This is a genomic window from Plantactinospora sp. A48 (assembly GCF_055793945.1).
In genome coordinates, this window is sequence record NZ_JBTIXF010000050.1 from 1 (window position 1) to 49,492 (window position 49,492).

General features: G+C 67.3%; 47 protein-coding genes and 2 pseudogenes. 20 read left to right on the plus strand and 29 right to left on the minus strand.

Annotated features, from left to right (window positions below; genetic code table 11):
- Positions 1-251: 251 nt before the first annotated feature.
- The 13 genes and pseudogenes from ACXN5W_RS22385 to ACXN5W_RS22445 form a co-directional block, all read right to left on the minus strand.
- Positions 252-380: pseudogene (locus ACXN5W_RS22385) on the minus strand (DUF2637 domain-containing protein); the annotation flags it as partial.
- Positions 377-3,217, minus strand: coding sequence for a BTAD domain-containing putative transcriptional regulator (locus ACXN5W_RS22390; RefSeq protein WP_473160311.1), 2,841 nt, complete (start codon positions 3,215-3,217; stop codon positions 377-379). The pseudogene ACXN5W_RS22385 and the gene ACXN5W_RS22390, both read right to left, overlap by 4 nt.
- Before the next feature lie 30 nt (positions 3,218-3,247).
- Positions 3,248-3,703 (minus strand): pilus assembly protein TadG-related protein, encoded by a 456-nt coding sequence (locus tag ACXN5W_RS22395; RefSeq protein WP_473160312.1) that lies wholly within the window; start codon positions 3,701-3,703, stop codon positions 3,248-3,250.
- Complete coding sequence (locus ACXN5W_RS22400; protein ID WP_473160313.1) at positions 3,700-4,161, minus strand: TadE/TadG family type IV pilus assembly protein; 462 nt, start codon at positions 4,159-4,161, stop codon at positions 3,700-3,702. The genes ACXN5W_RS22395 and ACXN5W_RS22400 overlap by 4 nt, the downstream gene beginning before the upstream one ends.
- Entirely contained in the window at positions 4,158-4,640 is a 483-nt protein-coding gene (locus ACXN5W_RS22405) for a TadE/TadG family type IV pilus assembly protein (protein WP_473160314.1), read from the minus strand. The genes ACXN5W_RS22400 and ACXN5W_RS22405 overlap by 4 nt, the downstream gene beginning before the upstream one ends.
- A 5-nt stretch (positions 4,641-4,645) precedes the next feature.
- Entirely contained in the window at positions 4,646-4,837 is a 192-nt protein-coding gene (locus ACXN5W_RS22410; protein WP_473160315.1) for a hypothetical protein, read from the minus strand.
- A gap of 67 nt (positions 4,838-4,904) precedes the next feature.
- Complete coding sequence (locus ACXN5W_RS22415) at positions 4,905-5,804, minus strand: type II secretion system F family protein (protein ID WP_473160316.1); 900 nt, start codon at positions 5,802-5,804, stop codon at positions 4,905-4,907.
- Positions 5,801-6,715, minus strand: a complete 915-nt coding sequence (locus ACXN5W_RS22420; protein WP_473160317.1) for a type II secretion system F family protein — start codon at positions 6,713-6,715, stop codon at positions 5,801-5,803. The genes ACXN5W_RS22415 and ACXN5W_RS22420 overlap by 4 nt, the downstream gene beginning before the upstream one ends.
- On the minus strand, positions 6,706-8,094 hold the full coding sequence (locus ACXN5W_RS22425; RefSeq protein ID WP_473160318.1) for a CpaF family protein: 1,389 nt from the start codon (positions 8,092-8,094) through the stop codon (positions 6,706-6,708). Before ACXN5W_RS22425 ends, ACXN5W_RS22420 begins: the two co-directional genes overlap by 10 nt.
- Positions 8,091-8,900: a hypothetical protein gene (locus tag ACXN5W_RS22430; protein WP_473160319.1), complete on the minus strand. Its 810-nt coding sequence runs from the start codon at positions 8,898-8,900 to the stop codon at positions 8,091-8,093. The genes ACXN5W_RS22425 and ACXN5W_RS22430 overlap by 4 nt, the downstream gene beginning before the upstream one ends.
- 1 nt (position 8,901) lies before the next feature.
- The gene (locus ACXN5W_RS22435; protein ID WP_473160320.1) at positions 8,902-9,507 is read right to left on the minus strand and encodes an SAF domain-containing protein; all 606 of its coding nucleotides are present in this window, start codon (positions 9,505-9,507) and stop codon (positions 8,902-8,904) included.
- Positions 9,508-9,660: 153 nt separating this feature from the next.
- Positions 9,661-10,578, minus strand: coding sequence for a hypothetical protein (locus ACXN5W_RS22440; protein WP_473160321.1), 918 nt, complete (start codon positions 10,576-10,578; stop codon positions 9,661-9,663).
- Entirely contained in the window at positions 10,572-10,925 is a 354-nt protein-coding gene (locus tag ACXN5W_RS22445) for a hypothetical protein (RefSeq protein WP_473160322.1), read from the minus strand. Before ACXN5W_RS22445 ends, ACXN5W_RS22440 begins: the two co-directional genes overlap by 7 nt.
- A gap of 518 nt (positions 10,926-11,443) precedes the next feature.
- Between ACXN5W_RS22445 and ACXN5W_RS22450 the strand changes: the two genes are divergently transcribed.
- The 3 genes from ACXN5W_RS22450 (at position 11,444) to ACXN5W_RS22460 (ending at position 12,942) form a co-directional block, all read left to right on the plus strand.
- Positions 11,444-11,815 carry a hypothetical protein gene (locus ACXN5W_RS22450; RefSeq protein WP_473160323.1) on the plus strand — a complete coding sequence of 124 codons (372 nt, stop codon included), beginning with the start codon at positions 11,444-11,446 and terminating at the stop codon, positions 11,813-11,815.
- A 72-nt stretch (positions 11,816-11,887) separates the two neighbouring features.
- Positions 11,888-12,268, plus strand: a complete 381-nt coding sequence (locus ACXN5W_RS22455) for a winged helix-turn-helix transcriptional regulator (RefSeq protein WP_473160324.1) — start codon at positions 11,888-11,890, stop codon at positions 12,266-12,268.
- Positions 12,269-12,273: 5 nt separating this feature from the next.
- Positions 12,274-12,942 (plus strand): prepilin peptidase, encoded by a 669-nt coding sequence (locus tag ACXN5W_RS22460; RefSeq protein WP_473160325.1) that lies wholly within the window; start codon positions 12,274-12,276, stop codon positions 12,940-12,942.
- Positions 12,943-13,196: 254 nt separating this feature from the next.
- Here the strand turns inward: ACXN5W_RS22460 and ACXN5W_RS22465 are convergent, their stop codons facing one another.
- A complete protein-coding gene (locus ACXN5W_RS22465; RefSeq protein ID WP_425759475.1) occupies positions 13,197-13,799 on the minus strand; it encodes a TetR/AcrR family transcriptional regulator in 603 nt (200 codons plus the stop codon).
- A gap of 23 nt (positions 13,800-13,822) precedes the next feature.
- Between ACXN5W_RS22465 and ACXN5W_RS22470 the strand changes: the two genes are divergently transcribed.
- Positions 13,823-14,563 (plus strand): SDR family oxidoreductase, encoded by a 741-nt coding sequence (locus ACXN5W_RS22470; protein ID WP_425759474.1) that lies wholly within the window; start codon positions 13,823-13,825, stop codon positions 14,561-14,563.
- Between the two features lie 170 nt (positions 14,564-14,733).
- Here ACXN5W_RS22470 and ACXN5W_RS22475 read toward each other — a convergent pair whose 3' ends face one another.
- Positions 14,734-15,756, minus strand: a complete 1,023-nt coding sequence (locus tag ACXN5W_RS22475; RefSeq protein ID WP_425689807.1) for an aldo/keto reductase — start codon at positions 15,754-15,756, stop codon at positions 14,734-14,736.
- Between the two features lie 88 nt (positions 15,757-15,844).
- Between ACXN5W_RS22475 and ACXN5W_RS22480 the strand changes: the two genes are divergently transcribed.
- Complete coding sequence (locus tag ACXN5W_RS22480) at positions 15,845-16,450, plus strand: TetR/AcrR family transcriptional regulator (protein ID WP_110567364.1); 606 nt, start codon at positions 15,845-15,847, stop codon at positions 16,448-16,450.
- 559 nt (positions 16,451-17,009) lie between these two features.
- On the opposite strand, the pseudogene ACXN5W_RS22485 reads toward ACXN5W_RS22480, so the two are convergent.
- The 7 genes and pseudogenes from ACXN5W_RS22485 to ACXN5W_RS22515 form a co-directional block, all read right to left on the minus strand.
- Positions 17,010-17,126 (minus strand): annotated as a pseudogene (locus ACXN5W_RS22485) (hypothetical protein); the annotation flags it as partial.
- Between the two features lie 100 nt (positions 17,127-17,226).
- Positions 17,227-17,364 (minus strand): hypothetical protein, encoded by a 138-nt coding sequence (locus ACXN5W_RS22490; protein ID WP_473160326.1) that lies wholly within the window; start codon positions 17,362-17,364, stop codon positions 17,227-17,229.
- Positions 17,361-18,305, minus strand: a complete 945-nt coding sequence (locus tag ACXN5W_RS22495) for a S66 peptidase family protein (RefSeq protein ID WP_473160327.1) — start codon at positions 18,303-18,305, stop codon at positions 17,361-17,363. The genes ACXN5W_RS22490 and ACXN5W_RS22495 overlap by 4 nt, the downstream gene beginning before the upstream one ends.
- A 130-nt stretch (positions 18,306-18,435) precedes the next feature.
- Positions 18,436-18,855, minus strand: a complete 420-nt coding sequence (locus ACXN5W_RS22500) for an NUDIX domain-containing protein (protein WP_473160328.1) — start codon at positions 18,853-18,855, stop codon at positions 18,436-18,438.
- 228 nt (positions 18,856-19,083) lie between these two features.
- Positions 19,084-19,839, minus strand: coding sequence for a hypothetical protein (locus ACXN5W_RS22505; RefSeq protein WP_473160329.1), 756 nt, complete (start codon positions 19,837-19,839; stop codon positions 19,084-19,086).
- A gap of 110 nt (positions 19,840-19,949) precedes the next feature.
- The gene (locus ACXN5W_RS22510) at positions 19,950-20,684 is read right to left on the minus strand and encodes a 5-formyltetrahydrofolate cyclo-ligase (RefSeq protein WP_473160330.1); all 735 of its coding nucleotides are present in this window, start codon (positions 20,682-20,684) and stop codon (positions 19,950-19,952) included.
- A gap of 10 nt (positions 20,685-20,694) precedes the next feature.
- Positions 20,695-21,969, minus strand: a complete 1,275-nt coding sequence (locus tag ACXN5W_RS22515; RefSeq protein WP_473160331.1) for a helix-turn-helix transcriptional regulator — start codon at positions 21,967-21,969, stop codon at positions 20,695-20,697.
- A gap of 535 nt (positions 21,970-22,504) precedes the next feature.
- On the opposite strand from ACXN5W_RS22515, the gene ACXN5W_RS22520 reads away from it, so the two are divergent.
- Positions 22,505-24,643: a B12-binding domain-containing radical SAM protein gene (locus tag ACXN5W_RS22520; protein ID WP_473160332.1), complete on the plus strand. Its 2,139-nt coding sequence runs from the start codon at positions 22,505-22,507 to the stop codon at positions 24,641-24,643.
- A 204-nt stretch (positions 24,644-24,847) separates the two neighbouring features.
- Here ACXN5W_RS22520 and ACXN5W_RS22525 read toward each other — a convergent pair whose 3' ends face one another.
- A complete protein-coding gene (locus tag ACXN5W_RS22525; RefSeq protein ID WP_473160333.1) occupies positions 24,848-25,630 on the minus strand; it encodes a transposase family protein in 783 nt (260 codons plus the stop codon).
- Between the two features lie 125 nt (positions 25,631-25,755).
- Between ACXN5W_RS22525 and ACXN5W_RS22530 the strand changes: the two genes are divergently transcribed.
- Positions 25,756-26,622, plus strand: coding sequence for an aldo/keto reductase (locus ACXN5W_RS22530; RefSeq protein ID WP_473160334.1), 867 nt, complete (start codon positions 25,756-25,758; stop codon positions 26,620-26,622).
- Positions 26,623-26,635: 13 nt separating this feature from the next.
- Positions 26,636-27,190, plus strand: a complete 555-nt coding sequence (gene cyaB, locus ACXN5W_RS22535; RefSeq protein WP_473160335.1) for a class IV adenylate cyclase — start codon at positions 26,636-26,638, stop codon at positions 27,188-27,190.
- 215 nt (positions 27,191-27,405) lie between these two features.
- On the opposite strand, the gene ACXN5W_RS22540 is transcribed toward cyaB, so the two are convergent.
- Positions 27,406-28,347, minus strand: coding sequence for an aminoglycoside phosphotransferase family protein (locus ACXN5W_RS22540; protein ID WP_473160336.1), 942 nt, complete (start codon positions 28,345-28,347; stop codon positions 27,406-27,408).
- Positions 28,344-29,630, minus strand: a complete 1,287-nt coding sequence (locus ACXN5W_RS22545) for a helix-turn-helix transcriptional regulator (protein WP_473160337.1) — start codon at positions 29,628-29,630, stop codon at positions 28,344-28,346. Before ACXN5W_RS22545 ends, ACXN5W_RS22540 begins: the two co-directional genes overlap by 4 nt.
- 245 nt (positions 29,631-29,875) lie before the next feature.
- Here ACXN5W_RS22545 and ACXN5W_RS22550 point away from each other — a divergent pair, with 245 nt between their 5' ends.
- From ACXN5W_RS22550 to ACXN5W_RS22590, 9 genes are all read left to right on the plus strand, one after another.
- The gene (locus tag ACXN5W_RS22550; protein ID WP_473160338.1) at positions 29,876-30,502 is read left to right on the plus strand and encodes a GOLPH3/VPS74 family protein; all 627 of its coding nucleotides are present in this window, start codon (positions 29,876-29,878) and stop codon (positions 30,500-30,502) included.
- A gap of 49 nt (positions 30,503-30,551) precedes the next feature.
- Positions 30,552-32,090: an APC family permease gene (locus tag ACXN5W_RS22555; protein WP_473160339.1), complete on the plus strand. Its 1,539-nt coding sequence runs from the start codon at positions 30,552-30,554 to the stop codon at positions 32,088-32,090.
- Positions 32,087-32,761 carry a GNAT family N-acetyltransferase gene (locus ACXN5W_RS22560; RefSeq protein WP_473160340.1) on the plus strand — a complete coding sequence of 225 codons (675 nt, stop codon included), beginning with the start codon at positions 32,087-32,089 and terminating at the stop codon, positions 32,759-32,761. Before ACXN5W_RS22555 ends, ACXN5W_RS22560 begins: the two co-directional genes overlap by 4 nt.
- Before the next feature lie 5 nt (positions 32,762-32,766).
- The gene (locus tag ACXN5W_RS22565) at positions 32,767-33,627 is read left to right on the plus strand and encodes an SAM-dependent methyltransferase (protein ID WP_473160341.1); all 861 of its coding nucleotides are present in this window, start codon (positions 32,767-32,769) and stop codon (positions 33,625-33,627) included.
- A 39-nt stretch (positions 33,628-33,666) separates the two neighbouring features.
- Positions 33,667-33,981, plus strand: a complete 315-nt coding sequence (locus tag ACXN5W_RS22570; RefSeq protein WP_473160342.1) for a hypothetical protein — start codon at positions 33,667-33,669, stop codon at positions 33,979-33,981.
- 59 nt (positions 33,982-34,040) lie between these two features.
- The gene (locus tag ACXN5W_RS22575) at positions 34,041-34,163 is read left to right on the plus strand and encodes a hypothetical protein (RefSeq protein WP_473160343.1); all 123 of its coding nucleotides are present in this window, start codon (positions 34,041-34,043) and stop codon (positions 34,161-34,163) included.
- Between the two features lie 119 nt (positions 34,164-34,282).
- Positions 34,283-35,173, plus strand: coding sequence for a S1 family peptidase (locus tag ACXN5W_RS22580; protein ID WP_473160344.1), 891 nt, complete (start codon positions 34,283-34,285; stop codon positions 35,171-35,173).
- 120 nt (positions 35,174-35,293) lie between these two features.
- Entirely contained in the window at positions 35,294-35,644 is a 351-nt protein-coding gene (locus ACXN5W_RS22585; protein ID WP_473160345.1) for a hypothetical protein, read from the plus strand.
- A gap of 28 nt (positions 35,645-35,672) precedes the next feature.
- Complete coding sequence (locus ACXN5W_RS22590) at positions 35,673-36,632, plus strand: hypothetical protein (RefSeq protein ID WP_473160346.1); 960 nt, start codon at positions 35,673-35,675, stop codon at positions 36,630-36,632.
- A gap of 224 nt (positions 36,633-36,856) precedes the next feature.
- On the opposite strand, the gene ACXN5W_RS22595 is transcribed toward ACXN5W_RS22590, so the two are convergent.
- Entirely contained in the window at positions 36,857-37,186 is a 330-nt protein-coding gene (locus tag ACXN5W_RS22595; RefSeq protein ID WP_473160347.1) for a hypothetical protein, read from the minus strand.
- A 1,252-nt stretch (positions 37,187-38,438) separates the two neighbouring features.
- Between ACXN5W_RS22595 and ACXN5W_RS22600 the strand changes: the two genes are divergently transcribed.
- Genes ACXN5W_RS22600 through ACXN5W_RS22610 form a run of 3 tightly spaced genes read left to right on the plus strand, consistent with a single transcriptional unit; the run spans position 38,439 to position 44,559 of the window.
- Positions 38,439-40,184 (plus strand): N-6 DNA methylase, encoded by a 1,746-nt coding sequence (locus ACXN5W_RS22600; protein WP_473160348.1) that lies wholly within the window; start codon positions 38,439-38,441, stop codon positions 40,182-40,184.
- Positions 40,181-41,422, plus strand: a complete 1,242-nt coding sequence (locus ACXN5W_RS22605; RefSeq protein WP_473160349.1) for a restriction endonuclease subunit S — start codon at positions 40,181-40,183, stop codon at positions 41,420-41,422. The genes ACXN5W_RS22600 and ACXN5W_RS22605 overlap by 4 nt, the downstream gene beginning before the upstream one ends.
- Positions 41,422-44,559: a type I restriction endonuclease subunit R gene (locus tag ACXN5W_RS22610; protein ID WP_473160350.1), complete on the plus strand. Its 3,138-nt coding sequence runs from the start codon at positions 41,422-41,424 to the stop codon at positions 44,557-44,559. The genes ACXN5W_RS22605 and ACXN5W_RS22610 overlap by 1 nt, the downstream gene beginning before the upstream one ends.
- A gap of 1,123 nt (positions 44,560-45,682) precedes the next feature.
- Here the strand turns inward: ACXN5W_RS22610 and ACXN5W_RS22615 are convergent.
- From ACXN5W_RS22615 to ACXN5W_RS22625, 3 genes are all read right to left on the minus strand, one after another.
- On the minus strand, positions 45,683-46,759 hold the full coding sequence (locus ACXN5W_RS22615; protein WP_473160351.1) for a hypothetical protein: 1,077 nt from the start codon (positions 46,757-46,759) through the stop codon (positions 45,683-45,685).
- Positions 46,760-46,863: 104 nt separating this feature from the next.
- The gene (locus ACXN5W_RS22620; RefSeq protein WP_473160352.1) at positions 46,864-47,250 is read right to left on the minus strand and encodes a hypothetical protein; all 387 of its coding nucleotides are present in this window, start codon (positions 47,248-47,250) and stop codon (positions 46,864-46,866) included.
- Between the two features lie 912 nt (positions 47,251-48,162).
- Positions 48,163-49,242, minus strand: coding sequence for an SAVED domain-containing protein (locus ACXN5W_RS22625; RefSeq protein ID WP_473160353.1), 1,080 nt, complete (start codon positions 49,240-49,242; stop codon positions 48,163-48,165).
- Positions 49,243-49,492 lie beyond the last annotated feature (250 nt).

The following is a 49,492-nucleotide window of genomic DNA, read 5'->3' on the forward strand; positions in this document are numbered from 1 at the left end:
CGCGCGTGTCAGCAACAGACCGATCTCCTCGCCGGCTTCTTCGCCAGCACCGGCATGACCCTCGAACCCGAGCCACCGAGATAGCTCGAACCTTGGCCTTTCAATCTCTGTAGCAGCGCAGACAGGCCAAGTGACGTTGGACAATGAGCACTCCAGCCGCACCTGGTGAAGCCGAAGTCTTCGCTAGGGGAGCGTGAATATCTAACTCGCGTAACCAGTTCGACGGTGATCAGCAGGGCCAGGGGTGGTCATGCCGCGATGGCTTGGGAGATCGGGTTGGCTTGTGCGTGCAGGATGTTCGCGGTGACCGAGGCGGCTACGCCGAGGGCCAGTGTCGTCCGCACGGCCCATTGCATCCGCTGGAGCCGGCTGGCGTTCATGGTCGTCCTCGGCCGGCGGGGGCGGCGGGTCGGAGTTGGCGTTCGGCGACGCGGCGGGTGGCCTGGGACGGTTCGGCGTCGCCGAGGTCCGCGAGGCGTTCCTCCAATCGGCGCAAGGTGCGCCGGACGGCGTCGGGCCGGTGCTGGCGGCCGTGGATGCGCATGATCCGCTGGTACAGCTCCTCGTTAACGGGGTCGAGGTCGGCAGCGCGTTCGAGGGCGGCGATGGCCTGGTCGGGGTGGTCGGGTTCGAGGATTTCGGCGATGCGGGCATAGGCGGTGAGGATTTGGTGGCGGTAGCTGGTGGCGTAGTCGGTGGCCCAGGTGTGGTCGTGGCCTTCGGCGAAGTCACCTGCGTACAGCTCGGCCGCCCTGCGTAGCGCAACGAGCGTGATTGCCTCATCCTCGCTGCTGGTGGCATGGCCGATGGCGGTGAGCATCTGCCAGAGGTCCACGGCGATGGTCTCGGGGTCGAGTTGGTATCGGCCGGTGGCGGGGTCGTAGACGATGAACATGGGCTCTTCGCGGCCGGTGGCGGCGCGCAGTACCCGCCGGGCGGAGGTGATGTCGGTGCGTACCCGTTTGACGGCGGCGCTCGGGTCGATGTGGGGGTGCAGGTCGGTAGCGAGTTGGTCGAGGGTGCGGCCGGCGGGGTGGGCGGCGAGGACAGCGAGTGTGGTGTAGGAGCCGCTGCGCATGCCGGTGGCGATGGGTCCGGCGTCGGTGGCGACGGTGACCGGGCCGAGCACCCGGAGGCGGACCAAGGCCGCCGCATCATCGGGCTGGGCCGGCGCCGCCTCGTTCGTCTCGACGGTCACCGCGGCCGGCGAGATCTCGGCGGGCGGATCGTCGACGTCAGCGCCGGCCTCGGGACGGGCTATCGCGTCGGTGAGCATGGAGAGGATGGCGGCGAGGTCATCCGCGCCGAGGACGGACAGCCGGGTCACCGGGTGCGGTTCATCGCCGGTGACGGTGCCCTCGGCGCTGATCTCGACAGTGGGGATGCCGTCATGCTGGCCGAGAATGACGGGATGCAGGTCCAGGGCGGCGCGGTGGGTGGCGACGGCCTGAAGGCGGGCGGCGTGCCGGGGGTTGGCGTCGATGAGCAGCACGTACGGCGGTTGTGTCTCGGCGTGGTCGGGGCGGGTGTTGAGGTCGGTGATCGTCTCGGCGTCGAAGGTGTCCAGTAGCCGGCGTCGGCCGATCATCTCTTCTTCGGCGTGGGTGATCGCGGCGGCGGTGTCGGCGAGCACGATGAGGCGTTCTCCGTCGTAGGCGGTGCCGTCGGGGTCGAGGCCGACCGCCGGGGCGGTCTCGGGTAGGAGTCGGGCGAGTAAGTCGGCGGTGGTGACCACCACCGGCTGTCGGACGGCGGTCTCGGCCACGTTGGTGCTCAGGACGGAGGCGAGGACTGCGCAGGCCGCTGGTACGGCTCCGTCGCCGTGTAGGGCGACGCCGGGACCGGGCAGGTGGAACAGGCTTACCTCGGTGCCGTCCGAGTCGACGCCGATCGGTGCCGCCACGGCAGGGCTGGCGGGGCGGTGGTCGCTGCTGGGACCGAGGTGGCGGCTGCCGATGATGTCGACGGGGGCCAGAGACGGCGGCATCGGGGACCGTGGCGGCGCGATATTGACCGGGGCGGGGAAGGTGAGCCGGGCGCGGCGGCGTCGTTGCAGGCGTAGCAGAGCGGCCACGGCGGCGATGGCGGCAGCCAGGCCGAGACTGATCCAGCCCTGCGCCGGCAGCGTAATCCCGGCCTCGTCGGTCGGCTGGTCATCGGAGAGCTCGCTGTCCCGCGCGGGGGTGGCGCCATCGGCCGAGTCGGCGGGGGTGCTCGGTTCGGCGGTAGGCGGTGAAGGGGTGATCGGCTCCGATGCGCTCGCGGCTGGGGTGACGGTGGCCGGCGGCGCGGTCAGTGGGACGGCCGGAGCGGTCTGGTTGGCCTCGGGCGCGGGGGCGTCGGGGCTGCCGGTCTTGGGGTCCTCGATGTGGTGTGGGGTGGCCGCTGGTGTGGCCTCGCGGGCGGGGAGGGCGAGGACCCAGCCGACGTGGATTTCGTCGGGGTCGGTGAGGGCGTAGCCGTTGGCCTGCTTGTGTCCCCGGTTGAGTCGGTAGATCTCCCGCCAGCGGTGCGGGTTGCCGAGGTGCTTGGCGGCGAGATCCCACAGGTTGTCTCCGGCGACGACGCGGTGCGTGCCGCCCGGGGCGTTGCGTGCCCAGGACGGGACGGCGGGGCCGTCTCGGTGGGTGGCGAGCGGGCGGGCGGTACTGGTGGCGGACACGCCGATGGTGACCGCCGGGCGTGGGCCGTGCCGCACGGTTGACAGCGCGGTGGGGTGCGCTGGGGCGACGGCAACGGCGGGGCGGCGGGCGGCGGCGTCGGCGGTAGCCGCACCAGCGGTGGGGGTGCTGGTGACGGCGCGGGCGGCGTCGAACAGGACGGCTCCGACGATCGCGCCGACGAGGGCGGCGGCGATCCAGCGGATCGGGCCGCGTCGACCCGTCGGGGTGCGGGGCTGGCCTCGTCGGCTGACTCTCGCGGCGGCGGACGCCTCGATGATCTCGACGGTGGTGTCGCGCAGGAACTGCGCCCACAGCAGCCAGCCGATCGTGGCCAGCAGGGCGAAGACCATGTTGTCCGACCATGGGCTCGTGATCGCGGCGTGCAGGTCGGTCAGCGTGGGCACCGCATCTGGCTGTGGCCAGCCGATCCAGTCCAGGGGCCAGCCGGCCGCGACGGTCAGCAGCCACGGCACTCCGGCGGTGAAGCCGGCCAGCACGGCGAGGGCGAGCAGGGCGCGCACGGTCCGGGCGATGGCGGCGAAGGTGCGGAACATGCGCGGTCGTCCTCTCTCAGCGTGGCGGGGTCAGGTGGTGGGGCCGGTGACGCCTTGCACGGCGGTGGCGCTCGCGGAGGCGGATACGTCGAGTTGCCGCACGCCGACGATCTGCAGGAGCTGGGTGCGGCTGGCGTGCCGGACGGTCACGGTGACTGTGGTCGTGGTCGCGGTGGCCTCGCCCGTGGCGCCCGCCGAGGCCAGCCACGCCCGTGCGGTCGACGCGGCTCGGGCCGGGTCGAGTACGGCGACGTTGCGGGTGCGGTACTGGTACAGGTCGAGTTCCTGCGCGCCGGCTCTGGCCGCTGCCTGGGCGATGTCGAGGGCGCGGACCTTCTGCGTGAGGGCGAGGCCGGCGTCGAGGACCAGGCCGGCCACGGCGAGCAGGGCGACCATCATCAGGACCGCGAACGCGGTCACCTGGCCGGAGTCGTCTGCGGTGCGTTCGCGGAGCCGCCGCCAGCGGCCGGCATCGGGTTGCCTCACGAGGGGCCTCCTTTCCACACGTCGATGGGGGAGGTCGCGGTGGCCCGCGTGGTGCGGGTGCCGGGCACGGACAGTAGGGCGAGGTCGGACAGGGGAACGGTGCAGGCCACGGTCACGGTGACCGCACCGCCTGGGTGGAGACCGCCGGTGGCCACGGTGACGCTGACCTGCTGGCAGGTGACCGCGCGGGCGGCGAGGGTCTCCCGCGCGGTGCGATCGGCCTCGGCGTGGGCGGCGGCGTCGGTGCGGGCGAGGGAGGCGGACCGGGCCGCGGCGCTGGCGGCGGCGTCGAGGTCCATCTGTGCGGTGACCAGCCTCCCGCACAGCACCACGAACACCATGACGGCCACCAGCAACGGGGTAAGAAGGGCCGCCTCGGTGGTGCTCGCTCCCCGGTCGCCCAGGGCGATGACCTGCCGCAGCCGGAACCGTCCGGCTCGCGCACCGGCCCGGGTCATGGCGCGGCTCCGTCGTCGGGCACGAAGCGCTCGACGGGTCGTACGACGGTGGCGCGGACGGTCCACCGCACACCAGGGACCACGGTCGCGGCGGTACCGGTGATCTCGGTGCGGACCTCGGTGGCGGTGCGGGTCACCGACACCGACGGGTCCTTGAGAACGCCGCTACCGATGGCGGCGAGGGTTTGCTCGCCCGCGTCGCGGCCGGCGCCGGCACTCGATTGGTAGCCGGCGGCGGCGTTGCCCGTCCGGGTCGCGGCGCTCTGCGCAACGTGGGTGGCGTGCATCCACACTCCGGCCTGGATGATGAACATGACGATGAGCAGCAGCAGGGGCATGGCGATGGCCAGCTCAGCGGTCGCGCTGCCCGCCTCGGAGCGGGTGGCCACGCGCCGCCAGCGGGCGTGTAGCCACCGGGCCGTTCCGAGCGCCGGGGAGTGTGCGTGTTCGGCGTGGCGTCTCCGGATGGTTGGCGGCATCGGTGTCAGCCGAGGTTGATGCTGTTGGCCTTGGCGGTGACCTTGACCGCGATGATGCCGAGGACCACGAGCGCCAGGGTCACCAGCACGGCGGTGACGAGGACGGCTTCGGTGGAGTAGCCGCCGTCTTTGGTGTCGCGCACCGCCTGCCAGCGGTGCCGCAGCTCGGCGGCGAGGTAGGTGACGAGAGCGGACATTGCGGGTTCCTCCAATGCGGCAAGGGACCTGGTGGCTGTTCGGGATTGGTGAACTGGCACGCGTCTCCTACAGCCCGCCGAGTACGGCGGCGATGGCGGGGTATCCGAGGAAGATCAGGAAGCCGGCGAACAGGGCGACGATGGGCAGGGCCATGCGTTCGGTGGCGGCGTTGGCCTCGCCTTCGGCGTCGGTGAGTTGCCGGGCGCGTAGAGCGATGGCCCGGGAGCGCAGTGACGCGCGGACCTTCGCTCCCTCGGTCCCGGCCAGCCCGACCGTGGCGGCGAGCTGCTGCAACTCGGCCACCGCGACCCGGCGGCCGAGGGCGGCGAGGATGTCCCACGGCGGTACCCGGGCCAACCGCGCCTCGGTCAGCGCGTACCGCAGTTCGGTGTAGGCAGGGCCGGAGCCAACCTGCGCCGCGTCGTCGAGTGCCTGGTCCACACCCGACCCGGAGGCGAGGCTGATGACGACCAAGTCCAGAAACGAGGACAAGGCGTCGCGGAACGCGGCCCGGTGCCTGGCTGCCTCCGATCGCACCGACAGTTCCGGGGCGAGGAAACCGGCCGCGCCGAGCAGCAGCGACGCGGCGGCGGGCGCGGCCGGGCCGGAGCCGACACCGCCGAGCGCGAGCAGTCCGGCCGCTACCGGAGGCAGCAGGAGCCCGAATACCGTCGCGGTCGCCTGTTCGGCGAGATGCACGTCGACCGGCTTATCAAGGGTGGCGAGGTCACGGCGGGTGCTGGCCAGGGGAAGACCGGCCCGGCGTAGCCACCGCACGGCCGGGCGGCCCCATCGTCCGGTCCACCCCGGTGTGCGGGTCTCGGTGGTGGCGTCGGCGGCGCGGTCGAGCCCGTACGGGGCGTCGAGGGCCTTGTCCAGCCGGGGTGGGCGGGGAAACCAGCCCACCACCAGCAGCCACAGGCCCACTCCGGTGCCGAGCCCGGCCAGCAGTATCAGTCCGGTCATGGCGACACCGCCTCGGTCTCGGCCGGCGCGGCGATCCCCGCCAAGATCCGCGCGGTGTCGCGGTCGCGCATGAGCCGGCCGAGCCAGGTGAACGCGGCGGCGAAGCAGCCACCGGCGGCCAGGAGGACGAGTTGACCGGTCGCCGTGTCGAACGGGGCCAGGTAGCCCCGGTTGAGCAGTGCCAGCAGTCCGGCCATGGTCAGGGTGGCGCCGACGATGACCCGCGCGGAGGTGCGGTTGCGTTTGCGGGCGGCGGCGATGCGCTGCCGGGAGGCGACCTTCGCCCGCGCGGACGCGGCCAGCTCGCCCAGCACGTCGCCGAGCTGTCCGGCGCTGCCCCGTGCCGCCATCACCAGTCCGGCGACCACGAGATCGGCGGTCGGGTCGGCCAGCTCGGCGGCGAACGCGCGCAGCGCGTCAGGCAGCCGCCAACTGCGCTGTAGGCGCACCGCGAGCCGGGTCACCTCCTCGCGGATCGGCTCCGGGGACTCGATCGCGCTGGCCGTGATCGCTTGTTCCAGCCCGGCCGCGCCGGACAGGTTGTCCCGCAACGCCTCGGTCCAGGTGGCGATGGCCTCGATCCGGGCCACCCGGCGGGCGTGGTCGCGGTCGGGGCCGATGACGGCCGGTAGCATCCACGCCCCGACTGTGGACAGGGCCGCCGCGACTGGCCAGCGGGTCACCACACCGACGACCACACCGACGGCCAGGCACAGCGCCACCCTGCGCCGGTCCACCGGCCCACGGGCCAGAGCCAGCCTCGACAGTCGCGACAGTCGCGACTCTATGTTGGAGTCGCCGGGCCCGTCGTTGTCCCGGGGCGACAGGCCCAACGCCAGCAGGACCAACCCGAACGCGGTTCCGGCCCCCAGCAGGGCAGCGAGGGGCACCGTCAACACCATCACGCCCACCCCCCACCCGGTGCGGTGCGGGCCTCGTCGAGCAACCCGGGGTCGAAGCCGCACCCGGCCAGCGCCGACAGCAACCCGGTCGACGGTGGCGCACCCAGGACGGCCCGCCCATCCCGGTCGGGCCGGAAGATCTCGTTGCTGGACACGGCCAGCCCGTCCGCGCCGGCCACCTCCCGCACCGACGTCACCGCCCGCGCTCCGCCCCGCCCGACGAACCCCAGGTGTACGACCAGGTGAACCGCCTCGGCGACCAGGAGGTTGGTGGTGGCCGGGTCGAGGCGTTCCGGCGCCTGCGCGGCGTAGAGCATGAGCTTGTGGAACGCCCCGGCCGACGACGAGGCATGGATGGTGCCCAGCGAACCGTCGTTGCCCTGCGACATGGCGTTGAGCATGGGGATGACCTCGTGCCCGCGGATCTCCCCCACGATGACCCGGTCCGGTGACATCCGAAGCCCCGAGCGGAACAACATGCTCATATCGATCGCACCTTCGCCCTCGACGTTGGCCTCCCGCGACTGCAACGCCACCACGTCCGGATGCACGGCCCTGTCCGCGTCGAGCGCCAGCTCGTAGGTGTCCTCGATCGTGACGATCCGCTCGCCCGGTGGGATCGCCGAGGCGAGGGCACGCAGCAGAGTGGTCTTGCCCGCGCCGGTGCGCCCGGCGATCAGCACGTTCAGCCTCGCCCGTACCGCGGCGGCCAGCAGCTCCCGCAGCACCGGGTTGACGGTGCCGAGCTGCTCCAGATCGGCCAGGGTGACCTTCACGTAGCCGTGCCGGCGGATCGACAGCACCGGACGCCGGGCCACCGACATGATCGCGTGCAGACGGGAACCATCCGCGAGCTGCAAGTTGAGGATCGGCGCGGCCCGGTCCCAATGACGTTCCTCCCCGCCCTCACCGCCGATCTCCGCGCGCCCGGCGTCAGCCGCCAAGCGGCGGATCAACTCCACCATCTCCGCATCCGAGTCGGCGACCGGCCCCACCTGGGCGCGGCTGCCGTCGCTGTAGCGGACGAACACCTGGTCACAACCGTTGGCGTTGACCTCCTCGACCCGGTCATCGTTGAGCAACGGTTGCAGGCCGCCCGCGCCGAGCAGCATGTCCGCCACCGCCCGACCCACCCGCGACTCGACGTCCGGGCGCAGCGGCGGACGCCCGGCGTTCATCTCCTGCGTGGCGTATCCGTCCAGAACCTCATTGATCAACCGGCGGGTTGTCGCCGCGCGGTCGTCGGCGGGCATCGGCGAGCCGGTGGCCGTCTCGTGCGCCCGGGTGGCCCGGGTCAGCCGCTCGGCGACCTCCCGGCGGATGCGCCCCACCACCGTGACCTCGCCCGTCTCCGCGGAACCCGGGGCCGGCAGGAAGGGACCGGTCATGATGCCTCCTCCCCCGCTGTGCTGGTGGACTGCGCGGCCACGGTCGGCAGGTAGGGGGCGAGGTCGATCCACAGCCGCGCGTAGGCGGCCATCAGAGGCAGGCGACGCCACCGCAGGCCCGCCACCAGTTCCCCGCCGAGCACCGCCGCCGCCCGTTCGTCATGCGGCAGGGGACCAAGTACGGTCACCGACTCCGGGCCCCGGGCCAACTCCCGCCCGACGTAGGTCGCCAGCACGTCCGCCACGTCCGCCGCCGAATACACCCCGCCCGCACCGAGCAGCACCACCAGCCGGCCAGCGCCCGCATCAACCAGGTCACCCAGATACTCACGCAGATGTGCCACCTCGTCGGCGCCAGCCCGAACCAGCACCACCACCGCATCGGCGAGCCGCAGCAACGGCCACACCGGCGAATCCGGCCCCAACCGGCCACAGTCCGCCAGCACCACCCGATCGGTCGAGGCCAGCACCGCCCGGCCGCTACCAGTCAGCTCCGGCACGGCCGCGCGGGTCTGCGCCCCACCCGCCGGGGCGACCACCACCGGCACCCCCGCCTCCCGCACCACCACCGACTGAGACGCGGCGGCGAACACATCCCCAGAACTCGCCGCGCCCCGCGCGGCAGCGGCCAGGTCCACCACGCTCGGCACCGCCGCCAACCCGTGCCGGCGCATCAGGTCCCCACCCGCCGGATCGCACTCCACCACCACCGGCCGCGCCCACAGCGGCGCGACCGCAGCCAACCCAAGGGCCGTCGTCGTCACACCCGGACGACCCTTCACATACGTCACCGCCACCAGAGGCATATCAACCCCCCACCGGTGAGGTCTGCATCAGCACCACACCGCCAGACGGAGCCGCCGCCAACCGCGGCGCGTCCGAGGCAGCCAGCAGAAGCGTGACGACCGTCGAACCCTGGCCATCCCCGGCGAGGTCCACCCCCAACACCACCGCCGACAACCGCGCCGGGGCCGACCCGCTCGCCGCCGAGCTGGCCACCGGAGCCGGCTGCCCACCCTCCCGGACGGCCGACACGTAGGCGGACACCTTCGCCCCCGCCGCAAGCCCCTGCGGATACTGACCCGGCTTCAAAGCCACCGAGGCACTCACCTGACCGGCGGGCGGAAACGCGGCATCCCCCAGCAACTCCGGCGTCAGCAACATGCCAGCCACCAACGGCACCACCGCCGTCCGACCCACCACCCCCGCTGCCTGGGAGGCCGGAACCAACCGCACGCCGGGATCACGGGCGGCGGAGACCTGCTTGAGGTCCGCAGCCGTGATCGCCTGCCCGACGGCCACCGGCCGCGCCACCGCGAGTACCTGAACACGATCACCGAGTTGAGCCGCCCCGTACGCATAGGCCAGCACGCACACGATGACCAGCAACCCGCCCAACGCGACGAACGGCAACCGGCGACGCCGCCGGGTCGCCCGCCACGGCCCCCGCCCGGCACGGGCAGCAGCAGGCGCACGATCTTCTAGACCTGTTTTTGGACGCACGGAATCCAGCGCCATGACATGTCCTCCTCGGGATGCGGCGCTCGAACGAACTGATTTGCTGACCTAGCGCACGACCGCCTGCGACTCCTGAACCCGGGTCTGCACCTGCCCGGTCGTGGTCAATCCCGGCACCGTGCCGGACTCCCCCGCCCCGGCCCAGGTCACCTCCCACATGACCGTCACCGTCACGGTGTAACGCCCGCCCGGTGAGCCCGCCGAGGACCGCCGGTACACATGCCCACAGTCAGGCGACCCCTTCGCCGGATCCGCCCCGGCCGTCCACGGCGTCCCCGGCCCGACACACGTCACCGTCACCCCGTCACCCATCGACCAACTCGCCCGTACCGGCCGCGCCGTCGCCGTAACACTGACACCCGGCACCGAGGCGGTAGCCGACCGCGACCCCCACGAACCCCGGTCAACCGCCAGCCACACCGGCAGGTTGACAAGCTGATCACCCGGCGGATTCATCCGAATGACGACCGCCGGCAGGTCAAGACGCGCCCGCGCCTGCCGCGCCAACACCGCCGGCGACACCACCGGAGGCGCCCCCGGCATCCACACCAAACCGCTGGACACCCCTCCAAACCCACCGTTCTCGGCGTAACACGTCCGCACATACCAGCCACCCTCACCGGCCGGCTGACCACCAACCCCATCGATAGTCGAGGGCGACGGGTCGGCCGGAGCGTAGTAACAACCATCCGCGCCAGCCCACGCCCCATCCCGCTCGCACGGAATTTCCCCACCCGACGGCTTCCGGCATTTACCGTCCCCACCTCGGCCCCCGCCATCGCCGCCGCCTGGCTTACTCGGCTGGCCGGGAGCGCCCGCGTTGATGTCACAGACCGGACGCGGGTCGTCCTTGCTGCACTCCACACCACCGGTGCCGCCACCGGCATAGGCGACTGCCGGCGCCGCCAAGAGGAACGCCACCGCGACGGTGGCCACAGCCGTGAGTCGTCGCGTACCCGTCAGCATGTTCCCGCCTTCTCCAGAATGAACGAGCTGACCCGCCAGCCCTCGGCTGTCCGGTCGACGGTCGCGGTCGTGCGGTGCTTGCCTCCGGGCTCGCCGTTGGCCAGACCACCGGATGCCTTGTGTTCCAGCCAGTTCTCGTCGTTCACGCAGTCCAGGACCGTGGCCTTAGCGGGGTCCTCGGTGGGCGTCAAAGCTGTGACCTTCGGGTCAAGCATCAGATCACCGAGGATGACTTCCTTCTGCTCCCGGTTGGTGTAGAGCGCGTTGACGATCAGCCTGAGCGCCTGACCCGAGGCGTACTTGCGCAAGTCGGGGGCGTCGGGGTCCGACACCTTGCCCGCCTCCACGAAGGCATCCCACATGCCTCGGTACGCGGCAATGGCCTCACTGCCGGCGGTCGCATTCGGTCCAGGGGTCGTAGGGGGTGGCGATGTCGCCAAGGTTGTCGGTTCTGGCTGGTCAGAGTCGCTGGAACGGCAAGCGGCACTGAATAGCATCGACGCACCGACGAGACAAACCACGACCGGACGGGTCAGCACCGGCTCCTACCTCCGAATCTCGTAAACGGCCCCCTGGTGATGACCGGCTCTGCCAGGCTTGACCCCGGCCGGATCACCGGTCGCCTCCAAGGTCACAAATCGTGTTTACACCCTGACCCCACGGTGATGTCTACGTGCGCACCTGCACCTACACGCCCGGAACGGGCAAAACGCACGCGCGCGAAGGTACGTACGTCTAAGTCACCAGGTGTGCCCAAATGATCACAAAGCATCCAAGATGGTGTCGCTTACCCGACAGATCAGTAGGCATCAATTACGGCTAGGCTTCCCCGAAAATTGAGGTGCGAGAAGGGTGGTAACGGCCGATGGGCGACCACGATCGCACGGAGCGGACGCTGACCCTACTGGCGCGGCGCGGCGCGTTCGAGTTGCTGCTCGCGATGCACGATCGCGGCGGCACCGCCAACTTCGCCCAGATCGCCGTCGAATCCCCACGACCGACAGCTCTGCTGAGAGCGATGGCAGCGGACGGCTTCCTGGTCAGCTCGCACGGCGGCTCGATGGACGGCGAGCCCTTCGCGGACGCCCACTTCTGTCTGACCAGCAAGGGCGAGGCCATCTTCGGCCACCTCCTTCGCCTGCGCCAGTGGCTGGCCTCGCGTGCGGCGTCGACCCCGAATCCGGTCGACCACCGATTCAACAATCGAGATGCGTCAAATGCGATGGGTTGCCCCTAAAGATCCCCTAACCATCAGCACCCATTCCATAATGGACAGCGACCATCTCCATGCTAAGCGCTCGCCGAACAGTTGTGTGACCTCATAGACTGGCGTCGCGACCTTGCGTGCTCGATTCGGGGGAGGAGAACTGCGCTGACGAATGACCTCGAACACCTACTCAACCTGGCCAAGCGGAAGCTGTCCGTTACGATCCTGACCGCCCTCCGCGAAGGACCGCTGCGCTACTCCAAGCTGCACCACGCGGTCTCCCAGACCAGTCCCAACGTCGTGCATGCCCGCACGCTGACCGACACCCTGAACTACCTGCGGGCCCAGGACCTTGTCGAGCACCACCAGGGCGACACCGGAGCCGACTACCGGCTAACCACCGGCGGCGTTGAACTGGTCGATCTCCTCAGCGAAATCGATCGATGGAGCCGACAGCACCGCGCCAGCGGCGAGCGAACCTAACAATCGTGACGAACAGCCTCGCCGCGATCGGCCTCGGCCTCGCAGGCGCGATGGCTGGCATCCCGATAGCCGCCATCGCGTACGGCACACAGGCGTCCGGGCCGGTTCGCCTACCCGCCCGGTGGTGGACCGGCAGTCCAGCACGCCCCGCAGAAGCGACCGGCACCGCCGTCCTCACAGCGACCGCCGCCGCCATAATCGGCGCCACCACGCCCACGGGCATTGCACTGCCGGCCTTCTGGATCTTCGCAGTGGTCGGAGTAGGGCTGGCAATCATCGACATTCGGCGCCGTCGCCTGCCCCATCGACTCACCGGCTTGTTGTGGCTCTCGTCCGGGCTGAGCTTCCTTGCCGTAGCCATCCTCGACAGAGACCCAGCACCGTTGCTTCGAGCCACCAGCGCGGGAGCCGCCACCTCGGGCATTCTGTTGCTTGTGGCCTTGGCCATGCCCGGCCAACTCGGCCTCGGTGACGTTATCCTTGCGGGCGCGGTCACATTCAACCTTGGCTGGCTGAGCTGGCAGGCGGCGGTTACCGGTCTTCTGGCCGGGCTGCTCCTACAAGGCGCTGTAAGCATCGCTCACTTCTGCAGACGGGCTGACCGCGCCAACTCGTCACCCATGGGACCAGCACTCATCGGCGGCTGGCTGCTGGCCACAACTCTCACCACGTAGGGCCGCCGGCCTTGGCACCTATGACCGATGTCGGCGTACGGGTTCCGGTGCAGAGCGCGGTACGCCAAATGTGCAGAGCCTCAGTGAATGGCGCTGGGGGACCTCGCAGCGCCGGTCGCCCGGCGACGCGCGTCCATTGCTCACGATGAGTGACCGGTGGACGCGGGCCGTCGCCCGAATCGCGGCAGAAGCGGATGGGGTCGGCTGCGTCAGCCTGACCTCGAACTCGTACCAGCACCCAGCGCCCGTGGGGCTCAGGGATGGTGTGCCCGGAGTCCGTCGATCAGGATTGACAACAACCGAGGCCCGCGGGCGTCGAGTTCGGTGTCGTCCAGTCGCGACAGCCAGCTGATGAGCACGATAACGTCGCGGACCTCCACGTCCGGGCGGAGGCTGCCAGTCGCGCGGCCCGCATTCAGCAACAGTTCGACCGCGTCGCCGATCGGGCCGAGGCTGTGGGCAGCAAGATCGCGCCAGGTGGCCGCCTCGACGGCCGCGAACACATCGCGTTTGACCCGAGCGTAAGCAGCCACCCGATCGAACCAGGCCGCGAGCGCGTCCATAGACTCGCGGCGCTCCACCAACTGTGCGGCCGCGGCGACCAACTCGTCGACTTCCTGGCGGTAGACCTCCACCAGGAGGTCCTCGCGGGTGGGGAAATGCCGGTAGAGCGTCCCTTGCCCTATGCCGCACGCCTTGGCGACCGCATTGAGCTTCAACTCACCCGATTCGCGTACCAGCTCCCGCGCCGCTTGCAAGATCCGTTCCCGATTGAGCCGCGCGTCGGACCGTCGCGGCGCACCGCTCTTGGCAGAAGCGGACACGTGTCCGCTATGCTGATCGGGATAACCGGACATGTGTCCATTCTAGGGGAGTCGCCATGACCATCCAGGGCAAGGTAGTCGCCATCACTGGCGCCAGCAGTGGCATCGGTGAAGCAACAGCGCGCCATCTCGCATCCTGTGGCGCGGTCGTCGTGCTGGGCGCCCGCCGCACCGACCGGCTGGATCAGCTGGTCGGCGAGATCACCGCTGCGGGCGGCGCCGCGGCCGCCGTCCGCGCCGATGTCACCGACCCCGACGACCTCCAGTCGCTGGTCGACACCGCCGTCAAACGGTTCGGCCGGCTGGACGTCCTGATCGGCAACGCCGGAATCACCAGGATCGGCCGAATGGACGACCTCGACGTCGCGGGCTGGTCGGCCATGGTCGACGTGAACGTCAAGGGCATCCTGCACGGGATCGCCGCAGCGCTGCCGGTGTTCCGCCGTCAGGGCAGCGGCCACCTGGTTACCGTGGTGTCGACCTCAGGACTAAAAATCGTCCCCACGCAGGCGGTGTACGCCGGAACGAAGAACGCGGTCCGCACCTTCCTAGAGGCTTTGCGCCAGGAGAGTACCGACGGCGTCCTGCGCACCACGTCGATCTCCCCGGGCTACGTTCGCACCGAGCTCATCGACAACGCCCTCGACGATCCGGCCATGCGCGAGCAGGCCAGGCAGAACATGGCCGAACTCGGCATCGACCCGGCATCGGTGGCCAGGGCAATCGCCTTCGCAATCGACCAACCAGACGACGTCGAGATTGGCGACCTGACCATCCGACCCACCCGCCAGGGCTGAGCCACCACTCCTCGGCCATCTCCGTGAGCCAGCCACCGGCGCGAGACGCGACCCCGCGTAGCGACCGGATCGCGGCAGATGTTCGCACGTGACCTTGCGGTCGAGACGCCGGCGCCCGGATCGTGGCTGATCCGGATGTTTGCTGGTCCAGTAGCGGTGGTGTCCGTTTTTCAGGCAGCGCTGCGTTCGCCGGCCGGTCGGCGACGTAGGGCCGGGTCCAGGACTGGCGGGGGCACGTAGGCCTGGTCGAGGCGGGTGACGTCGGTGCCGGGCGGAACGATCTCGTCGATCCGGTCGAGGATGTCGTCGGTGAGCGCGACGCCGATGCCCCTGAGTAGGTCGTCGAGGTGTTCCATGGTGCGCGCGCCGAGCAGTGTGCTGGTGACGCCCGGGTGCGCGATGGTGAAGGCCATGGCGAGGTGGGTCAGCGGCAGGCCGGCCTCGTCGGCGAGCGGGATGAGTTGTTCGACGATGTCGATGCGGCGCTCGTCGCTGAGGTGTTTGAAGTAGCGCGCGCGGCTCAGGTCGTTCTGCTGACCTTTGCGGACGCGGCCGGTGAGCATCCCCTGCCCGAGCGGGCCCCACACCAGGGTGCCGAGGCCGTAGCGCTGCGCTGCCGGCAGTACGTCGTTCTCGATGCCGCGGTTGAGGATCGAGTACGGTAGCTGCTCGGTGCGGAAGCGTGCCAGCCCGTGCCGTTGGGAAAGCCACTGGGTATCGACGATGTCGATGGCCGGCGTGTTGGACGATCCGATCGCCCGCACCTTGCCGGTGCGGATCAGGTCGGTGAGCGCGGAGAGCGTTTCCTCGATGTCCGTGTCTGGGTCCAGCTTGTGCACCTGGTAGAGGTCGATGTGGTCGGTCTGTAGGCGACGCAGCGAGTTCTCGACCGCGGTCATGATCCAGCGTCGGGAGGTGCCCTGCTGGTTGGGGTCGGTGCCGGTCGGCCTGCCGAACTTGGTGGCGAGCACGACGGTGTCCCGCCGCCCTTTGAGCGCCCGGCCCACGACCTCCTCCGAGTCGCCGTAGACGTCGGAGGTGTCGATGAGGTTGATGCCGGAGTCGAGCGCCTTGTGGATCACTTGGATCGAGTCCTCCGGGTCGGAGTTGCCTACCGACGTGGCGAACATCAGCGCGCCGAGTGCGTACGGGCTGACCTTGATGCCGGTCCGGCCCAGGGTGCGGTACTGCATGAGCGTCTCCTGGCGGTATGGTGAGTGAAGCGGAATCTCTTTCCGGAACTATACGGAAAGCTTTTCCGGAAAGGCAAGGAGGACTACCGTGTCCAACGACACCACCGGTTCGAGAACGGGCGCGAGCGCACCGCGCCGGATTCGCACCGACGCGCGCCGCAACGTCGAGGCGCTGCTGGATGCAGCGAAGACGGTCTTCGGCACGTCGGGCGTCGACGCGCCAGCGAAGGAGATCACCGATCTGGCCGGTGTCGGCGTCGGCACCCTCTACCGGCATTTCCCGCAACGCTCCGACCTAATCAAGGCAGTGATCGAGCGCGAGATCGACGCCTGCGCCGATGCGGCGCCCGCACTGGCCGCCGAGCACCCGCCGGGCATCGCCCTCGCGAGGTGGCTCGAACGGCTCGCCGCGTTCGTCGTGACCAAACGCGGGTTCGCCGCGGCGCTGCATTCCGGCGATCCGGCGTTCGACGGCCTCTCCGGCTACCTGATGGAGAAGCTGGGACCAGCGCTGGGGTCGTTGCTCGATGCCGCGACTGCGGCCGACGAAATCCGGGCCGTGGTTAGCTCGCAGGACCTTCTCTACGCGGTCGCGAAACTGTGCGCACCCCTACCGGACGAGGAGCCGGACTACGGCCGCCGCATGGTCGCGCTCCTCGTCGATGGACTACGGTCCATCGACACCCAGCGCTGACCTAACTCGTCATAACGCATGGCGGATCCGGAGCCGCGGCCGGACACAGTGCCCAGCCGCCCACCCGACTCCCGATGGTTGAGCCGCTTACCGACCGGCATTGCGTGCAGCGTTGTGCGTTCACTCCCGCAGGCGGTCGCAATCGCCCTCAACTCGGCAGATCCGGACGCCGCCGGGTCGACAAACATGACTAACTGGACGTTTGCTTCGTCTTCGCCCCGGTAACGGTCGATCTGCGTCTCGGGCCTCGACGGCGCAAGGTGCCCGACCTGACCGGGAAAGGGCGCATCCCGGTCGATTGAACCCTGACCGGAATCAGAGCATTCCGCCCTGCGATCGTGTCTGATTCACTTTTACCCCGACGTCGACGGACATGAAGTCCGCCGCGCTCACGTCCTCGCGCCGTACGCCTGAGTCATGACCGCACGGCGAGCCTATCCGTCCGACCTGTCCGACGCCCGATGGGCCCTGATCGCACCCCGCCATAGATCTGCCCGTCGTGCTCCAGCAGAGTGTCTCCACCGGTCGTGCTCAGTGGTGCTGGGACGGGCCGGCCCCGATCGGCCAGCGCCCGGGTCGCGGCATGCTGGCGGCGGGCGGCAGCGGCGTCGATGTCCAGGACCTGCTTCACCGCGAACGTCCCGCCCGCGGCCGTCACCCGCCAGTTGCGGTTCATCAAACCCGCGGCATTGACCTCGACCTGTTGCACCGCGCCAAGCCCGAACGCCGCAGCCCCCGTGTCAAGGGCACGGGCATCGCTGAGGTCATCAGGAACATCAGCCCCTTTGGTCACCACGGTCTATTCCTACCGTCCTGTCGCCGTCGCGAACCCACGGATGGATCAGGTAGGTCTCCAGCGCGTAGGTGAAGTCGACGTGGGTGTCCAGGTCGAGGACAAGGTCGTGGACGCTCATCGGGCCTCGATCAGGTCGTCGCGGTAGCGCAGGACTGGGCTGTCGTCGCCGAGGTGCAACTCGATTGCACCGCCGATCGGCAGCGGGATCTTGTGGGGGGTGTGCCCGAACTCGACGTTGGTGATCACTGGGAAGGTTCCGCCGACGCATCGCACGATCAGGTCGTCCCAGGTCTGGTCGGGCGCGTCTCCCCGGCTGGTGTCGACAGGCGTGCCGATGACGAGCGCGGCGATCTGGTCGAACACGCCGGCCAATCTCAGGTGGGTGAGGGCGGCGTCGATGTCCACCCAGCCGACGAAGACGTCTTCGAGGATCAGGATGGCGCCGTCGAGGTCGGGTAGGTAGTCGGTTCCGACCAGGGCGCGGATGGTGCCGAGGTGCCCGCCGACGACCGGGCCCGCAACGGTGGCGCCCGCGCCGCGCACGATCCTCCAGTCCTTGCCGTGCACTTCCCGGCCGGTGAGGCCGTTGGTGATGGCATTGAAGAAGGCGGTGGCGGTTTCGTCGTGTACCGGGTGTTGGAAGAAGTCGTACCCGGAGGGGCCGTGCAGGGTGAGTAGGCCGGTGCGGGCGTGGATGGCGTTGAGCAGGATGGAGGGGTCGGACATGCCGGTCAGGATGGTGGGGTTGGCGGTGATGGCGTCGTAGTCGAGCAGGGGTAGCAGGTGCGCCGCGCCTTTGCCGCCGGTGGCGGGAACGATGAGCCGCACGTCGGGGTCGGTGAAGGCGGCATTGAGGTCAGCGGCGCGTTGCTCGGCCGGGCCGGCGAGGTACCCGGTAGCGGCTCGGCAGCTCGGGTAGGTGCGCACCTCGTACCCGCGACTGTGCAGGTAGCTGACGAGCCGATCAAGGTCGTCGTTGCTCACCGGGGAGGAGGTGGCGACCACTGCCACGGTGGAACCGGGTGGCGCGGCTGGAGGCCGGATCGTGGTAGGCGCCATCCTTGCTCCTCCATCAACCAGCGCAGTGCATCGGCGAAGGCTTCGGTCCGATCGATCGTGTCGGTCACCGGCCTGACGCTGGAACCCGACACACAACCTGACCATTCAAAATCTGTAATCGCTGGCAGCGTCACCGACGCCGGGCGGTGATTCGCCGTAAGCAGTCAGAGGATACGAAGTCGCACAGCACTGGTCTGGCATTATCGGCCAGATCAAGGCTCGGCACTCTGTCTGCCGGCACGAAGCGCATTGCCCGTCCCTCACCCACCACGATGTCTTCCGGGTTGGCGTTGGTGGCCGCGCAGTAAACGTAGGCGGTGAGCCGCCGGTCGGCGGTGGTGCCGGACCAGAAGAGGGTCAGTTCTGCGTCGATGGCCAGGCCGGTCTCCTCGTGTAGCTCCCGGCGCGCGGCGTCTTCTGGTGCTTCGCCCGGATTGACGAGCCCACCTGGGATGCCCCAGCGGTTCGCGTCTGTCGGCGCGCGTTCGTCGCGCAGCTGCAACAGTACGGAGCCATCTCGGCGCACGAGCAAGATCCCTGCGGCCTGCATGCCTCGATCTTCCCAGGTGGCACGGGAATTTTGGTCAGGGCACTTCCGGGAGTTGCTGGGTGGCCGTTCTTGGATGGCGCCGATGACCGTAGATGTGGCCCGGTGCTGGCGGATCGCTGCCGCCAAAGCTAGGGCAGCGGTTGTGGTGGACGGGGTGGGTGCGCGGGAGGTACGGGCTGGTACGTAGCGGTGTGCTCTCTGCGTCTCCTCGTGGAGTTGTCGCCGGTCCTATGGGATGGCGGCGGTTGCTGACGAGGTCATGATGGTCTCTGTCGGCATGTCGTTGCCGATGGCGGTGATGAGCATGCTGTGTGAGGTGCCGTCAGGCGATGAGGATGTTTCGGCCTGTATAGCCCATGCGGCGAGTTCGAACGTTGGTGGTGGCGACCATGCCCACAGCACACGGGCCGAGATGATCTCGGCAGGCGCAAGGCTGCGCCAGGTTTGGAAGCTGTGGGTGCGCCAGATCAGCAGGGGTATGTCCCGGTCGGGTCCGGATCGTTCGGCGCCGTCGCCGAGGAGTTTCAGGGTGGCGGTTACGGTGTCGGTGAGGGTGTTGCGTACGGGGACGCCGTGGGTTTCGGCGCCGCGGCGTAGGTAGTGGATGCTGACCGCGTCGGGTGGTAGGCCGAGGACGACTCGGCCGGAGGTTTCGGTGCGTCCGTATTCGATGTTCGTGTTCAGGCCGGGGAGGTCGGGCATGCGGCGTGGTATCCAGAAGAGGATGACGTCGACGATGGCCATCCAGCGTTCCTCCCAGTTTTGGGAGATGTAGCCGGGTTGTGGTCGGTGGCGGTCGCGGGCTTCGGGGACGAACACGACGAGGGTGCCGGCGGCGGTCCAGCCGTCGGCGAGCAGGCGCAGCGTCTCGGGTCGCCATGAGGGTGCGTCGGGGTCGCGGGGCATCGGTCCTGCGATGAACACCGATGCCTGCCAGGTGTTGGGTGGTTCCTCGCCGGCGTATACGACGACGGTTTGCCCCACGGGTGGTCTCCCTTGTGTTAGGTGCTCAGAGCTGGATGCCGACACGTTCACAAAGGCCGCCCAGGTCCGCCCATCCGAAGCCGCCCAGGGGTAGCCCGGTCCGCTGAGGGTCAGTCCACTTGCCGGACTTGGGCGAGGGCGGGGATAGTTCGTAGCTGCTCTGCCTGGAGCTTGTCGGTCATAATGCCGGCCGGTCGTGCTCGGATGGGCGGGAAGGCCAAAGTCTCGGTCGGCGTGACAGCGAGATCGACGCTGAAGTCGTGATCGGCGTGGGGCAGGGTGTCGTCGACGAGTTGCAGTTCGTGGATGGTAGTCGCGATGGTGGTGTTTTCGGTGATGAGACCGGCGTCGGTGAGGAGGGCCAATTCGAGGTCGGAATAGCCGGCGCCCTTGCCGATCCGTACGCCGTCGTGTCGGCTGATGGCGACACTTCCACAGACGACCAGGTCTATCGGAGGCATCTCCTGCGGTGCGACTAGAGGAGCGACGTCCGCCGCGCCCGTACTGGTGGCGGCGATATCGAAGGGCGCGGTGAGGGCTGCGGGATCGAGCAGATAGAACGGTTCGGCTGTGGCGAGTTTCGGTACCGCCATGTAGAGCAGCTTGCCTTCTTGGAGTGCCCGTACGCGCACCGGCAGTTGGGCCCGATCGGGGTTGCACTTGATGACGAGGGCGCTTTTCCACACGTCGAGCCTCGCTAGCCGCGCTGCGGCTTGTTCCTTGCCGGCAAAGTCGGGGATATGACCGTATACGCCGGTCGGGGCGGCGTTGTTGCGTTCGAGTAGATCCCAGGCGCGATGGCGGACTGTGTGCTTTGCGTGGTCGGGGTCGCTGGGTCGGGTCACGCTGCAACTCCTACCTGGTCATGATGGTGAAAAGCCGATCGTTGACGTCCTGGACGGCTGGTTCGGCGCGCCATGGACGTAGTTGCCGGGCTGCGGTGAAGGCCAGGTTGAGGCCACCACCGGCGCGGGTCGGCTCGATCACGTTGATGGCTTGGTGCAGGTACGAGGTGGCCGCCTCAACATCACGGCGGAGGATGCTGGCCAGGGCGAGGTTTCCGAGAATCACCGCGGTGGACTTCCGCTGTGCCTCGCTGAGCCTCCGGGCGTCCTGCAACGCCGTGATCGCCTTGTCTGGCTTGTTGAGGAACAGCCAGCAGGACCCTTCGAGCCGTGCGTAGTGGCTGGGGGCGGAGAGGACACCGGCCGGATCACCCTTGTCAATCGCACTGAGATGCGCCTCGGCGGTGCCGAGTGCGGTGGAGCAGTCTCGGTCGTGTCCCAGCAGCGCGTGTGCCTCGGCGTGGTGTAGGTGGGCAAGGCCGGCGATGACGTGGCTGTCGCCGCGGCTGACGTGCGCGGCGCGGCTGGTGAGCGCGAGGCCCTCGGTGGGTTGCTTGGTTCCGTAGAGGGCGAGGAAGCTCTGCCGCAGCAGCGCGTTGCCCTCGATGACGACGTTCCGCGTTTCCTGGGCGGCCTTGATCGCCTGGTCGAAGTACGCTGCGCTGGCGGCATGATCGCGGCGTTGGGAGGCATCCCAGACGAGCTGACCCATTAGGGTCGCGGACTCGCCGACGGCTGTTGCCAACTCGCGTTGAAGCACTCCGCTGTTGGCATGCTGGCGCAGGAAGATGGTCTGACCGTGTAGCTGCCCGGCGTCGGCGAGCAGGAGCGTCGAGGGCGTGTGATCGTAGCGTTCGTCGAGATGCTGGACACGCTCCCGCAGGTAGGCGACGGTGACCAGGTCGACCCGACGCGGATGGCGTAATACGTATTCAAGACGTTCATCCGGTCGTGATGGTGGCTGGCCGACGTCGGCCAGAAGATCGGCCAGTTCCTCGACCGAGACTCTGAGCGCTGCGGCCAGACGAGGCCGGTGCCAGGGCTGCGGGTCCGTCTCCGCCCGCTCCCACCGAACGATGGTGGATCGGTCGACGCCAAGCTTCTCGGCCAGCCGTTCCTGGCTCAGCCCAATCGCCTTCCGGCGCTGCGCCAACCGGTGCCGCTTGCCCGCCACGTGCCGCTCCTTCCGCAGCGGATGGTCACTCCATTCATCCAGCTCCCGGATCACAGCGCAACGGGGATGCGCCACTTCTGCGTAGTTGCCGCGCTGGAGGCCCACCGCCATCCACGGTTGTGTAGGGGCATGGCACGGTGCGGTGGGCGGATAGCACCAAGCGGCGCGGCAATCCGCCGCTTTCACTGCCTGCCCGCCCCGGCGCCAATCCAACTCCCGAAGGTGACGGAGAGACCTGGTGAGTATGGCCAGCAAGATCCATCCTGCCCATGCCGGCAACGATGATCCCGGCGAGAATCCGCCAGCCCAGAGACCGGGCCGAGCGGCCTCATCTATCGGACCAGAGCGCGGGCAGGCAACCCGGCAAGCGCTCCCGTCAGCCATCGCCTCAACTATTCCGGCCGAGGGCCGGCCGTGACGGTGTCCGTCTCGCCCAACGCGGTGATCGGTGCGGCACAGCAAGACCGGCGATGACCAGTGACGGCACGCTTCGCCGGTTCCTCGGCTGGCCCGCCCAGCATCACAGCGTAGGCGGTTCCACCACCCGAGGCTGACCGGCCGTCGTCCCAGTTCCCTTCTTCCCACCTCTGCCAGGCAGGGGTGGCGCACGCCTGTGCCCAAACCTTGTTCGTCCCGGAGGTGTTCCATGCGTGATCTGGTGCCGTCCGTCCATGACCGGTTGTTGTACGCGTGCGCACACGCCACCGGTTCCATCCCGTCCCATCGGGAGCCGCTGGCGTCGGTCCCACTGGAGGACCCAAACGCCCTGCGCGCCGCACTCAGCTTGGCGGTCGGGCAGGAGCGGACAATGGTGGTGACCGGGCCGTTGGATCGGCGGCTGGTCCTCATTCAGCGACCATCAGGGTCGTGGACGGCGGCTGATCTGTCCGGCCAGCCGCACCGCAACCGGGTCTGGCCGGCCTGGACCGACGATCGACTGAAGGTGGCCGATCCGGACAGTTGGCTGTCCACCGCGCAGATCACTGCGGAGGGCCAGCGACGGTTGTTGCGGCCGAGGCTGCTGCTGGCGTCGCTGTATCACCCGGAGCATTTCCCGCTGCCCCGGTTTCCGCTGGCGATCTCCGATCTGGCCCGGGCGGCCCGGTCGACCCTGCTCGGTCGGGTCGAGCTGATGGACATGCAGCTCGGGTTCGGGTTGGACGACGTCATCGACCGGGTCCGCGACGGGGTGGAGGTGCTGGGCGTGTCGGTGACGTTCGGCCAGCATGACCTGGCCGTCCGCCTGTTAGACGCCGTTATGGCCCTTGACCGGCCGCCCCTGGTGGTCGCGGGCGGTTCGTTGACCGTCCGCAACGAGCGGATTCTGCTCGGCCGCTACCCGAACCTGCTCATCTGCCGGGGAGCGGGAGAACCGACCATCACCGACGTACTGGCCCACTGGCACGGTGACCTGGACATCGGGCAGATCCGTGGTGTCGGGTTCCGACACACCACACAGGCGCGCACCGTGCTACCGATCAGCCTTCCGCACCGGACCGCGATCGTGGCGAACCGCTCGCAGGACGACGTGTGGCCGGAGCTGGATCTGCTCGACCGCACCTTCGCCCACCGCGGGGTGGCCCAGTTGGAATCGTCACGGGGCTGCACCAACTACTGCTCGTTCTGCCCCCGGGGCCACAAGGGGCAATGGGCGGGAGCGCGGCCCGACGCGCTGCCCTGGCTCCTGCGCCAGATCGGCGCGGTGTTCGACCGGCACCCGAACCTGAATCGGACGATCTACCTGGTCGATGAGGAGTTCATCGGACGTGGCGACGACGCGGCCAGCCGCGCGCTGCAGGTCGCGGACACCCTCGCTCAAGCGGGCTTCCAGTGGGAGACCAGTTGCCGGGTCGACCAGGTCGTCCGGCCCGACCGGGACCGGGACTGGCACATCGAACGCGGTCACCTGTGGCGCGGCCTGGTCGAGCGGAAACTGCGGCGCTGCCTGTTCGGCGTCGAGTCCGGAGTGACCTCAATCCTGGAACGCTTCAACAAGGAGACCACCGGTGAGCAGAACGCCCTGGCCATCCGCACCCTCACCGCGCTGGGCGTGCCACCACGATTCACCTACATCACCTTCGACCAGTTGATGACGGCGGCCGAGCTGTGGCAGACGTACGCCTTCCAGGGCCGCACCGACCTGCTACTGCGGCCCCAACCCGAGCTGAGCGTGGCCGAGATCGTCGACGGGGTCCACGACGAGCAGTGGGTAGCTGCCCACACCACCAGGCGGCCCTTCTACACCGGCATCAGCTATCTGCTCGTCGGCATGGAATGCCTGATCGGGGCCGCGTATACCCGGCGCGCCGAAGCAGCTGGACTCACCGGGCGGGCGGACCCGTCGATGGGACGGGTCGAGGCCCGCTACGCGGACTGGCGAATCGGCGTTCTCGCTCACCGCGCTCAGTTGTGGATCGACCGGAACTTCGCGCTGGACTACACCCTCAAGTCGTTGGAGAAGATCCTCGCCGGACGGCCGTACACCCTGGTTCGCAACCTGCGGCGGCTGCTAAAGGACGCCGCCTACCGCCTCCTCGGCGCGATGCTCGACGAACTTGCCCCCACCGACCCGCACGCCGCCGACCACGGTGACCTCGACGCGCGGTGCCGGGCAGCGGCCGACGCCCTCCTGGTCCAACTGCGTGCCGACCTGGAACCGGTCGTCGCCACCGTCGCCGTCGCCCTGCCCGACGACCGGCGGGACATCCTCCGGCACGAACACCGCCGGTGGGCCACCCCGCGCGACTGGCAGCTGATCAACGCCGCCGACCCCTGCGGCATCTGAGCGGACCAATCCAATGAGCCTCCTGCCGCGCCGCCACATCAACGGCCTCAACACCGACGTCTCCGTCATCGCAGCTGGCTGCTGGACCATCGGCGGCCCCGCCACCAACCGAGGCACCCCGATCGGCTGGGACAGCGTCGACCCTGAGGCCGCCTTCGCCGGCCTCGTACACGCCCTCGAACGAGGCGTCACCTTGAGCCATTTTCATCGTGCGTGGCGGTTGGTTTCGACGTGGTGCAGGACGAGGATGGCCTGCACGATCGCGGTGGTTCGGCGGGGGCAGCAGCGCAGCTTGACCAGGATCTTCCAGGTCTTGAGCGTGGCGATCGCTCGTTCTCCACGGGCGCGGATCTTCGCGTGGGCCCGGTTTACGGCCTTCTGCCTGGATGACAACTTCGGCCGGAAGCGGTGCCGCTTGAACGGGGTGCGGACGCTGCCGTGGACGCCCTGGTAGCCCTTGTCTGCGAAGGTCATCACGTCCGAGCTGGCCAGGGCTTCGATGATGCCGTGGCTGTGGGCGGCGGTCAGGTCGTGTGTCGAACCGGGCAGGGCCGGTGATGCCCACACGAGCCGGCCGGCCGGGTCCGCGATGACCTGCACGTTCACGCCGTGGCGTTTGTGCTTGCCGCTGTAGTAGGGCTTCTGTTCGGCGACCCGGTCGATCGGGATCAGCGTGCCGTCCAGGATCGCGTACGCCAGCAGCCGGATGCGTCGCATCGCGGTTTCCAGGTCGTCGGCTGCCGATCTGAGCAGGGTTATCGCTTCCTGGACGTAGCGCCAGGCGGTGGCGACGCCGATTGCGAAGCCGGCCGCGAGTCGGGTGTAGGTGTCGCCGTTACGCAGATGGGCCAGGGCCAGCAGCGCCTGCCGGCCTGGGTCGAGGCGCCGCCACCGGGATCGGCGCTGCTTGCGGTGGCCGCGGATGCGTTCGGCGAGGTGGTTCAGGGTGCGGCTGGACAACGGAATCGTGGCGGGGTAGGACAGCATGGCGAGGCTCCCGGTCGGGGCTTCGAGTCTTGGTCGACAGCTGTCCTACCTGGAGCCTCGCACCCATCGATCACCGGTACTGCCACACCCACCCTGACCTGCACGATCAGCTTGGAAAAGGTTCCTTGTACGACACCGCCGACGTCTACGGCCTGGGCCAGTCCGAGCGCCTACTGGGCCGGCTCCTGCGCCGCACCGCACGCCACGACCTGACCATCTCCAGCAAAGTCGGCCACTTCGCAGGCACCGCCCGCCACGCCTACCACCCCGTACAGATGCGCGCCCAACTCGCCACCACCCTGGACAACCTCGGCACCGACCACCTCGACATCTACTTCCTCCACAGCGACGACTTCGGCCCCAACCACCGATACCTTGCCGACGCGGCCGACCTCATGCGCACCTGGCGCCGCCAAGGGGTCATCCGAGCAGTCGGCATGCGCGCACCGCACCGGTTCGCCGAGGAATGGGCCGCCACCGACGGGCCGCAGACGGCCGAGGCCCGTCGCTGGCTGCACCTGTACAAGCAGGTACGCCCCAACGTGCTCACCGCCCGCTACAACCTGCTCAGCCCGCCCTACGCCGCCCATGAAACCGACATCTTCCGCTTCGCACGGCGCAACGGGATCGGGATCCTGATCAAACAGGTCCTCGGGCAGGGCCTCCTACTACGCAGCGGCCCCGATCCCGACCAGCGGCGATACAGCGCGGCAGACCACCGCAGCACCGATCCGGCCTTCACCCCCGACCACCGCCGGCAGCTCCACGCCCGCCTCGTGCCCCTGCGCGACCGGTACGGACACAGACCCGCCGACATGGCGCGACTCTGCGTGCAGTACGCCCTGCACCACGCCCCCGACGCCGCGATCCTCACCGGCTTCCGCGACGCCAACCAGCTCGACACCATCCTGGACAGCCTCGACCGACCACTCCAGGCCGACGACATCGCTCAAATCCGCGCCGTGCTCCACGCCAACCCGCACACCGACTGATAGGAACGACACCGTGCGCTACATCGAGGTCGAAAAGAAATACGCGCTGCCCGACGCCCAGGTCCTCAGGGGCAGGCTCGCTGAACTCGGCGCGAAACCCGCCGAGCCCACCCGACAGGTCGACGCCTACTACAACGCCCCGCACCGGGACTTCCTCGCCCCGGAGGTGATCTCGGAATGGCTGCGGATCCGCACCGAAGACCACGGAGCGTCGATCAACTTCAAGCGCTGGCACCCGGTCGACGCCATCGTGAAGACCCACGCCGACGAGTACGAGACCCGCGTCGGGGACGCCGAGGCCGTCCGCCTGCTGCTGGAATCGCTGGACTTCCAGCCCCTGGTGACGGTCGACAAGACCCGCGAAGCGTGGACCCTGCCGGACATCGAAACCGTCATCGACCACGTCGTGGACGCCGGTGACTTCGTCGAGTTCGAGTTCAAGGGCGACGCCACCGACGTCAGCGACGCGACGCGACGGCTGGAGGCGTTCATCGCCTCCCTCGGGGTCGAACTCGGCCAGCAGATCAACAAGGGCTACCCGCACATCCTCCTCGGCCGCGACCACTGACCCTGTTCCTCACCTGCCGCCCACTCGGGGCTCCTGCAACTCAGTCCTTCCTGCGTGATCTCGCTGACCGGTACTTCCGCCCCGGAAGCCTCTCCTGACGTGAGAGGCTTCCGGTGTACGGGCGAACCTGATCATCTAATTGCCGGATATTCAGATGCGCGTAGGCCGTAAGTGACCTGTTCGACTGCGGTTGTCGTGCGAATCCTGCCGAGGCGCTACGACGCATCCCGAGCATCGTCCTGGGACCGTCGAGGGAGGTCACCGAACGCGGTCCATCGTGTGCTGTTGTCGCCGTTGCGGATGGTGGCCAGACGGAGCTGGAACTCTTCGGTTACGCCTGGGCCGCTGGCTAACAGCGGCACGGCGGCGGCGATCATTTTTAGCTCACGTGCTTCTCGTAGTAGGTGCCAGGCTGGATCCTGGGTGATGTCGTACCCGTAGGCGGCGGCCAGTTTCCTGTGCCCGCCCGTCGCGCCGAAACGACCTTCGTTTGTTGGCGCCGGGACGAGGTCGACTTGCCAGGGTCCGATGCAGCTTGCATCGAAGTCGCACATCAGTACCCGGCCAGCCGCGTCACGCAGGAGGTTTCCCTCGTGTGCGTCACCATGTACGAGGCTCGGTTCGACGGTTGCCGCGAACTCCTGCAAGCGTGGTTCGATCCGTTCGCACCAGGCGAGCAGATAATCTCGGTCGTCATCGGCCAGTCCCTCAGCATCGTCGAGACGACTCCGAGCGTCGCCGATCGGATCCCATTTCGGCAGCTCGAAGGGAGGCAGGCCGAGGGCGTGGAACGTGCGCAGCGTGATTCCTAGATCGCTGGCGTCGGGCGCCGGTTCGTGGGGTTGGACGTAGCGCCACACGGTGGCGAGTAGGTCTCCGTCGGCGATGGGCTGCTCCATGCCCGCGGCGAGTCGGATCGTTGGCGCGTCGACTTGTTCGAACCAGGCACCGAGTGCGGCGACCTTGTGCACCCGTGCGTGTAGTCGGTGGGTGCGGGTGATGCGTACCACGAGCCCTGCGGCCGGTAGTGCGAACACGGCGTTGTTGGTCAGCCGCAACAGCTGTGCGTCGGCGTCGGCGACGCACAGCTGGTCGGCGAGGCGCGCGAGGGTTTGCCGCATCGCCACCTCGCTGAATCGACCGTCTCTGCGCGTCATGCGGCCGGGACCGGTCGTGGCAAGGATCGTACGAACTCGGTGACTTCTGGTATATGCATGTGCTGGGCGGCGTCGCGGTGAAGGTTGGCAATCCGCTCGATCACTCGTGGCGAGGTCAGCGTTGCTGCTTGGTGCCTGGCCGTGTTGCCGGCTTCTAGCGCGAGCTCGGGCGCGTCTGCCAGGAAGTACGCACTGGCCAGGCCGACCTGGTTGAGGACGGTGCTACGTGCGTTCTGCGGGCCGAAGGCTTGAATCGCGTCGTTGACCCAGCACACTGCCTCGCCACCACGTCGGCGATCTGCGCGTGCCCAGTCTCGGTAGACCCGACCATATTGGGCGAGCAATTCTCCTTTATCGAAGTAGCTCAGCCACTCAGGCTCCTTGAGTTGGTCAACCTCTGCGAATGCTTCGCTGGAACGCCCTAGCGCCCGTTGTGCGCCCTCCCAGTCGCCGAGTGCGGCTCGAGATGCCGCCTCGGCTCCGCGGAGGATGGCGGTGAGCGCAGGTGTCGCGTCGAGTTGGTGATGCGCGGCACGGAGGATCTCCAAGGCGTCGTGGTTGTGACGCAGGTGCTGCATCTGTCTCGCCTGCCCGTAACGCACATGGGCGACCAGTCGGCTGTCGCCGGCTTCGGTCGCGAGGCGTTCGGCGGCAGCGAAGTGCCGTTGGGCCTCGCTGTGTCGTGTGGCGTCGAAGGCGGTCCAGCCAGCCAGGTCCCTTGCGTTGGCGACCGCGCTCAGCAGCTGCGGACGTACTGAGTCGCTGATCACGTGATGTAGCAGCACCGACGCGGACTCCGCGAACCGGCCGACATCGTCGACGAGACTGCCGCCTCCAAACTCCTGATCCGCAGAGCGGTACAGACTGATGAGCGCGGTTAGACGCGAGACGTCGCTAGGTCCGATCCGTCGCCGCGGCCCTTGGCCTGCGCTGAGAATCCCGGCTGCGGCGGTAACGACGGCCAGACCGCTCAATAGTGATCGGCGGCGTACCTGCGGTGCTTCTGGATCCTCGTCATTTCTGTAAGCGTCCCGTGGCCAGTCCGCACTCGATTTGCCACTGTCGAAGATCGTGCCCGCCTCGTTCAGTAGTTCGGCAAGATCCTCGATTGTCAGCTTGAGCGCTCCAGCGAGACGCGGTCGGTGCCAGGGCTGCGGATCGGTGGCTCCCCGCTCCCAACGCACGATGGTCGAGCGGTCGACACCGAGCGCGGCGGCAAGTTGTTCCTGGCTCAGTCCCATGGCCTTGCGGCGCTGTGCCAATCGGTGTCGACGTGTGCCCACCAGTGCGACCTCCCCCAGACCCGCTGATCGTAACTGATTTATCCGTCTGGGCAGCTCATGTCCCCTCGTGCAACGGGGATGCCCCACTTTTGCGCCATTGCCGCTCTGGGAACCGCTGTGTCAAACCGGTTTTGTGGACATAGGCGGTGCGACGGATTGCAGCTGTCGCATTTCGCTCGTGGCCGCAATTCCAGCCGTGGCTTCAGGTGTGGTCAGCCGGTGTAGGTCTGGAGGGAGGGGACTACGTGCATCCGCTTGCTGACGATCTTTTTCGACTGATTCATCACGACGGTTCGGGCCGGCGGCGTGTGAGTGGTCGGGCGGCGGGGCTTGGGTTGGCGGCGGCGTTGTTGGCCGAGTTGGTGTGGGGCGCGAAGGTCACTGTCGAGGGTGGGGTGCTGCGGGTGGTCGATCCGCGCCCGCCGGGTGATGCCTTGGCTCACGCGGTGCTCGACCAGCTGGTTGGTGACCCGGAGAACCGCGATCTGCGGGTGTGGTTGGAGTTTTTCAGCCGGGATGCGTACGAGCGGGTGGCGCAGCGGTTGTGGTGGGCGGGGCATGTTCGCCAGGAAACCCGTGGCCTGTTGCGAAGCAACGTGGTGTGGGTGCCGATGGACGTCAACGCTGCTTTCCTTCCATGGTGGCGGTTGTCGACGCTGCTTCGGGATGGCAAGCCGGCGGATCACGGCGACAGGTTCCTCGCCGGACTGGCCGCAGCGACCGGTCTCGACAACGCCTTACTGCAAGATGCGCCGCCGTCTGCCCGGGGCTACCTGGACCACCTTGCTGGCACGGTGTGGCCGCCGCTGAGGGAACTGTTGGCGCATACCCAGGCCGCCGTCGGTGACGCAGTCCTTCATTACCGCAAGTGACCTGCGCCTTCGCATCGAGAAATTCGACACTCTGTTGGAGGAACTGGTGATGTCTGTGTCCACCTCATCGGCCCGGTCAAGTCCGGTCGCGAGCCTGGCCGCTGACCGACTCGGAGTTGCCGCGGTGGTGTTCTTCGTGATGTCGGCTGCGACTCCGTTGACGGTGGTGGCGGGTGTGGTGACCACGGGCTACGCCACGACGGGCCTGACCGGCATCCCTCTCGCTTTCGTCCTCGTCGGGCTGCTGCTGGCGTTGTTTTCGGTGGGGTATGTGGCGATGGCCCGGCAGATGGCCAACGCGGGTGCCTTCTACTCGTACATCGCCCAGGGTCTGGGTCGCCCGGTCGCTGTTGGTGGGGCGTGGATAGCGCTGTTGGCCTACAACGCCCTGCAGGTTGGTCTGTATGGGGCGGTGGGGGTGGCCGCCCAGCCGGTGCTCGCCCAGTGGACGGGGGTAGCGGTGCCGTGGTGGTTGATCGCCGTGGTGGCGTGGGCGGTGACCGCCGTCCTCGGGGTCTTGCGGGTGGATGTGAACGGCCTGGTGTTGGCGGTGCTGCTCGTCGCGGAGGTGGCGGTCATCCTGGTCTACGACCTGGCCGACCTCACCCATCCCGCCGGTGGACACATCACGGTGACGGTGTTGTCGCCGGGCAACCTGATCGGTCCGGGTGTGGGCGCGGTCCTCGCTCTGGCGGTGCTCGGCTTCGTGGGTTTCGAGTCGGCGGTGGTGTTCTCGGAGGAGGCGCGGGATCCGCGTCGGACGGTGCCGGTGGCCACGTACGTGTCGGTGGGGTTGATCGCCTGCTTGTACGGGCTGTCAGCGTGGGCGATGACCGTCGGCACCGGCCCCGACCAGATTGTGGACGCCTCCCGCACGGACGGCCCGGAACTGATCTTCCACCTCGCCGCAGGGCACCTGGGTCAGGTGATGGTGGACATCGGGCGGGTGTTGTTCGTGACCTCCATCCTCGCCGCCCTGATCAGTTTCCATAACACGACCGCCCGGTACATGTTCGCCCTCGGCCGCGAACACGTCCTGCCCGCTGGTCTGGGTCGCACCTCCCGGCGTAGTGGGGCACCGCGGACCGCATCACTGTGGCAGAGCCTGATCGGCCTGGCCGTGATCATCGTCTACGCGGTCGAGGGCTGGGACCCTCTCGTGCAGTTGTTCTTCTGGGCCGGCACGTCCGGTGGTCTCGGGGTGTTGTTCCTGATCACCACCACCTCGGTCGCGGTGCTGGTGTTCTTCCGCCGCCACCCGCACGGGGAGACCCGGTGGCGGCGGGTGACCGCCCCCATCGCGGCAACCGTCCTCCTGGTCGCCGTGGCGGTGCTGGCCGTGCACAACTTCGGCACCCTGCTCGGCGTGCCCGCCGGCCACCCCCTGGCCTGGGTCATCCCCGTCACGTATCTGGTCGCCGCTGTGGCCGGGACCGGGTGGGGACTGCTGCTGCGTGCCCGCCGACCGCACGTGTACGCCACGATCGGCCTCGGCGCGAAAGCCGCCACCGCCCGCCTCGACCTACCCACACCCCGCCAACCGGGCAACGTCCGACCCCACTGGGCCAGCCGAAGGATCGGCCGGTGACCGGGCCCCTGACCCGGCCGGTGAACCTGCCGCCGGTGATATCTGCCGGCTGGGGGGAGACCACGGCCGTCGCCGCCCTGATCGCCGAGGCACTCGCCCCGTCGCCAGTCGCGGGATGGCTGGTACCCAACCCGGCCGCCCGCCCCCGAGTGCTACGGGACCTGGCCAGCATGTGGGTCGAATACGCCCTGGCCTACGGGCAGATCGACCTCCTGGATGACCGGTCGGCCTCCACTATCTGGATCCACCGTCACCGCCCGGTACCGCCCTACCAGTACCACCAACGCCTGACCACCATCACCGGCCCGTGGGCCAGCCGAGTCCACCGCCTGGACGCCCTCCTGGACGACCACCACCCGAACGGTCAACACCACCACCTGGCGTTCCTCGCCGTCGCCCCCGCGTCACAGAGGCAGGGACGTGGTAGTGCGCTGCTCGCCCACCATCTCCGGCGCCTCGACGAGCACGGAATGCCGTCCTACCTGTGCGCCGACAGCCCGCGGAGCCGCGACTTCTTCCAGTGGCACGGCTACCTACCCCGCCAACCGTTCGCCCTGCCGGACGGCACCCGGTTGTGGCCCATGCGCCGCTATCCGGCAACCCGACCCCGCTCGCCCACCCTTCCGGCTGACGCCCGCCTCTGCGCACGCCACCCTCAGCCGAAGGATTGAATCCGGTGACCTCACCTCTTGCCCAGCCACCGCACACCCCATCCCGGCCCATCCCCATCGAGCGGCCCACCGTTGACACGTCCCGGGCGCATCCGGCCCGCCGCTACGACTACTGGCTCGGCGGCAAAGACCACTTCGTCGCCGACCGAGAATCCGGCGATGCCATCGCCGAGGCGTTCCCCACGGTCCGCACCGCCGCGATCGAGAACCGGCGGTTCCTACTGCGGGCCGTCACCTGGCTGGCCGCCGAGGCGGGTATCCGGCAGTTCCTGGACATCGGTTCCGGGATCCCCACCAGCCCCGCCGTCCACGAGCTGGCGCAACGTATCGCCCCGGCGGCCCGGGTTGTGTACGTCGATGCAGACCCCATGGTCATCGCCCACGGACGCGCCCGAACCACCAGCAGCCCCCAGGGCACGGTCACCCATCTACAGGCCGACCTCCGCCACCCCCACACCATCCTCACCAACCCACTGCTGTCGGCCACCCTCGACCTCACCCAACCCGTCGCCGTACTCCTGAGCGCCGTCCTGCACTTCATCCCCGACCACCATCAACCAGCCCGGATCATCACCCGCCTCAGCAACGCCCTGGCCCCGGGCAGCTACTTCGCGGTGTCCCACGCCACCCTCGACCCCCTCTCACCCAACACCGCACACCGCATCACCACCCTGTTCGCCGCCGACTCGGCGCACGGTGTCTTCCAGCCCCGCAGCCGCGACGAGATCGCCGCGCTACTCGGCGGCCTGCCACTGGTCGCGCCGGGTCTGGTTCCCATCATCCAGTGGCGTCCCGACCAGCCACCCCAGCCGCAGGCGTCGACCGCCGACACCGCCATGTACGGGGCCCTCGCCCGAGTTCCGTAGCGATCCGCCTCACCAGCCAATCTCGCCCAGGGGACATCGATGACGCACACCAACGACCACACACCCACCCCCGGCGATCTCACCCCGGCGGTGAAACAGCTGGCTGACCACGAGCCTCACAGTCCCGCCCTGATCGTCCGCACCCCAACCGGCCAATACCTGGTCAGTCCCAGCGGATTCGGCGAAGGACCCCAAAACCAGTACGTGATCTCCCGCAGCCAACTCGGCGCACTCATGTGGGAGCACGGCTACCGACGCGAAGACCTCACCGACCCGCAACAAGCCGCCAAACTCGCCGCACTCGTGGCTGCGTTCCGGCCATCCCACCAACGCCACAGCCACAGCCCACCATGACCGGTCGGCCCGCGCACCACCCCCGCCCACCCCTACCCGAACCTTGGACCAAAGCACCGGTGCTGTTCCTGCTCATCCCCCTCGCCATCCTGCTGGCGACACCCGAGTCCTGGCTGCGGCCCCTCATCGACACCCTCCACGCCGCACTCCCGATCCTGCTCCACGTCCCCACCACCCTGTAACCCCTCGCGACAGGGTTTGTGGCCCGTCGCCACCTGACCGTGCCCCCCAACCCCGAGGGGCCGATGACACCCGGCACCACCCGGTGGCGGGCCCAACGCACCATCAATGAAAGGGATCCATGAAACACCTGTTCACCCGCTCGACTTTCGCGGCGATCACCCTCGCCGGACTGCTCGCCGCAACGGCCAGCCCGGCTGCCGCGATCATCGACGGACACGACGCCACCCGCCTCTACCCGGGTATTGCGAGCCTGGGAATCGTGTTCCCGGAAGGCACCGCCCTGTGCGGTGGCAGTCTCATCGCCCCCCGTTGGGTCCTGACCGCCGCGCACTGCGTCTCCGACGACGCCGCCGCGCCCACCCCGGTTCCCATGCCCGGTACCACCATCACCGCCCGGGTCGGCAGCCTCGACCGCACCACCGGCGGCCAGGTCGTCACCGGGAAGAAGGTGTACCTGAACTCCGGCTGGGACTGGGGCGCGGACGGATCCACCAAACCCGTCTCTGACCTGGCCCTGGTGGAACTCGATCGACCGGTCCGGGCTCCCCTGATGCCGCTGGCCGACTACCGTACCCCCGAACAGGGCCGTTTGCGGCTGGTTGGCTGGGGTTTGACCCAATACCCCCCAACGCCCGACAGCATCCCGCCGGACATCCTGCAGCAACGCGACACCACCCGACTGCCCGACGAAGCCTGCACCGACGGATTCATCAGCACCGGTGACATCTGCGTCGGCCCCGGCTCCTACTACGGCGACTCCGGCAGCCCCGCCCTCAAACGCACCCCCACCGGCTGGGCCGCCACCGGCATCGCCAGCCGCGAAACCAACCCAGACGACCCCGCCCACGCACCCACCGTCTACACCAACTTCACGTACCCACCGTTCCGGGCCTGGATCCACGACACGATCACCGGAACCCTCCGACCCCCGGCCCACCGACACCCGGCCACGATCGCAACGGTGAACACCGACCTGACCAACACACTCAAGATCAAAGACTTCGAGTAGGCCAGTGACCGGCCGGTCCGGCCCCGCACCCCGCCGCACGACGGGCGGAGCCGGACCGGCCACCCACACCCCGAAAGACACGCAACCGGTCCAGTGGAAGGCCGCCCGGTGAAACAAACGATGGCGCAACTCCAGGACGGCCACACGCCGCCCTGGGCGCGGGCGCTCCAGCATCTGACGATCCTGGCCGCCCTCGCCGGTATGGCACTGGTGTCGGTCCTGTCGGCGGCGGTGTTCGCGATGGCCAGCGACGCCTGCAATCCCGGCGACACCACCGCCATCTGCACCACCCACGGCCAACAGATCGCGGCGGCAGCACCCCTCTACGGCGGCCTGGGCGGCGCCGCGCTGGCCGCCTTCACCACCTACATCTGGCCCCGCACGCATCGCCTCGCCTGCACCGCGATCGGCGTCACGATCGCCCTCGCCAGCTGGTTAACCGGCTACGGGATCGCCCTCACCGGCCAATAACCCGGACGAGAAAGACCAGGACACCAGCATGACGCGCATCCCGGTGGCACTGTTCAACATCCAGTCCGGCTGTTTACGCCAAGGCGGTAACGGATACGACTTCGAGCGCCTTCAACGGGCCGCCGCCCACCTCACCGAACCACCCGCACTGTGGCTCCTCAACGAAGCAAAACAATGGCGAGCCGACGCCAACCATGGTCTGCACGGCGCCGCCGAAGCCCTGTCCGACACCCTCGGCGTCCCGTATACCGGCCTCCTGGGCACCAGCGACCGCGGATCCATCCCACCCGCCATCGCCTACGACTCGAACCAGCTCGTCCTGCGTTCCTGGTGGAACCCCGACGACCCCTACTCCTACCTAGACAAGCTCAACGTCGCCCGATTTGCCATCCGCAACAGCGCTCCCACCGCCGAACACCGCACCGAATTCCTCGCCTGGGTCGCACACTGGCACCCCGACTCCGCCACCATCCGCCAACAGGAAGCAACCCACATAGCCCGATACGGCCACCGCACCCACCTGCCCGTCATCGGCGGCGGAGACCTCAACAACACCGCCTCCGGACCCCACCTACCCCAATACAACTGGACCCTCGCCAACCACCAACGCCGCACCGCCGAAGCCCACCAACTACCCGACGGAACCTGGACCACCAACACCGACGCCGTCGACCACCTCATCGGACCCTGGGATACCCACCACCACAAACGAATCGGCGGCAGCGGCTACCACGCCATCGCCGAACTCGCCTGGCAAGCCGGCATCACAGACGCGCTGGTGCCCACCGTCAACACCCTCGATTCCGGCGGCGCCGTCATCAAAGACTGGCTACTGGTCAACCCCACAATGCTCCCGTACGTCGACCCCGACAGCTACCACGTCCACATCCCACCCGACGACCCCACCAACTGGCCATCCGACCACCGACTCATCACTGCCACACTCGACTTCGCCCAACCCAGCCCTCCGCACGGCCAGCAATCATGAAAACCCAAACAAACCGCTCGGCACCACTCCACCATGGCAGCGGTGGCTGTGACGACACGTCCGCCACAGCCACCGCAGAGTTCGCTCATTGTGACGCCCTCGCCACCGCACGGGGCGTCACAACAATGCCAGTCGGGTAGGCAGCCGGGCACTATGCTGGTCACGAGGAGTGGCGCGCGCCAGCAACCAGACAGCCCGAGCCGGTCACAGGATCACACCTTGCGTCAGGGTAAGTGACGGATCCCGTAATTCTCGCCATCAAACAGGATGGCCGGCAGGCCACTCGATCTTTGGTCTTTCAAAATCTGCTCAAGGATACGGCGGAACCGCTCGACCGCACCATCTGCGTTGTCTCCCTCCGCGAGCACCCTAATGAGAATGGAGGCGCTGCTTCCTTCGATTGATACTGCGGTATCGGTGATTCCAGACTCCTCTTCTTCGAAGTCAAGAAGCCTTTCCACGAGCCATGCTGCCTGCATTCGCAAGTCTTCCGCAGACACGGGTTTCCGCTCGAGGTCGCAGACGGTAGCTCGTACGTGAACGTGCGCGAACATGTCTGCTTCCGGCCTCCTTTACACCCGGTCTGGCATGGAAGATTGTCAGCCCACTCGATCAACTCTAGTGCGTAGCCCGCCGGATCCTTGAACCTCTCCCCGACAAAATGGCTGTGAGCCTTATAACAAGGGCATGTAACACAATAAAAGCGCTTTCCCGCCGCTGTCCTGCTACCCACCTTTCGAGGGCTGCGCTTCCCCGTGGTGATCTCGAATCCCCTCTCGTGGAGTCTGGCGAAGGCCCGGTCGATCTCCTCGTTGGGGTGCCTTGGATAGCTCCTGGGGTGACTCACTCGTCCTCCATCGCGTATTGGACCTCCCCTCTAACGAACGACAGCCCGAAGCGTTACGTGGCCGGCGGCCACGAATGGTTACCCATCTTGGTTCGAGATAGCGTCCTGCAATATTCCGGGCCGGATCGCACACCATGTGCGACTCATGAACGGCAGTCACATTGACGACAACTACGCTGCGTATTCTTGCTGGTAAAGCGTATACCGCAGCTTTCCCTCTGCTCTCGGAGCGGCAGGATTCGCCCGTCCGCAGGTCATCATCGCGTCGCGCCATGTGGTGTCCGCGAGTAGGATTCGATGACATCCGCTTCACCTGCGGCGGCGGCGTTGCGGACGGTGCTGGCAGGTATCAAGGTTATGCGGCCTGGCATTGCGGCAGCTCGCTGCCGGGCTGGAGCGCGTACGCGAAGCGGACCATGCGCTCGCTACGGCGGCCGAGGCAATCGGTGAGTACGAGCGGCGCTTCGGTGAGTCCGGGTGAGCCTTGGCCGCATCGCCGGGTGCGGCGATGCCGGCGGCTTCGGTGGCGGACGCCGGTCGCCGCCTACCGGCGCGATCGGGTCGGGCACTCACGACCAGCGTTTCGATGGTGAGCAAATTGGCCCCACGGCCACACGAGGTAGCACAGACGCGGCAGTGCTGGACGCGATGAACCGACTCTGCGCGGCGTGAGCGCATCCGTCCCCTACGAAATGGTGTTCTACCTACCCGACCGGTTCGACCACTCGGCCGACCCGATGCGGGCCAAGGTCGCCCATCTGCAAGCCAAATCGCCAACGCGGTCTGCGCCACCTGCGCGCCGTCGCCAGCCGCATGGCAGGCCGGTGCCGTGATGCGCGATGATGTTCTACGACGTACCGGCTACTGCAGACTGTGCGCCGCCACCTGCTCGGACGCACGCACCCGCTTGCGCTGGGCCGCCAGCATCTGTTCGTCGAGTGATCCTCGTAAGGAGCCTTGTGAGCACCCTCGGTAGTTTCATCTGGTCGATCGCCGACCAGCTTCGAGGCCCCTACCGCCCCAACCAGTACGGCAACGTGATCCTCCCGCTCACAATCCTGCGACGCCTCGACTGCATCCTTGAGCCCGACCGGGAGACGATGCGCGCGCTGGCGGCGAAGTACGACAACCCGGTCCGGCTCAAGATCGAGGTTAAGAAGGCGACCGGCCGGCCGTTCTACAACACCTCGAACTACTCCTTCGCCAACCTGCTGGCTGACCCCGACGGGCTGGCGGACAACCTGGCCGACTACATCGACCGGTTCTCGCCCGATGTCGACGTATTCCAGTACTTCGACTTCAAGAAGGAGATCCTCGCCCTAGAAAAGGCAGAGCTGCTGGGCGAGGTCATCACGTCCTTCAAGGCTGTCGACCTGCATCCGGATGTCGTCTCCAACGCCGACATGGGCGATGCGTTCGAGTACATCATCCGCAAGTTCAACGAGGCCGCGAACGAGACATCCGGTGACCACTACACCCCGCGGGACGCGATCCGGCTCCTGGTCGACCTTCTCTTCGCCGAGAAGGACGCCGACCTGACCGAGGCCGGCATCGTCCGCACGCTGTACGACCCCACCGCGGGCACCGGCGGCATGCTCGCCCTGGCCGAGGAGCACCTGCTCGCACAGAACCCCGCCGCGAAACTGAGCCTGTACGGCCAGGAGTACAACCCGCAGTCGTACGCGATCTGCAAGTCCGATCTGCTGGCCAAGGGCCACGACGCGACCAACATCGCCTTCGGCAACACCCTCACCGATGACGCGTTCAAGGGTCGCCAGTTCGACTTCTGCATGTCCAACCCGCCCTACGGCGTCGACTGGAAGCAGTATGCCAAGGCGGTGACGAAAGAGCGCGACGAAGCGGGCCCCTACGGCCGGTTCGCGCCCGGCCTGCCGGCGACCTCGGACGGGCAGATGCTCTTCCTGCTCCACCTGGTTCACAAGATGCGGGCGCCGGAGGATGGCGGCGGCCGGGCCGGGATCGTGATGAACGGCTCGCCGCTCTTCAACGGCGCCGCCGAGTCCGGTCCCTCCAATATCCGGAAATTGCTGCTAGAGAAGGACCTGGTCGATGCGATCGTCGCGCTGCCGACCAACATGTTCTTCAACACCGGCATCGCCACCTATATCTGGATCCTCGACAACACCAAGCACCCCGACCGTAAGGGCGTGGTTCAGCTGATCAACGGCACCTCGTTCTGGACGAAGATGCGCAAGAACCTCGGCTCCAAGGGCCGCGAGATCAGCGACGCCGATCGCGCCAAGGTGGTGAAGCTGTATGCCGACTTCACCGACGCTGACCCGGATTACTCGAAGGTCCTGCGCAACGACGAGTTCGGCTACTGGACTATCACCGTCGAACGCCCCCTACTCGACGAGTTGGGTAACCCCGTCGTCGACCGCAACGGCAAACCCAAGGCGGACACCAAGAAGCGCGACACCGAGAACCTGCCCTTCACCTACGGCGGCTCGACGGCCGGCGCGGCCGGAAAGGCCGAGGTCATCCAGGCGTACTTTGCCGCCGAGGTAAAGCCGCACATCCCCGACGCTTGGATCGACTGGACCAAGGTCAAGACCGGCTACGAGATCCCCTTCACCCGTCACTTCTACAAGTACGTCCCACCCCGCCCCCTCGCCGAGATCGACGCGGACTTGGAGAAGCAGGTCGCCAAGATCCTCGACCTGCTTCGTGAGGTTGAGGGATGAGCAAGCGATATACCAACTACGTCGACTCGGGTGTGCCGTGGCTTGGCGATGTTCCAGCAGGCTGGACGGTGAGGCCACTGTGGTCGATGTTCGAGCGGATCAAGGACGTAGGGCACCCCGATGAACAGATGCTCTCGGTGTTCCGCGACTACGGTGTCGTTGCGAAGGACTCTCGGGACAACATTAACAAGACCGCCGAGAACCGAAACATTTACCAGCTCGTCCACCCCGGATGGCTGGTCACGAACCGGATGAAGGCATGGCAAGGATCAGTTGGCATCTCCGGCCTGCGAGGGATCGTTTCGGGACACTACATCTGCTTCGCTCCTCGACACGATGCACACTCTCGCTACCTGAATTGGCTCTTCCGGAGCCCCGCCTACGCCGCCGGCTACGCGCTCCTGTCTAGGGGCGTAAGGATCGGCCAGGCCGAGATCGACAACGATCTCTACCGAGTGATGCCTGTTCTCCTTCCGCCGATCGAGGAGCAGCACGCCATAGCCGACTACCTCGACCGCGAGAGCGCCCGCATCGACATGCTCATCGAGGAGCAGCAGCGCCTGATCGAGCTGCTCCGCGAGCGGCGACAGGGCGTCTTGGCTCGCGCCTCGGACGGGGACTGGCCGACGGCGGGCCTTGGCCTCCTGCTAGAGGGAATCAAGGACGGGACACATGGGTCGTTCTCGCGAACTGTTCCCGGCGAGGGAATGCCACTACTTGGGGCGCGGAATATCGTGGGGTCTCGGGTCACGTTGGACGGCGCCGAGTCGTTCATCTCTGCAGAGGACCACCACTCGATTGTGGCGAACGGGTTTCCTGCAAAGGGTGATGTCCTGCTCGTCATTGTTGGGGCGACGATCGGCAAAACGGCGGTGTACGACCTCGACACTCGCTATTCGTTCCAGCGAAGTGTCGCCTTCCTGCGACCCACTGAGCGCTTGGAGCCGAAATTTTTGTGGTACCAGATTCAAGCAAGCCGATTCCAGGATGAGTTGACGCTGCGAGCGAAGACCTCGGCCCAGCCAGGGATTTACCTGGGCGACGTGACTGCGATCCCTGTCGTCGTCCCACCCCTTCGGGAGCAGCGCCGCATCGTCGCGTACCTCGATGAGCAGACCGCGAAGATCGACACACTGATCGAAGAGACGGAGCGGTTCATCGAACTCGCACGTGAGCGACGGATGGCATTGATCACGGCGGCGGTGACGGGGCAGATCGATGTGTGGGAGATGGCGTGATGGCCGATCACAACGAGGTCGTCTTCGAGTCCGAGATCTGTGCGTATCTGGAAGCCCACGGGTGGCTCTACTCCGCGAACGACGCCGGCTACGACCGGGAGCGGGCGCTGTTCCCCGAGGACCTGTTCGGCTGGCTGGAGCAGACCCAGCCGGCGGCGTACGCGAAAGCGTTGAGGGCTGCGGGATCTGAGGCGAAGTTCCTCGACGTGCTGGCCACGGCGCTGGACAAGCCTCTTGAGCATGGGGGCGGGACGCTGAACATCCTGCGTAACGGGGTGCAGTACATCGGTGGTGGCCGGTTGAAGATGGCACAGTTCCGCCCCGATACCAGCTTGAACGCGACCACCAATGAGCAGTACGCGGCGATGCGGGTGCGGGTGATGCGGCAGGTGCACTTCTCTACCGCTGACCGGCGCAGCATCGACCTGGTCTTTTTCGTCAACGGGCTCCCGGTTGCCACTGTCGAGTTGAAGACCGACTTCACCCAGTCTCTTGACGAGGCGGTCAACCAGTACCGCAAGAACCGGCATCCGCTGACCAACGGGCGACCGGAACCGTTGTTGTCGTTCGGGCATCGGGCGCTGGTGCACTTCGCGGTTTCCAACAACCTGGCCGCGATGACCACCAAGTTGGAGGGTGAGAAGACGCAGTTCCTGCCGTTCAACGTGGGCCACGACGGCGGCGCGGGGAATCCGCCGGGCGCCGACGGGCGGTCGGCGACGGCGTACCTGTGGGAGCGGGTCTGGGAGAAGGACGCCTGGCTCACCATCATCGGCCGGCTGATGATCGTGGAGACCAAAGAGGAGTGGGACGTCGCGACCGGGACCTCGGTGCGGCGTACGAGCATGCTCTTCCCTCGGTTCCACCAGTGGGAGGCCGTGACGAACCTTGTGGCCGCGGTGCGCGAGGAGGGGGTGGGGCATCGGTACCTGATCGAGCATTCGGCCGGGTCGGGGAAGACGAACACCATCGCCTGGACCGCGCATCGGCTGGCGCGGCTGCACGTGAACGACGAGAAGGTCTTCGACTCGGTGATCGTGGTCGTGGACCGCAACGTGCTCGACGGGCAGCTGCAGGAGGCGATCCGGCAAATCGACGGGTCGGGGAAGATCGTGGCCACGATCAGCCCGGAGGACGTCCGCAAGGCGGGGGCGAAGTCGAAGTCCGGGCTGTTGGCGACCGCGTTGAAGAACGGGGAGCTGATCATCGCGGTGACGGTGCAGACCTTCCCGTTCGCCCTCGATGAGATCCGGGCCGACTCGTCGCTGAGGGGCCGGCGGTTCGCGGTGATCGCCGACGAGGCGCACTCGTCGCAGTCCGGGCAGATTTCCCGGAAGCTCAGGGACGTGTTGACCGCGGAGGAGGTCAAGGAGATCGAGGAAGGCGGCTCCGTCGATGTCGAGGCGATCCTGGCCTCGGAGATGACTGAGCGGGCCGAGTCGGAAGACATCTCCTACTTCGCGTTCACGGCGACGCCGAAGAACAAGACCCTCGACCTCTTCGGCCGCAAGGGTCCCGACGGGACGCCGGTCGAGTTCCACCTCTACTCGATGCGGCAGGCGATCGAGGAGGGCTACATCCTCGACGTGCTCAGGGGCTACCAGTCCTATGACACCGCGCTGAAGATCGCCGGTCGGGCCGAGAGCGGCGACGGTGGCGAGGTGGTGGAGGAGGCCGCGGCGCGTAAGGGGCTGATGCGGTGGGTGAAGCTACACCCGACCAACATCAGCCAGAAGGTGCAGATCATCGTCGAGCACTTCCACGCCAACGTCGCCCACCTGTTGGAGGGGAAGGCGAAGGCGATGGTGGTGACCGACTCGCGCAAGGCGGCGGTGAAGTACAAGAAGGCGATCGACGCCTACATCGCCAAGCGGGCCGCCAAGGACGCCTCGTACAGCTACCGCACCCTCGTCGCCTTCTCCAACTCAGTGAAGATGGCCGAGGACGAGGAGTGGGCTTCGGACTGGGGACCACAGCCGAGCAAGGACGGCGAGTTCACCGAAGCCAATCTCAACCCCGGCGCCGGCGCGGACCTAGCCGCCGCCTTCAAGGGCACGACGTACAAGATCATGCTGGTCGCCAACAAGTACCAGACCGGGTTTGACCAGCCGCTGCTCTCGGCCATGTACGTCGACAAGAAGCTGTCCGGGGTCACCGCTGTGCAGACGCTGTCCCGGCTCAACCGCACCCACCGCACCGCGGGCGGGGAACAGAAACGCAAGACCTTCGTCATCGACTTCGTGAACAAGCCCGAGGACATCCGGACTGCGTTCGAGCCGTACTTCACCAACGCCACCCTGGAGACCGAGACCGACCCGTACATCGTCGTCCACCTCGCCAACAAGCTCGCCCAGGCCGGGATCTACACGCCAGATCAGGTGCGCGAGGTCGCTGAACTGTGGGTCACCCGCAAAGGCAACAACGCGCTCTCGGCCGCTATCAGCCCGGCCAAGAACGACTTCGCCCGCCGCTACGCGGCGGCGATCGAGGCCGACGACAAGGTCACCCTCAACACCCTCGACCTGTTCCGCAAGGACGTCTCCACCTACGTCCGGCTCTACGACTTCATGAGCCAGATCGTCGACTACGGCGACCCCTACATGGAGATGCTGTCGATCTTCCTGCGGCTCCTGGAGAAGGTCATCGCAGACACCTCCTGGGCCGCAGAGGTCGACCTCTCCGACGTGGTCCTGGTCGGCGTCAAGCACACCAAAGGGACCGCGGTCGACATCTCGCTCACCGGTGACGGCCAGCTCAAGGGCATCGGCGCCGCAGGCACCGGCACCCGGAAGGAACCGAAGTACGTCGCACTACAGGTCGTCATCGACAAGATGAACGACCTCTTCGGCGCCGAGTCGTTCTCCGCGTCTCAAGTCCGTGAGTTCGTGCAGGGACTGGTACAGCGGCTGCTTGCCTACCCGGGCCTGGTCAACCAGGCCAAGGTGAACTCGAAGAAGCAGTTCATGGAATCGCAGGACTTCCAAGCGGCGGTCACCGAGGCGGTCGTCGACAACCAGGAGGCCCACAACACCATGGCCGACTACTTCTTCAGCGACGGCCCCAGCATCAACGCCGTCATCATGGCGCTCGCGGACGCCTTCTACGAAGCAGCGATCGATCAGCGGACCGATGTGTAAGCAGGGCAGACTCCAGAGGGGACCGCGCGAGGTACAGCCGACAGCTACAACGATCGCACCACCGGCGCCCGAAGATCGAGTACCACTTGTCCACCGCAAGTACCCATCTGCCGTCCACTGGCATCGCAGCGACGACCCAGTCAGCCGCTGGCGCAGGAAGCCGGTTCCGATAACCTAGCCTTCAGTTCCGGCGCGGAAGGATGTGGCTCGTGCGAAAGCGGTCTTTTCGGCGATTCTAACGGTCGCGTTGGGGGGCGCCTTAACATTCGCGATCTGCTGGTGGTTGGTTCGAAGATGGCGGTCGGATGTAGCCATCGTGTTGGCGGTGGCAGGAATAGCGGTAACCATAATTATGGCGCTCGTCGCTCGACCTGTTGAAGCAGCCTGGGACAAATCCTTGGGTCTTATAGTGGGCAGCCGTCGATAGCGCCAGACAGTCAAGCCCCGCCAAGCGCCGCGCCGACCGGGGAGCCGTCGTCGTTGCCGCCGCCCACCCTCACACCGCCCTTCGCAGCAAGGCCATCCAAGTCCAACACAGGAAGGGCCGGTCCATCCACGGGCCCGCCCAGGGGTGCTGCAGCAACATTCGTTATGTCCCGTCTGCAATGGGAGAGTTCCGGTCGGACTGGTCCGGACACATCGAAGACGAACTCGGAGATTCGGGTTTCTTTTGACACCGACCCTTTGGCGCCATCAGATATGTCCTGGACCTGCGTGGACTCCCTGGGCAAGGAGCTGCTTACTGCGCCAATGAGGGAATGTGTGATGCCACGTAGGCCGGCGACAGCCGGCCGCCACACAATAAAAGTCACTGTGACCGACAAGAGAACCGGCTACACCGAATCTGACACAGTGACTCTCACCCTTAGCCCGTAACGACGCAGTGAAACTGACGAGACCCCGGGAGTTGATCCAGCGGTCGTGAGAGCTGTTATCGGTGGATGCAGGCGGCAGCGTATCTGGCTAGGGTCGCTCCGGAGCTGACGTTCGGGGACGAAGTGGTCCCCGCTGACGATCCGTATGTGCGACCAGCTGCGCCCGTTCGCTCGTTACGTCCGAGTCCGAGTTGGTCGAGGCGCGGATCGCGGATGTGGCTGGCCTGCGGTCCTCGGCGAGGGGTGTTCTACCTCCCAGTGACTTGTCCGATCCAGATCTTGTTGCTAGCACCTTGCCCGACGAGTAGCAGCTTTGAGCCGGAGATGGCGAGCCCAGCCATAACCTCGGCCTTGTCGAATTGGTTCGCTCGCACGGGCTCCTTCGTCCAGTCGCGGCCGTCCTGAGAAATCCAAACGGCTGCATCGCCGCCGGACCAGCCGGTGGCGACGAACCCCAACCCGATCGGCAGTACGTTGTTGACGTAGGTGGAGGTGATGGGCGCGACTCCCGCGTCAGGTAGACGGCCCGGAGCCAGGCGTCCCCGTTGCCAGGCGCTCTGCCCGATCACCTGATAGAGAACAGCGGTTCCGGGTGGATGGGCAGGATCCACGGGACGAGGCGAATGCGGATCACCGGGAGAACGGTAGCCGAACACGACGCGCGTGCTGCCGTTACTAGCGGCTGGCCCGATATCGTCGAGGCCGCCTAGATCGTTGGCAATCTTGTCCCATCGCTTCGCGTCGATAGATGCATAGGCAAAAGGGGTCTCCCTACCGCCGCCGACAATCATGAACCCGTCGGCGTTTGCACTTAAAGAAGTGAACGGTTCCTCGGGAGCGTTTACGGCTAGGACGGTAGGGTCCTCGAAGGTGATCCCGTCGGCGGAGTGCCAGACGACATACCCGTCATTTGACACGAACTCGTTTCTGTCTTCGTGGTTCATGATGCCGAGGGCTACGACGCCGTGTGGGCCTGCCGCGATACCCAGCAGCCGGGTGACGGGGGTCGAGGGTAGCGTGATGGCCTGCCAGTTGTGCGGCGCTGTGGTACGCCAGACGGTTGGCGAGCTCAGCCTTGTTCCAAGCACGTAGCCCGCGTCGGCGTATCCGGCCACCGCCCAGTCTGCCGGCTGATTGATCTGCGGCGGCATGTCCGCCGTCCAGATGCGCCCTTCCTTCGATGAGAAAACAGTCCTACCAGACATCGTGCGTAGGTCAGTGCCGGAGACGAGAAAGCCATGCGCCCAACCGGCTACGTTATTCGGTTCAAGCTTCCGCAGGTCTTGCGGGACTCCTGCATCGGAGACGAGATTCCAGGCGGTCACCGTGACCGGAGGGTACACGCTCGGCGAGGCCGAATGGGTCGTGGCGCCCGAGGCGGAGCAGCCGGTGATCAGAGCCACGGTCAGCAGTGCGACCAGCGGTGGTCTCACGCGGGGCACGGCGGGGGCTCCCATCCTCTCGGCGTTGGGCAGAACCTGCGCGTCAGCTTCGCGCTGGTAGTTTGGAAAGGGCGACCGTTATCGTCGATGACGATCACACCCTGCTGCGCCCCCGAGCTCCAGCGCAGCTTCAGGTGCCACTGAACCTCCTGATCGGTGGCCGCCTCGATGTACCACTGCTCTGGGTCATCGGTTGTGACCTTGTAGGGGAACCCGATTGTGGGCCCGGCCGATCCCTTGGCATCCGCGGTGAGCGTTGGCCGCTGTGCGTCGAGGTCGACCGTAAAAAACCGCGGCTTGAGGTCACTTGCACAGTTCGGCGGCAGCATCGCCCCATGCTGAGCAGGTTTCCGCGTGATCACCTCAACATCCATACCTAGCAGGACAACGGCCCGGTCGACGGTGCCCTGGATGGTGACGCCAAGGGGGCTGCCGCTAGATACCATGGCATTCGCGGGCCTCGTCGAGCCGTTGTGGGCCACGTTATGGGGTCCCGGGTCGGGTACGACCCATCCGGACGGCTTGTCACAGGAACCGCCCTGGACCTCGCTGGCCGCGGTGACTGGGACAGCGGGAACGGAGGGTTGTGCAGCGATTGGGGATCCCGAGCGAGCCGCGTTCGAATCAACGCCCAACCACGTCTTGTGCTCGATGACCACCGGAATGATGCCGATAAAGATCGCGGTCGCCGTGCTCGCAGTCCACCTAAAGACGGGCCTCTTCCACCATACCGTGGCCAGTGTTGCCAATTGTGCTGACGACGAAGGGGGGCGAGGCGTGCGGCGTCCTTTGGATCCCACGGCCATACTTTGGATCAAGCGCGTGGTCTTGCGCCATACCACACAGTGGCGGATCAACGACAGTTTCTACTCACCCGGTTCGCCTTAGGTCGACATTGCCAGCTGGGACAAACGCATCGTTTAGTTGGGAACCGGCCGCGTTGTCACCTGGCCGCGACACCGCATCGCAGCCGGGAGTCAGGCGCACCGCGCGCCGACGTCCACCACGTCCGCGAGACCACTCTGGCCGTGGCCCGCGCCGCATATGCTGAACACTTCGGCGCACCCCGGCCTCTGCCCAAGATCTTCGATCTTCCCGCGCAGGTCTGGATCACCCAGCCCGACCAGGAAGCCAAGACCGGACAACAAGCGGGCGCCACCGGTCACCGAGCCGTGGGCACACCACGACTCGGCCCTCCCTGACCTGCGGCCACTCCTTTAGCTCAAGAGTAGGCCGGGAGTACGACACTTCTTCACGTCGGACATCGAGACGCGATCGGTCCCAGCTCACGCAGCTGAAGGCGGCGGGAACGGTTCGTAGGAGCTGGTCGAGGCGTCGAACGTGAACGCCGTCCACATGTTCCTCTCGGGAGCGGCGAGCCGCGCACCCAAAGCCACCGCGATCGCCACCGGACCACTGAGGAAAATGGCATGATGACCAGTCCGAGCGGCAGCGGGCAGCGCAGCCGTACGCCAGGCCTGGCACGTCTGCTCCACGACGCCGCTGAACGTCTCGCCGTCCTCCGTCAGTCGGGACGTGGCCGTGTGCAGCCGCAGCACGTAACCAATCCCGTGCTGGCGGCAGGCCGCCAGGACCTGATCGGTGAACTGGTCACCGAACCCCTGGAGATCCAGCGCGATCGCAACCCTAGACACGTCGCCGCCATCAACTGCCTCAAGGCGCTCCGCAATCAACGGCCTCACGGTCGACTCCACCGCGCGCAGGGACGTGGCCGGGAAGTACGGTGGTGATCCGTCAGCCTGGCGGATCGCATGTACCGCAACCTCTCGGGCGTGGGTATGCCCCAACCGTGCTCCGAACCAGAAGGCGGCGTTCAACGGCATCGTGGGGATCAGATTGATCCGGGCCGCGTCCGGCGTGAGTCGTTCCGCCATCATCGTCGCCACAAGCGTCTCGTCGGCCAGCAGGTCCACCAGCTGTCGATCCCGCGACCCGTCGCCGGACAGTTCGACATCCGTCCTTAACGTAACCGAGCACGTGTCTCGGCTGAACGTCTCCGCCTGCTGATCGAGTTGCCGCGCCCGTGCCAGACCTCGCCGCGCGTCCATCGCGGTGACCACGATGCCCACCCGCACCCGACGTTGGGCACGATCCCGGAGACAAAACCCCAACACCACGAGCGCCACCCCGGCTACACAGCCCAGGAAAAACCACCAACGCCCGGCCGCCTCACCGGTCATCAGCGACTTGATCGCCTCGACACCGAAGCCGCCCGCGACAACCCCGCCAGCAGTGATCGCCGCAGTCCCGTCGGAAAACGCCTCCCAGAAACCGGCCGCGCCGCGCCTCGCATGTCCGGAGCCCACGACCGTCAGCCGAGGCGAAGCACTTACCTGCTGCGTCATCAACCAATCCATTCGGACCCGGGTCGGCCTACGTCGTCGAGGCCGAACGCTTGGATCCTCGACGCCACTAGAGATCGGTCGTCACTCTATGTCAGAATCGCCATCGAAGGGTGGACGGTGCTCATGGCTATGAAGGCGCGGGCCTGTCAAGTTAACGGCTGATCATGGTTGTTGAGGTGGTCAGTGGTTGGCTGGGGTGAGCCGGCCTTCGAAGGCGATCTGGAAGGCGTTCAGGGGTGCCTTCCAGCGC

Bases quoted from the DNA above. Each gene is read 5' to 3' on its own strand.
- ACXN5W_RS22475 (WP_425689807.1), bottom strand. From the start codon at position 15,756: ATGCAGTACCGCACCCTGGGCCGGACCGGCATCAAGGTCAGCCCGTAC.
- ACXN5W_RS22500 (WP_473160328.1), bottom strand. From the start codon at position 18,855: ATGCAGGCCGCAGGGATCTTGCTCGTGCGCCGAGATGGCTCCGTACTG.
- ACXN5W_RS22515 (WP_473160331.1), bottom strand. From the start codon at position 21,969: ATGGCGGTGGGCCTCCAGCGCGGCAACTACGCAGAAGTGGCGCATCCC.
- ACXN5W_RS22520 (WP_473160332.1), top strand. From the start codon at position 22,505: ATGCGTGATCTGGTGCCGTCCGTCCATGACCGGTTGTTGTACGCGTGC.
- ACXN5W_RS22405 (WP_473160314.1), bottom strand. From the start codon at position 4,640: ATGCCGCCAACCATCCGGAGACGCCACGCCGAACACGCACACTCCCCG.
- ACXN5W_RS22440 (WP_473160321.1), bottom strand. From the start codon at position 10,578: ATGCTGACGGGTACGCGACGACTCACGGCTGTGGCCACCGTCGCGGTG.
- ACXN5W_RS22495 (WP_473160327.1), bottom strand. From the start codon at position 18,305: ATGGCGCCTACCACGATCCGGCCTCCAGCCGCGCCACCCGGTTCCACC.
- ACXN5W_RS22610 (WP_473160350.1), top strand. From the start codon at position 41,422: ATGGCCGATCACAACGAGGTCGTCTTCGAGTCCGAGATCTGTGCGTAT.
- ACXN5W_RS22525 (WP_473160333.1), bottom strand. From the start codon at position 25,630: ATGCTGTCCTACCCCGCCACGATTCCGTTGTCCAGCCGCACCCTGAAC.
- ACXN5W_RS22555 (WP_473160339.1), top strand. From the start codon at position 30,552: ATGTCTGTGTCCACCTCATCGGCCCGGTCAAGTCCGGTCGCGAGCCTG.
- ACXN5W_RS22390 (WP_473160311.1), bottom strand. From the start codon at position 3,217: ATGTTCCGCACCTTCGCCGCCATCGCCCGGACCGTGCGCGCCCTGCTC.
- ACXN5W_RS22540 (WP_473160336.1), bottom strand. From the start codon at position 28,347: ATGACGCGCAGAGACGGTCGATTCAGCGAGGTGGCGATGCGGCAAACC.
- ACXN5W_RS22625 (WP_473160353.1), bottom strand. From the start codon at position 49,242: ATGACGCAGCAGGTAAGTGCTTCGCCTCGGCTGACGGTCGTGGGCTCC.
- ACXN5W_RS22605 (WP_473160349.1), top strand. From the start codon at position 40,181: ATGAGCAAGCGATATACCAACTACGTCGACTCGGGTGTGCCGTGGCTT.
- ACXN5W_RS22570 (WP_473160342.1), top strand. From the start codon at position 33,667: ATGACGCACACCAACGACCACACACCCACCCCCGGCGATCTCACCCCG.
- ACXN5W_RS22585 (WP_473160345.1), top strand. From the start codon at position 35,294: ATGGCGCAACTCCAGGACGGCCACACGCCGCCCTGGGCGCGGGCGCTC.
- ACXN5W_RS22450 (WP_473160323.1), top strand. From the start codon at position 11,444: ATGGGCGACCACGATCGCACGGAGCGGACGCTGACCCTACTGGCGCGG.
- ACXN5W_RS22470 (WP_425759474.1), top strand. From the start codon at position 13,823: ATGACCATCCAGGGCAAGGTAGTCGCCATCACTGGCGCCAGCAGTGGC.
- ACXN5W_RS22590 (WP_473160346.1), top strand. From the start codon at position 35,673: ATGACGCGCATCCCGGTGGCACTGTTCAACATCCAGTCCGGCTGTTTA.
- ACXN5W_RS22620 (WP_473160352.1), bottom strand. From the start codon at position 47,250: ATGGATGTTGAGGTGATCACGCGGAAACCTGCTCAGCATGGGGCGATG.
- ACXN5W_RS22580 (WP_473160344.1), top strand. From the start codon at position 34,283: ATGAAACACCTGTTCACCCGCTCGACTTTCGCGGCGATCACCCTCGCC.
- ACXN5W_RS22595 (WP_473160347.1), bottom strand. From the start codon at position 37,186: ATGTTCGCGCACGTTCACGTACGAGCTACCGTCTGCGACCTCGAGCGG.
- ACXN5W_RS22415 (WP_473160316.1), bottom strand. From the start codon at position 5,804: ATGACCGGACTGATACTGCTGGCCGGGCTCGGCACCGGAGTGGGCCTG.
- ACXN5W_RS22430 (WP_473160319.1), bottom strand. From the start codon at position 8,900: ATGCCTCTGGTGGCGGTGACGTATGTGAAGGGTCGTCCGGGTGTGACG.
- ACXN5W_RS22400 (WP_473160313.1), bottom strand. From the start codon at position 4,161: ATGACCCGGGCCGGTGCGCGAGCCGGACGGTTCCGGCTGCGGCAGGTC.
- ACXN5W_RS22490 (WP_473160326.1), bottom strand. From the start codon at position 17,364: ATGAGCGTCCACGACCTTGTCCTCGACCTGGACACCCACGTCGACTTC.
- ACXN5W_RS22425 (WP_473160318.1), bottom strand. From the start codon at position 8,094: ATGACCGGTCCCTTCCTGCCGGCCCCGGGTTCCGCGGAGACGGGCGAG.
- ACXN5W_RS22410 (WP_473160315.1), bottom strand. From the start codon at position 4,837: ATGTCCGCTCTCGTCACCTACCTCGCCGCCGAGCTGCGGCACCGCTGG.
- ACXN5W_RS22465 (WP_425759475.1), bottom strand. From the start codon at position 13,799: ATGTCCGGTTATCCCGATCAGCATAGCGGACACGTGTCCGCTTCTGCC.